Here is a 55,418-nt window from a genome sequence, read left to right on the forward strand (position 1 = left end):
GGCGATATTGCCTGACTTTCGGGTTCGGGGTGAGGGTTGGTCATCAAGTTCGGCGCCCCCGTCGGACGCATCACAGCAAACGCTCTCGTCCCGAAAGGAAATCACATGTCCCGCAAATTTATCGCCACAATCGTTGCAACCGCCATCGCAGTTACCGGCATCGCCTCTGCGCCTGCCCGGGCCGACAGTGATGATATCGCAAAGCTGCTGTTTGGTGCGGCTGCGATTTATGCCATCAGCCGAGCCGTCAAGGATGACAAGTCGCGAGTTAGTACAACCTCACGCGATTACCCGCCTTATGCGCGTCGTCCCGACCTTAAACCACGCCCATTGCCTGATCGTGCACGCCGTTTCGCGCCAATCCCGGCGAATTGCCTCAAGTATCACGAAACAAATCGCGGCACGGTCCGGATGATTGGCCAGCGTTGCGTAAACCGGAACTATCGACACGCGCATCGTCTTCCTGAGGCATGTCACTTCAAAACCAAAACATACAACGGCAAGCGGCAAGGCTATCGCCCCAAGTGCCTGCGCAAACACGGCTTCCGTCTGGCACAGTATTAAACCAGTCGAGCAGTCGGGGGTGTTCGGCATCACCCCCGTCCCCGACCCCGGACAACAACGATTGTCCGGGGTTTTTTCTTGCGCAGGTGACCGCAATCCTGTTGTTGATGAAATCATGACCGGACCTGATTTTTCTTTTGAGGCACATGCCATTTCCCGAGGGGCCGCCCGAGTTGCCGGCGTCGATGAGGTCGGGCGCGGCCCAATCGCTGGCCCCGTTACCGCCGCCGCGGTGGTATTGGACCCTAAGAATATTCCCGAGGGATTGAATGACTCCAAAGCGCTGTCTGCCAAAAAGCGCGATGCACTCTATGACCTGATCTTCGATTTGGCGGATGTGTCGATTGCCCATGCCAGCGTTGAAGAGATCGACGAGATCAACATTCTTCGCGCCAGCCACCTAGCGATGGAACGCGCAGTCGCGGGGTTGTCCAAGGCGTCCGATCATCTTTTGATCGATGGCAACATGATCCCGCGCGGTCTGACGATTTCGAGCGAGGCAATCATCAAAGGCGACGGCAAATCAGTGTCGATTTCGGCGGCCTCAATTGTGGCAAAAGTGTGTCGCGACCGGATCATGTGGGATTTGGCGCAACAGTTCCCCGGCTACGGCTGGGAGACGAACGCCGGATATCCATCAAAAAGCCACAAAGCGGCGCTGCAAAATCTTGGGGTAACCCCACACCATAGACGTTCGTTCAAGCCGGTGCACAATATCTTGTATCAAGACTAAAAACTAACCTGTTGATTCAAAAAAGAAATTGACGGCGAATCACCTTTGACTCATCTTTGTCTCAACCAACGAGCGTAAAAAATGCGCCGGGTAACGAGGCAGAAAATGACGACGAAGACCAAAGCAAAGAGCGCAAAAGCGCTCCCTCTGAACACGATTCTGGAAGGCGACTGCATCGAGATGATGAACAGTCTGCCCGCAAATTCGATCGACCTGATCTTTGCGGACCCTCCCTATAATCTGCAGCTGCGCGGTGACCTGCACCGACCAGACAATTCCAAGGTGGATGCGGTCGATGATGAATGGGATCAGTTCGCCAGCTTCAAGGTGTATGACAAGTTTACCCACGAATGGCTGAAAGCCGCCCGGCGCCTGTTAAAACCCAATGGCGCGATTTGGGTCATCGGTTCGTATCACAACATTTTCCGCATGGGCGCCGAGTTGCAGAACCAAGGCTTCTGGATTTTGAACGATGTGGTTTGGCGCAAGTCGAACCCGATGCCAAACTTCCGTGGCAAGCGCTTTACCAATGCGCATGAGACAATGATCTGGGCCTCGAAAGAAGAAGGTGGCAAGTACACGTTCAACTACGAAGCTCTCAAGGCGCTGAACGAAGGTATCCAGATGCGGTCGGATTGGGTTCTGCCCATCTGCACCGGCCACGAACGCCTGAAAGACGACAACGGTGACAAGGCGCATCCCACCCAGAAACCCGAAAGCCTGCTGCACCGCGTGCTGGTTGGCTCGACCAATCCCGGAGATGTGGTGCTGGATCCGTTTTTTGGCACGGGTACCACGGGTGCGGTTGCCAAAATGCTGGGCCGTGACTTTATCGGGATTGAGCGTGAAGAGGCCTATCGCAAGGTCGCCAAGAAACGCATCAAGAACACTCGCAAATTCGACCGCGAGGCCCTTCAGGTCTCGGTCAGCAAACGCGCGGAACCTCGTGTGCCCTTTGGCCAGCTGGTTGAACGCGGCATGCTGCGCCCCGGAGAAGAGCTGTATTCGATGAACAAACGCCACAAGGCCAAGGTCCGCGCAGACGGCACCCTGATCGGCGATGACATCAAAGGATCGATCCATCAGGTCGGCGCCCACCTCGAGGGCGCGCCCAGCTGCAACGGCTGGACCTATTGGTGCTTCAAACAAGACGGCAAAAAGGTCCCCATCGACGTGCTGCGCCAGCAGATCCGCGCCGAAATGGCTGACCGGCCCAACTAGAAATACCTCAAAACCCAAGAATACCGCCAGGTGCCTGTGGCCTGACTTTCACAGTGCACCACAGACTTGCCCCGCCGTTCTGGCGGGGCTTTTTTGCCTTCAATTTCCACTTTGTGACACTATGTATGGCCCAGCCCATGCTCAGAGGACCCCCACCATGGCCGAGACCTCTATTCTGTCCATATTCAGACGTCGACGTGATGACGACCTTCCGGACAAAGACAGCCCGGAGTACCGCTATACCGAGGCTGTGCTTCAACGGCACAAGCTTGAGGGCCAGGATCTGGCCCTACGCGCGCGCTGGTTCGCGTTGGCAGCGGTTGCGATCCTGATCATGTTTCTCGTGCCCTGGCCGGACGTGCTCTATTACGAAGGCGTTCTGGCTTTGCTGGCGATCAATGGCTGGGTCATGCGCCGCGTGGCCAGCGTGGGCCTGTCCCGCGTGGAACTGGCTCTGATCTTTGTGGACCTGTTGATCATGACCGTGGGCATGGTGGGGCCCAACCCGCTAAGCAATGAGACATGGCCCCATGCCATGCAGTATCGGTTCGACAATTTCTATTACTTCTTCATCATCCTCGCCGGGGGAACGCTTGCCTATTCCTGGCGCACATTGATTGCCATCGGGACCTGGACGTCAGCCATGTGGATTGTCGGGCTGCTCTTGTCGATCTGGTTGGTCGATCCTCTGCCCGGTATCAGCGAAGCCATGGTCGATGCTTACCCGGATCAGCCCGCCATCGCCTATATTCTCGACCCAAACAGCTATCAGATTGACCGCCGGGTTCAGGAGATTGCCCTGTTCCTGATCATCGCGCTGACGCTGGCCGTTTCCATGCGCAGGTTTGACGGGCTTCTGCGCTCAAACGCAGCGCTGGAGCGCGAACGCACCAACCTTTCACGGTACTTTTCGCCCAATGTTGTCGAGGCGTTGTCGACCAATGATGAGCCGCTGAAAAAGATCCGCAACCACAACATTGCCGTGCTGTTTGTCGATATCGTCAGCTTTACCGAGTTCGCCGCTGCCCGCCGTCCGGAAGAGGTGATCGAGACCCTGCGCGAGTTCCACGGTCTAATGGAAACCTCGGTCTTTGCGCACGGAGGAACATTGGACAAATACCTTGGCGATGGTCTCATGGCGACCTTTGGGACACCTGAACCCACCAAACACGACGCCCAGAATGCGCTGGCTTGTGTGCGGGCGATGATGGACACGCTTGATGCGTGGAACAACGACCGTATTGCGCGTGGTCAGCCGCCCTTGCGTGTTGGATTTGGCGCACACTATGGTCCCGCAGTTCTGGCAGACATTGGCGCCAACCGGCTTGAGTTTGCGGTGGTCGGCAACACGGTCAACATCGCCTCGCGGCTCGAAGCATTGACCCGCGGCCTCAATGCCCGACTGGTGATTTCGGACACCATGCGCGACGAGGTGCTCCGCGAAGGCGGTGACAAATGCCTCGACGGTCTGTTGCGGTTCGATGATCAGGACATCCGCGGGGTGGAGGAAAAGCTGACAGTTTGGGCGTTCGAGCGGCCGGAAAGTCAAAACTTGGCGTGATCATCAGGTCGGAAAAATTTGTCCGACTTACCCAGCGGTTATGTCTTTGATCCTGGCTCAGGATTGAGCGCCTTGTTGTAAGCGTGCCAGCGGGTGATCTCGGGGTAGTACATCCCCCGCCATTTGCGGACACGCGGGTTCATGATGCGTTTCCAGACCGGTGGCACCATCGCGGCCATGGTCATGATCGGATAGCCATAAGGCAACTGCGGGGCCTGATCCTCGGTATAGTTCTGCAACAGCGGGAACCGACGGTTTGGCTTGTAATGGTGATCGGAATGGCGCTGCAGGTTGATCAGCAACCAGTTTGAGGCCTTATGCGCCGCGTTCCACGAATGGTGCGGTTTCACGTGCTCGTATTTGCCATCGCCCAGGTGTTTCCGCGTCAGGCCATAGTGTTCGACATAGTTGGTCAGTTCGAGTTGCCAGATCGCGATATAGGCTTGCCAGATAAACAGGAACAGCCCAGCCCAGCCACCGATGATAAACGCCAAGAGCAGCATGCCACCTTGCATGGCCCAGTACCGCCAGAAGGGGTTTGAAAGATCGGTCCAAGGTAGCCCCTTTTTGGCAAGACGGCCTTTTTCTGCCCGGAAAGCCGAGCGGAGCGAGCCAATCAGAACCCGTGGGAAAAAGCGATGAAAGCCTTCGTTATAGCGTGCTGTGACCGGATCACGTGGTGTGCCCACATGGGGATGGTGTACATGCAAATGTTCGGTTCGGAAATGTGAGTACAGCACCATCGACAACAGAATGTCGCTCAGCCAGCGCTCGGTTTTGTTGGATTGGTGCATCAACTCGTGTGAATAGACAATGCCAACCGTTCCCGTGACAACGCCGACACCAAAGAACAACCCGATCTTGGCCGCGACAGACAAATGATCGGTATGCGTTGCATAATAGATCATGCCAAACAGCGTGATGAATTGCACCAGCGGCCAGATCATCGTCACAAACCGGTACCAATATAGGTCTTCGTCCGTCGTGTCCGGGTCTGCGTTCTCAAGGTTCAATTCCAAAACCCCGTCGAGGATCGAGAACAGGTACCACGTCGAAGCAGGGACAAGCAGCACCCACCAACCGCCCAGACCCGCAACTATCCAGATCAGCGGGATAAGCAGAAGCGTCATCCAGAACGGCAAAGCGCTCTGCAGCTTGGCGACTTGAGACGACGGAATCATGTGAACCTCCTACGGACGTGCGCGGCCTTATCTTGAGTCGTCATCACTCTTGGTGCAATGCGGTTTATGATCCCTGACCAAGATCAAGTGCTTTGCGCATAACTGTGGGCAAATCATTGCTGGAAAACGCATCGCTGTTGACGAACTCTCCGCGGGCTGGCGCGCGATCCATCGGAACCAGAGCCGTTTTCACCGTGAGCCGAAGGTGAAAATGCGTGAAAGTGTGCCGCGCCTCGGTGTTTAAGGTTTTCCATTCTGCGCGAATTGGCGTGTCGTGCGGTGGGGTTTCGACTTCGATCCAGTCGGACCCTGGCCATCCCAGCATTCCACCCAAAAGCCCTTTGTCGGGGCGGCGTTCCAAGAGGTAGGCTCCGTCGACACGCCGGGCAATGTAGGCGGTGCCAAACCGCACGGGCTTGGGTTTCTTTCTGATCTTCTTGGGCAATTCTGCGGCCGTGCCGTTTTGGCGGGCCAGACAGGGTGTGCGCCAGGGGCATATCCCGCAGGCGGGGTTCCGAGGGGTGCAAATCGTGGCACCCAGGTCCATGACGGCCTGCGCGTAGTCGCCGGGCCGGGTTTGCGGTGTCTGCTCAAGGGCAAGAGCCGTCAGCTCTGGTTTGGCAGCGGGCAGGGGGGTGTGCACGTCAAACAGGCGCGACATCACGCGTTCCACGTTGCCGTCCACAACGACAGCGGGCTTGTCAAAGGCAATTGCGGCGATCGCGCCGGCTGTATAGGGGCCAATGCCGGGCAGCTTACGCAATTCCTCAACCGTGTCGGGAAACGCGCCATCCAGTTCTGTGTGAACCACACGTGCGCATTTCAGTAAATTGCGTGCACGCGCATAATACCCAAGCCCTGCCCATTCCCCCATGACTCGCGCGTCTTCTGCATCGGCCAACGCATCAATTGTCGGCCAAAGCGCCGTGAAACGCTCAAAGTACTCTTTGACCGCTGCAACCGTGGTCTGTTGCAGCATGATTTCGGACAGCCAGATGCGATAGGGGTCTGGTTCTGCGCCTGCTTGCCGTGCATGCGGTGAAATCCGCCAGGGCAAATCCCGCGCATGCCGGTCATACCAGTCGAGCAAATCGTTTGGAGTGGCCTTATCACGCAAGTTTTATACCCTCTTCGGTTCGGTTTCGCTGGCGCCGCGCATCTGGCACACTAAGATAGCGCTCGAACCAAGGATGCAAGTCACCAGATGCGTCGATCCACAACCAAAGGCTTTGCCCGCACCTCCAGCCTCTTGCGTGAGAATATCCGCAAGGCCGGTGAAAGCCGTGGATTCGCCCAATCGCGGGTTTTGACGCATTGGGCCGAAATCGTCGGCGATGAGATGGCGCGCATCTGCCAACCGGTAGATGTCAGCTATGGGCGTCAGGGTTTGGGCGCAACACTGACCGTTCTGACAACCGGGGCGCAGGCGCCGATGCTTGAGATGCAAAAAGAAAAGCTTAGGGCGCGGGTCAACGCGGTCTATGGCTATAACGCAATTGCCCGGTTGCGCATCACCCAAACCGCGGCGACAGGATTTGCCGAAGGTCAGGCGATTTTTGGTCACAAGCCAAAGACGCGGGACACGGCGTCTTCCCCAGAGATAAAAGCCGAGGCTGCGCGTGTTGCGCAATCGGCCCACGACCCCGAATTGCGACAGGCGCTTGAACGTCTGGCAGCAAATGTTTTGAACAAGACGACCCGTTAAGAAAGGTTTCCGAATGAACCGACTGATCCCAATCATTGTCGTCGCACTGGCCATCGTGGCCGGCGGCGCTTGGTATCTCACTCAAAGTGGCGAAGAGGTAGCGACCGCCACGCAATCTCAATCTGACCAACCTGAAATGGCCGCTGATGCGTCGGGTGTGGTCGAAATGGTTCTTGGCTCACCAGATGCTCCGATTGAGCTGATTGAATATGCGTCGTTTACGTGCCCGCACTGCGCCAACTTCCACGAGGCCGTGCTGAAGCCGCTGAAGTCCGACTATGTGGACACCGGCAAAGTCAAAGTTGTTTTCCGTGATGTGTATTTCCGTCGTACCGGTCTTTGGGCGGCAATGGTTGCGCGCTGTGGCGGCCCGGAAAAATTCTGGGGCATGGCTGATCTTCTGATGAAAGGCCAGCAGCAATGGGCCGGGTCTGGTGATCCTGCGATCATCATGGGTGAATTGCGCAAAGTGGGCCGTCTGGCTGGATTGACAGATGAGCAGCTTCAGGTCTGCACAACAGATACAGACAAAGCCACAGCGCTGACAGAATGGTCTGAAAAGAACATGAACATGCACGAAATTACCGGGACCCCGTCCCTGATTATCGATGGCGAAAAGCATCCCAACATGAGCTACGCGGACTTGAAAAAAGTCCTCGACGCAAAACTCGGCGGCTAATCCCGCCTTTTCGTAGGTCGGGCAATCTTGTCCGACCTACCACTTGCCCAGAACGGGCCTCAAAACGTCGTCAACTGTGACCCAGTTTTCAATCTCCAGCCGTACCGGCAAGGTAAGTACTTTGTGACGGAACTCGGTTGGCAGACGCACCTGATCCTTTTCTGTCGTCACCAATTGTGCGCCCAGTTTCGTCGCTTCACGCTCAAGCCGGGTCAACAGCGCAGGCGTCAGGGGTTGATGATCCTCTAGTGCTTCTGTGTGCAGCAGTGTTGCCCCCAACGCTCTGAGCGTTGCGAAAAACTTTTCCGGATATCCGATACCGGCAAATGCCAGATACGGAGTGTCTGACCAATCCATACCCATTTCGAGCGGCTTTAGCGCGCCGCGTGCATGCGGAAGGCGCACTTTGTTTTGCCACCGGCTATCAAAGGTGCGCTGCGCTTTTTCGGGACCAATCGAAATTAATAGATCGGCGCGGCTTAATCCGACAGAGACGGGTTCTCGCAGCGGTCCGGCAGGGATGCAGCGTCCGTTGCCGAACCCCCTATGGGCATCCACGACCACAATTGAGATATCTTTGTAGAGGGACGGATTTTGAAATCCATCATCCATCAGGATGACATCTGCGCCGGCGGCTTCGGCGGTCTTTGCACCCTCTGCACGATCTTTGGCGACCCATGTCGGGGCAAAGGCCGCCAGCAACAAAGGCTCGTCACCGGTTTCTGAGGCGAGATGCTTGCGTTCGTCCACCTGCACCGGGCCGTCAAGGGACCCGCCATAGCCGCGCGTGACGATATGTGGAACCATACCTTTGGTTTGTAAGTGTTGCGCAAGTGCGATGGTGGTCGGGGTCTTGCCAGTGCCGCCTGCGTTGATGTTTCCGATGCAAATCACCGGGATGCTGGCCTTGTATCCGGCAGGTTTTTTCAAGCGCTGCGCCGTTATGTGGCCATAGAGCGTCCCCAATGGCGCCAAAACGCGCGCGCGCAATCCCGGGCGGTCAGATGGCAGATCCCAAAAATCTGGTGCGCGCATCAGCTTGCCCCCCGCTCATCCAGCGCATCTTGTGCCAACGCGATTATCTGATCCGACACTTCGGCACCCTCTGACACAATTTCCCAGCCGGCATGCGCCATTGCAGCGGCTTGATCCGGCGCCGTCACAAGCCCAAGCGCTGTGGCCAGACTGTCGGCATCCTTGACGATACGAGCCGCCCCGGCGCTTGCCAATCGTGAATAGCTGTCAAGATAATCCCGGACACCCGGCCCATAGAGAACGGCCGACCCCAAGGCTGCAGCCTCGAGGGGATTGCGCCCGCCCTGCCCCGGCACCAGAGAGCTGCCCATCAGCGTCACCGGTGCCACGCGGTACCAAAGCCCCAGTTCCCGGCGATCTTCGCTTATCAAAACTTGGGTGTTTGGGTCCGGCAACTCACCGTCGTCCCATGAGGCAACGTTCCATCGATCCTCTTGGCAGAGCTTGTGAATGGCTTGGGCTTGCGTTGGATCATCCGGCACGATCACCAGCAAGGTTCGATGCGCCAGTCGCAACACGGTACGATGCGCCATCAGAATTGGACGCATCTCATCTAGGTGGATTTGAGAGGCCAGCCAGACCGGACGACCGCCAAGCGCCTCTCCCAGACCTTCCAAGTCCGTTTCGTTGCATGGCAGCGCCGGGCTGTCTTCCAACAGGGGGCCGCTCTTGTGCATCAGATCAGATATAGGCGCCAGTCTTGTCAGGCGGTTCGCGGCCTCAGTCGAGTGGCTGAGGATCGCGTTAAACAACGGCAATGTGCCGGTAATGGGCTCTGGCATCAGACGCCATTTTTTGTGGGCGAGTGCGGGCTCATCAGCGTCCAGCAACATCTGTGGAATCCCGCGTAAGTTTGTCGCTTCGATCAGGGCGGGCCGCAGCCACGGCCCCAACCACAGGCAAGCGTCTGGCCGCCAGTGATACAGAAATGCCTGTATGTCGGCAGGGTTTTCTGACGGGCACTCGGCCAAAACAACACCCGCGGGCAGATCTCGGGCGATCGGGTGGCCGGGTGGCGTGGTCAGGATCAACCCCGTTTGCCCACGTTGGGCCGCCAACCGCAATCCAGCTTGCGCCAAAACATGGGCGCGCGCCGGGTCAGCGCAGTGTAACCACACCAGTTGTCCCTGCGGGCGCGCGTCTTGAATGGGAGCCAGTACAGGCGCCTGTCTGCGCGCAAACGCAAGATAGGCTGACAGTCCAAGTGAACGCGCCACGAGCGGAGATTACCCCAGCTCTTCCGTCGAAGAGGCGGCTGTCTCTTCATCACGCAAGCGGTGAATATGGGCAATGAAATAGCGCATATGGGCATTATCAACCGTGCGCTGGGCATTTTCTTTCCAGGCGTCATAGGCGCTCTGATAGTCAGGGAACATGCCGACAATGTGGATGTCTTCGACATCTTTGAAAGCATTCTTGCTGGGATCGACGAGTTCGCCACCAAAGACGAGGTGCAGACGTTGGGCCATGTGGGGTCCTCCAATTCGTTGGGCCGAACTTATGCCGATGCTGCACTGCGAACAAGGGCGTCTCCTGTGGCAATTTCCACAGGGGTGGTGCTTGACCTGACGCCTTTGATACGGCAGTGCAAAGACGCCTCAAGTTGATGGAAACGCCCATGAAACCATTTCTGATCCTGCAACTGCGCCCCGAGACCGAAGCCTCGGACGACGAGTATGCCGCGATCCTGCGTAAAAGCGGGCTGACCGACGGCGACACCCTGCGCATTCGTTTGGATCAAACCAGCCTGCCGGACGACCTGAGCCTGGATGACTTTTCCGGCGTGATCGTCGGTGGCGGTCCCGGGTGTGTCAGTGACCCGGCGGATAAGAAAACCCCGGTTGAGGCGCAGATCGAAGATGCCGTCATGGGCCTCATGCCCGAAATCACTGCGCGCGATTTTCCGTTTCTCGGCTGCTGTTATGGCATCGGCATCTTGGGCCATCACCTGGGCAAAGTGATCTCAAAAGAGAACTACTCAGAAGAAGTCGGCACCTCGGATTGCAGCCTGACCGAGGCTGGGCGTGCCGATCCGCTCTGTGCCGACTTGCCGGAAAACTTCTTTGCTTTCGTCGGGCACAAGGAAGCGATGCAGCGGCTGCCCGAAGGCTGCACCCACCTGATTTCATCCCCGACCTGCCCTTATCAGATGATCCGCTATGGCGAGAACGTCTATGCCACGCAGTTTCATCCCGAAGCTGACAGCGATGGGTTCGAAGTGCGCATCAACATTTACAAGCACCGTGGTTACTTCCCACCCGAGGACGCAGAAAAGCTGATCGACATGTGCCGCGCGGCCCATGTTCACGCGCCCGAAGCTGTGTTGAAGAACTTTGTTGATCGCTACCGGACGTCGTAAGTCGGACAAATTTTTCCGACTTTCCTGCTTGGTTCAAAATCTCGGCGCAGTGCCTTTTGATCGCAGTTCCTGAGTCAGGTTTTGGTGCATTCGTTTGCCTGCTGCCACCATGCCCTGCAAGCGTGGGTCCGGGTTATTGAACCGCAGGTCATGCCCATATCGGTCCGACGTCACGGCCCCGGCCTCGCGCAGGATCAGGTCTCCGGCGGCAACGTCCCATTCCCATGTGGGCCTGAGCGTCAGCATGGCGTCATACCGTCCTTCTGCCACCAGCGCCGTGCGATAGGCCAACGACGGGCGATGGCTGCGTTTCACGTCTGGGACCGATCCTTCCCAGTGGCGCCGATCCAACACCGGGCGCGCCGCCAGCACATGTGCTCCCGTCAGGCCGGCTCGACTGGTCGGCGTGATCGCCACATCGTTCAGAAATGCGCCTTTGCCGCGATGCGCGTGATAAAGCTTGTCGCGCAAGGGCAGGTAGACGACAGCCGCCGTTACGACGCCATTCTCAGCAATCGCCAAGGAGTGCGCCCATGTGCGTGAACCTTCGATGAAGCTGCGCGTGCCATCGATCGGATCGACGATAAAGACCTTTTCGGCGTGCTGACGCGCTGCGTTATCCGTGGATTCTTCACTCAGCCAACCATAATCCGGGCGGGCTTTACGCAACTCGACCTCGAGCATGTCGTTGACCGCAATATCAGCTTCGGTCACCGGGCCAGCGCCGCCGGGTTTGTCCCAACTTTGGGCCGATTGCCCGGAGTACCGACTGGCAATACGTCCGGCCTCGCGGGCCGCATCGATCAGAAGCGCAAGATCAGTTTCCGGCAAGGGTCAGGCCTTCGACCAGCACCGAAGGCACCACCCGTGACAGGTAATCGCGCGCATCATTTGCGGGTGTGATCGTTTTCAGCATTTCCAGCAGATTGCCTGCAATCGTGCATTCGTTGACCGCATGGGTGATCTCGCCGTTCTCCACCCAAAAACCCGCCGCACCACGCGAATAGTCGCCGGTGTTTGGGTTGATGGTTGAGCCGATCAACGATGTGATCAAAAGCCCGGTCCCCATGTCGGCAATCAAGTCTCCACGGCTCTTTGAGCCTTGCGTGAGCGCGATATTCCAAGAGGCGGGAGACGGGGGTGAAGACACACCACGCGCCGCGTTTCCGGTGGAGTCCAATTCCAGTTTGCGCCCGTTCACCAGATCGAGGGTCCACCCGGTGAGCGTGCCGTCTTTGACGATCTCCCGACGCCGTGTTGCCAGACCCTCGGCGTCAAACGGACGTGACCCACTGATCCGGGGGCGGAAGGGGTCTTCGATGATCGACAGTTCTTTGGGCAGGACATCCCTGCCCAGATGATCGCGCAACCAGCTTGACCCACGTGCAATCATGGCGCCATTGGCTGCCGCCAAAAGATGTCCAACAAGCGACGAAGAGATTCGTTCGTCAAAGAGAACCGGGTAGGCGCCGGTTGGCGGTTGTCTGGCGTCCAACCGTTCAACAGCGCGTTCGCCAGCGATCCTGCCCACATCCTGGGGGCTGCGCATATCGGCTTGGAATGTGCGCCCATCGCCATCAAAATCGCGCTCCATCTGGTCGCCTTCACCAGCAATGGCCACGCAGGATACAGCGCGGCTTGTCCTGCCATATCCGCCAGAGAATCCATTGGACGCAGCCAGGTGAACGACTGAATTGCTGTATCCGGCGGTGGCGGACTGTACTTGCGACACGCCTTGGACCGCCTGCGCAGCCGCCTCGGCCTCGCAGGCATCCCGTTGCAAATCCGCCGGTGCGGGCTCTGCGGTCGGGTCCGACAGTTCAAAAGCGCCGACGTCCCATTCCGTGACAAGCTGATCGGAATTGGCAAGACCGATATAGGGATCTTCCGGGGCTTCCCGCGCCATAGCTACCGCGCGTTCGGCCATTGTGGTCAACGTGTCTGCGCTGGTGTCAGACACCGAAACATTGGCCTGCCGCTGACCAACAAAGACGCGCAACCCAAGGTCTACACCCTCGGAACGTTCTGCCTGTTCCAAAACACCGCCGCGCACGTCAATTGACACCGAAGTCCCTTGAACGGCCATTGCATCGGCAGCATCAGCGCCTGCGGTTTTCGCGGCTTCCAACATGGATTGTGTCAGCTTTTCAAGATCGATACTCATACGCCCCCCGTTTCCTTACACATGAGGTAGACCGCTACTCCTAAACGTGCAAGGGCGACCCAAAAAACAAGGTCGCGCAAGACGGGCTTGCGCGACCGAAACCAAACGTTGTCAGTGCCTACTGAATACGTTGTCCGTTGGCGAGAACATGTCCCGCCTCGTTGATCTCGATGGTTGAGGACATTTCGTCTTCGGACTCTCCTGGAACCGTAAACATCGCCATCATCATCCGAGCGCCCGTAACCTGTTCTTTAGGCAGCAGGCCCATATCGACCAGCGTATCCAGCAATCCGTTGATGCCTTTGCCTTTAAGGTTCAGCGCGCCGGTTGGCCGGGGGAACCCGTCAAAGGTTTCCATGTCCGTATTGTCAAAGGTGAACGCTCCGTCGCCGCTGATATTGGCCCCAACGACATCAATCAGTATCTCATTGATGTTCAGAGCGTTCAGCTCGCCGGGCACCTCCTCAAACTCTTCAACATCTTCCTCGATCAGGTCTTGGAATAGAGTTGCGGCTCCGGTCATCGACAGCGCAATCGTTGCGGGATCGCGTGGCAGCATGCCGGCAGGATCGAAAACTCCCCAGAGCATGTCCGACACCTCGAGCCCTCCCAGTTTGAAGTTTGCATCGAAAGCCTGAGGTGTGTCACCCTTGAGCAAGGGCATCAGAAAACCATACGAAAACTCTTCCATGCTCAGCACAACGGGCAACGGAAGTTCTGGTCCGACCATGTTCAAATCAAGGTTCTGAACACCGCCGTCATATTCAAACAGCCCCGCGCCAAATCGCACCAGCAAAGAGCTTGCACCAGTGCTCAGGTTCACATTTGTCGGTCCGGCCTCTTCCTGGGCAACGATTGCCACTTTGCTGCTTTGGCTGCTGAATGTGCCGTTCATATCAAAGCCAGCGCGCATCATGGCAGCCGGATCATTCGGATCAGCATCTGAAGGCATCACGCCCGACCCTTCAAGAGCAATGCCCGCGACATCCATCGTTATGTCAAAAGAGCCGTCCTGTTCATCCTGGCCATTGGCCAAAAGCTGGATGCTTTCGACAGTCATGGATTGAACCGAGGTGATATCGCTGCCGGTTGCGATGGACGATTGGCCTGCGAGCGTCGACGCAATCACATCAACGTCAAAGTCTTCGACGGGCTCGCCGTCAACAATCAGCGAGTCAATCCCGATTTCCATTCCGGCTGCCGCGTAAGAGTAGGTGACATTGTCGGGATCGCCCGAGGCGACCATATCGACGTCATCCCATTTGATCAGGACGACAATATCGCTATCGGTTCCCTCTTCGATCACATTCATGTGCAATTCTTGTGTCTCGGACAGGATGATGCGCACCGTGCCATCGCCCTGATCCTCGAACGCCAATTCGCCCATCTCAAAACGAATGTCGCCGTCTTCAGGCGGCAATTCGAACTGCATGATCAGATCGCTGACCGTCAGATCACCACCCGAGGCCACTTCGTCGCCGCTCACCGTGTAGCCAGAGCTGGTCATCATGTCTTTCCAGGCAGTCCAGACATCCTGGCTGCTGACATCTGCAAATCCTGTGCCTGCGGAAAGCATCACGCTCAAGGCGCCCAGGCTGGTGAAATTCTTCCAATGTGTCATATGCCATTTCCTCTTAAATTCTGTCCCAGCTTCGGACTCCTAAAGGGTGGGGTCAAGGGCCAATGGCTGGACCATTCATGGCCTGCGGTTTAGGTCTTGGCCAAAGTAGGTTTATGCGAGGAGACGCAATGATGATCGACATGACCGGTAAGACCGCTCTGATTACAGGGGCAAGCCGTGGAATTGGCGAAAGCGCTGCGCGTGTTTTTGCCGAAGCAGGGGCCAATGTTGTTCTGGTTGCCCGTAGCTCGGATGACATTGAACGCATTGCATCTGAGATCGGCGATCAGGCCATCGCCTGTACCTGCGACATTTCAAGTTATGAGTCGGTCCAGTCGGCCGTAACTAAAACCGTCGAGACCTTTGGGTGTCTGGATGTCCTGATCAACAACGCTGGCGGGCTCGAGCCGATCTCGCATTTGGCCACGTCGGATCCGGAAGGCTGGGGTAAGATCATCGATATCAACCTCAAGGGTGTTTACTATGGTATGCGAGCCGTGATGCCCATTATGCAGGCCGCGGGCGGCGGCAGTATCCTGACAATTTCATCGGGTGCCGCGCATGGACCCGTTGAGGCCTGGAGCCATTATTGCGCTTCCAAGGCTGGGGTGAACATGCTCACACGCTGTGTGGATAAGGAAGAGCGCGCCAACGGCATCCGCGCCATCGGCCTGTCACCGGGAACGGTGGCGACCCAGATGCAGCGCGACATCAAGGAGTCGGGCATCAATCCGGTGTCGCAACTTGAGTGGTCCGACCACATTCCACCCGAGTGGGTTGCCCAGTGTCTGCTGTGGATGTGTGGCCCCGAGGCCGATGACTGGATTGGCGATGAAATCTCGCTGCGTGACGAAGACATTCGCCGAAAGGTTGGCCTGATCTGATGATCGAACTGCAAAAAGAAGCATCCGGGCTTTGGGTCGTCACGATCAATCGCACGGACAAAGCGAACTCTCTGACCCATGCCATGCTGTCAGAGTTGGCGGACATCGCCGCCGACGCAAAAGATGCCCGTGCTCTGATTCTGACGGGCGCCGGTAAGGTCTTTTCCGCAGGTGCCGATCTGGACGAGGCCCGCGCTGGACTGGCCACATCGGATGTATGGGAGAGGCTTTCCGGCAATATCGCGGCACTGCCTGGGCTGTCCATCGCGGCGCTCAACGGCACGCTGGCAGGTGGTGCGATGGGCATGGCGTTGGCCTGTGATCTCAGGATTTCGGTGCCAACGGCCAAGTTCTTTTACCCAGTGATGAAGCTTGGTTTTCTGCCACAGCCATCTGATCCGCATCGCATGGCGGCCCTGATTGGTCCCAGCCGCGCCAAGTTGATCCTGATGGGCGGTCAAAAAATCCTTGCAGATGAAGCGCTGCAATTTGGTCTTGTCGATCGTCTGGTCGACCCCGACACGTTGATCGACACCGCCCGTGCCATCGCCGCCGACACATTGGCCGCCAAACCCGAGATTGCACGTGGCATTAAGGCGCTTTGTCAGGACCGTCCCTAAGATGCGCCTGTCCGGACTGCATTTGCGCGTAAGCAACCCCAAGGCGCTGGCGGAGTTTTATGTCAGCCATATGGGCATGCAGTTGCAGACTAACGGAGATGCCTTACGTCTTGGTTATCCGGGGCAGGACGCTGATCTGGTTCTTTGGGACGGTGGCGAGGCCTATGAGCACCAAAGCTCGGATATCTATTGGAAAATCGGCATCACACTGCCCAATGTCGATGTTGCTTACACGCAGTTGCGGGCGGCGGGTGTCGACGTGTCAGAGCCCAAGCAGTTTCTCGACATCGGCTACATGTGTCACCTGGCGGACCCCGAGGGCTTTGTGATCGAATTGCTGCAACAGGATTTTGAAGGCAACCGCCCTGACGGGGTGGGGGATGCTGGCTTGCCTCTCGGAGGCGGTGCCCGGATCGGGCAGATCACCCTGCGCAGTGGGGACATCGCCGCTGATGTGACGCCTTACCTTGATCTGGGAATGCGCTGCTTGTCGATCCAGACAATTCCCGACCGCTTCGATCTGCACTTTCTGGCGTTCACGGTAGAGGCCACGCCGCATCCCGACCTGTACTACGTCGGCAACCGCGAATGGCTTTGGAAACGTCCCTATACGACTCTCGAATTTCAACATGTAGCAGGCGGTAGGTTTGCCACGACCCGGGCACTGGCTGGTCTGGAAATCGAAGGGCTGGAAAATCCGGCGCGGGACTGTCTCGGTACGGCACTGATCCCAGCCTGAAAACCGGCGTTATCGGGCCAATTTGCTAACCCATTTTTTGTACAAAACGATATTCTTTACATTTTCACGGCTTACGCCGCCGTCTTGGGCCCGTGGTCTTTGAGTGGAACGCAGGCGGGCGTTTTTGTACCCAGCGAATGAATTTCGCCATCCTTGGATGCGCCCGCAGCGCCTCAACCGAGCTGTAATCCCGCGCCAGTTCTGCCTCGGTCAAGGTGGCGTGGATTTCCTTGTGGCAAATCTGGTGCAGCAACACGACCGGCCCGCCCTTGCCGCCTTTCAATTTGGGGATCAGGTGGTGCAGGCTTTGGTGGGCGTCTTGTGGTATCGGTCGCTCACACAGGGGGCAAATCGGATCTGACACAGCGTTTGTCTTGAGTTCCATAGGGGGGTGGGGCAAGAGGATGGCGTGAGTTTTGAGTTTCTCAAGGGGTTTTGCAGTGGATCGTACAGAAGTCTTGGATCAGGCAGAGGCCTATTTCGATCAAGGTCGTGACCTGGCGCTAGAGTGGCTCCTCAGCCCTGCCGCCTGGACCCAGTTTGCCTTGCTCTTGGTTGCCTATGGTCTCGCGGTTCTTGTGTCGCGTCGCATGCGCCCCTTGTTGGAGCGCCTGCTGACACCACCTGATGAGGCACAGAACGTTCTCGCACGCGCACGCCGGTTTCTGTTTCTGTTTGTCCCTTTGTTGCTGCCTCTCTTGGCTTATGTCTTTACGGGCTTGGGTGAATCGGTAACCCGGGCGGCCTTTGGATCTGGCGAAGTCATTGCCTTTGGCAAACGTGTATTCATGTTCCTCGCGGCCCGGATTCTTGTGAAGGAAATCATCGAAGACCCGCTCCTCAAAGTGCTGGGTCGATACCTGTTGGTTCCCATTGCCGCGCTCTATGCCGTTGGTTTCCTTGACGAAGTCATGGTTAAAATGGATGAGACCGTGCTGCCGCTTGGTAATCTTTCATTCTCGCTTTTGTTCCTTGTGCGGTTCGCGGTTGTTGGGGGCGCGATATTCTGGCTGGGCCGTTGGTCCAACGACCAGTCCGTCGCTTTCATCAAGTCTCAGCAAGAAATGCGCCCTGCCATGCGGGAATTGGCGGCCAAGGCCACCGAGATTTCCATCTTTGGTATCGCCTTCCTGCTGCTTATGAACATCATGGGCATCTCGCTCACGTCGCTTGCAGTTCTGACAGGTGTCATCGGCGTTGGGCTTGGCTTTGGTCTGCAAAAGATTGCATCGAACTTTATCTCTGGTGTCATCTTGCTGCTCGAGGGTCAGGCCACTGTCGGCGATTACGTCGAGCTTGACGGCGGTGAGGCCGGGACAATCGTCAAGATGACCGCCCGTGCCACGATTCTCGAGACCTATGACGGACGCTGGATTGTGGTCCCGAACGAGGACTTTATCACCACGCGGGTGGTAAACTACTCGGACCAGGGCAGCGCCAACCGTTATGAGGCGCCCTTTTCGGTCAGCTACGATACCGACATCAACACGGTCCCTGCCATTGTTGAGGCAGCGGTCGCCGAAAACCCGGATGTTTTGAGTGACCCGTTTCCACCCGATTGCGAGCTGCGCGGCTTCGGCGATAGCGGCATCGATTTCTCGGTTGAGTTCTGGGTAAACGGTATTGATGACGGGCGTTACAAGTATACCTCTGATGTGCTGTTTCGTATTTGGAACGCACTGAAAGACAACGGCATCGAAATCCCCTATCCGCAGCGCGTTGTGGAATTGAAGGGCGAAATCAGTACCAAATCAAAATGACCCAAGGTCTTGTGATTGGCGGTGGCCCGGCGGGGTTGATGGCGGCTGATGCACTGGCGGCGGCCGGAATGTCGGTGACCATTGCCGAAGCAAAAACGACGGTTGCCCGCAAGTTCCTGATGGCGGGCAAGTCAGGCTTGAACCTAACCAAAGACGAGCCCTTTGACACCTTCCTTGCAGCCTATGAAGAGGCCGCGCCACACTTGCGGCCGATGCTAGAAAGCTTTGGCCCAAAACAGGTTCAGGCCTGGGCCGAAGGGTTGGGGCAAGATATGTTTACCGGGTCATCGGGTCGTGTATTCCCTCGCGCAATGAAAGCCTCGCCCCTGTTGCGGGCATGGCTCGCGCGGCTGAATGGGCTGGGTGTGTCTATTGAGACGGGATGGCGCTGGACAGGCGAGAGTGGCGGGTTTGTTTTTCAAACCCCAATGGGGCGACAAACCCTGCGCCCGGATGTTTGTGTCTTGGCCTGTGGTGGTGCGAGCTGGTCGCGGCTCGGTTCGGATGGGGCGTGGGCGGATTGGCTCGACGTGCACAAGGCACCGTTCCAGCCTGCAAACATGGGGTTTGAAGTTGCGTGGTCTGACCACATGGCCCGGCATTTTGGCACTCCGATCAAGAATGTCGCGCTTTGCGCCGATGACCAACGCGTGAGAGGTGAGTTTGTTGTTTCTGAGACTGGGTTGGAAGGCGGAGGGATTTATGCCGTTTCGCGCAAAATGCGCGAGGGGCACAGGTTGACACTGGACCTTTTGCCGGACCTGACGGACGAAGACATACGGCAAAGGCTTGGCCGACCACGCGGTAAGGCCAGCCTTTCAAACTTCCTCCGCAAAGCTTTGAAACTTGATCCGGCCAAGCTTGCCTTGTTGATGGAGTTCGCGCGGCCGTTGCCCAACGATCTGGCTCCATTGTTGAAGGCATTGCCGATCACTCACGAAGGCCCACGGCCCATGGATCAGGCAATCTCTACGGCGGGCGGGATACGTCTCGAGGCACTCGATGATGGGCTCATGTTGCGCAATCGGCCGGGGCTTTTTGCGGCTGGTGAAATGCTGGACTGGGAAGCGTCAACAGGGGGATACCTGTTGACGGCATGCCTTGCGACTGGGCGCTGGGCCGGGCAACACGCAGCCCGGTTTGCAGCCTAGCTTGTGGTGAGTTTCTGGAATGCTTCCCGAGCGCGGCAACGCTTGAGGTAGGCGTTGAAGTCTTCATTGTCCGATGGAAACTTCGCGCCACGTGCCCAGGCGCCGCAATGGCTGAGAATGATGTCTGGCACGGTAAAAGTGTCCCCCATCAGATAGGGTCCTTTGCACCGGTCCATCAGTTTGCTCAGGTTGCGTTCGTATTCCCATTTTGAGGTGTGGCGCACTTCTGGCACGCGTTTGTCTTCAGGCAGGGTGAAATTGTGCCGCGTCGCCACCCATAGAACGGAATCGATCTCGTCGAGAATACACTGTGTAAATGCATCTTGGTGTGCACGCTCAAGCGTTCCGGCGGGAAAGGTCAGAGCGCCATGCTTGTCAGCAAGATAGGTCATGATGGCTGTTGAGTCAGTGACGATGGCATCACCTTCTCTCAGCACGGGAATTTTGCCAGACGGGTTTACAGCCCGCACTTCTTCGCTTTGGGGTCCGGCCTTGGTCACCTTGTAGGGCTGCCCCAATTCTTCGAGCATCCACATCACCCGAAAGGCGCGGCTGGTGGGGCTTCCGATTATCTCGTACATCGCGTTTCTCCTTTGCCGACACTGTGGCCGCTGGCACAAACAGCGACAAGCCTTTCGCAAAGTAACCTAGGGGCACGAATGAAATACTGACATAATCTGGCAGGATATATGCGTAATTCTGTCATGTAAGTAATCATATCAGGAGACCTACAATGTCGAGATCCGGTTCATGTTTGTGTGGTGCCGTCAGTTACACTTTGTCCGAGACACCCGAGAAATGCGGCGTTTGCCATTGCAGCATGTGCCGCAAGTGGACCGGCGGTGTCTTTGTTGCCTTTATGACGGCGCCCGGCACTGTGACTTTAGCCGGGGAAGAGAACCTCAACGTGTTCACGTCCTCGGAATGGGCGGAACGTGCCTCGTGTTCAAAATGCGGAAGCAGCATGTTCTATCGGGTCACGGCACCGGGACAGGAGCAAGGGGTCTATCACATGGGTCTTGGAACGCTGGACGATGCCAGCGGCATCACGCTTGGGCAAGAAATCTTTATTGATAAAAAGCCGGATAGTTACAGCTTTGCCGGGGATACGCACAAGATGACAGAGGCCGAAGTTTTCGCGATGTTTGCACCGCAGGACTGATTGATTATCGGCGTGCCAGCATGGCAAGGCGCAACAGCATCCGTTCGACCAGTGCCATGGTGGGGGCAGTTTGTCCCGCGGACCGCAGTTGCAGATCGGTGTCCGTCAGGATTGTCAGTGCCTGCTCGAGTTTTGCTGCCCCCCAGCCTTGGGCCTGACGGAGCATACGATCTCGTCTCGGCCCAAAGATCGGTGGACGCATCCGCGCGATGCCCGCAGCCGCCCCACCGGGATCAGAGGCCGCTGTATAGAGCGCGCGGAAATGGCGCGTGGCTCCAATGCACAGAGATACAGGATTGGTGCCCTGTGCCTGTAGTTTTCGCAGCACTGGCCCAAGATCCGGTGCGCGTCCCTCGGCAACAATGTTCAACACATCGTCCAATTCAGCCTCGGTCGAAGTCGGCGCACAGGCAATAATGTCCTCGGATGATACAGATGAGGTATCCCCCAATTTAAAGAGAGACAGTTTTTCAAGGGTTTGGCGAAAATCTCCCGGATCCAGATCACGGGCCAGATTTGACAGATCGGTCATGGCGTCACGATCAACATCGCGCAGGCCCGACTTGGCCAGTTGCGCCTCAATCTCTTCTCGGCTGGGCGGGTCGTTGTATATCGCGGCCGCATAAGCATTTGGATGACCTTCAAATGCTTTGCGAATCTTTGACGATGCCTTGAGCGATCCGGCCGTCACGACGATCTGCGCGTCACCCTCTTTCCAATCTTCCAGCGCGGCAAGTACGGCTGCGGCCGCGGTGTCATTCGCGTCTTCGACAAAGGCCACGCGAGGCCCCGGGAAAAAGCTGACCGCCTTGATGGCGTCGTCCAAAAGGGCAGGGTCTTTGCGCAGGTCCGATGCGGGAATACGGGTCAGGCGCATTTCCTCTTCGCCCTCAGGCCCGATCAGTGCAGCAATGAGTTCCTGGCGCTTTAGCGCGATGCGCATGGCATCCGGGCCATAGATCAGGATGCCAGTGCGATGGGCATCCGGTTTGGAAAAGTACCGGGCCGACTCGCGCCCAGACAGTTTCATGATGCGTTGTCCGCCGACCACGCCCACAGTTGGGCCATAATTTGATCGGTCAGAATTACCATCAACCGTTCATAGGCGTTATCCTGCGCTGACAGCGTTGCCACTGTGGTGCCCGTCGCAGAATATCCCACGTAGTTGCGCAACTTTCCAGACGTCAGAACTTCGCTAGAGGCCATGTCGCGCAATGCAAAAGTGGCGTCTGCAATCACATCATATCGTGATGTCACGCCGTCGATCGTACGACCAACACTCTTCTCTTCGACTTCCACGGCGACTGACAGGCCATATTCGCCAGTATCTACCCGTCCCAGCCGGCCTTCCAACTCCCGCACCAGCAAATAGGTTTCGTTGCTCGACGGGGCATCCATCACAACCTGGTTCAGCAAGCCAGAAGCGCTGCCATTGGTTCCGTAAGATGGCTCGAACCCGCAGGCCGCGAGCGCGGGGCCAGCAGCTGCAAGCAACAAAAAGTGACGGCGATTAAATGACGACATTTACGATCCGACCGGGGACAACGATGAGTTTCTTGGGCTGGGCCCCTTCCAACCGGCTGGTGACAGCTTCGTGGGCGAGGACAAGTTTTTCAACCTCTTCCTTCGGCATATCCTTGGGCACGCTGATTTCCGCACGGCGTTTGCCGTTAATCTGGATCGGCATGGTGACTTCTGCCTCCACCAGCATCGCCTCGTCCGCAACAGGCCACGGAGCGTTGATGACAAGGCCTTCGCCGCCCTGATGCGCCCAGATATCTTCAGCCAGGTGGGGGGTCATGGGTGACATCAGCTGTGCCAGCGTCATGATTGCCTGTTTCTGGGCCGCAGCACCTGCCTTGGACTTGGCGAGCGTGTTGGTAAACGCATAGAGCTTGGCGATTGAGGCGTTGAAGCCGAAGCTTTCTACACCCAGCGTGACGTCACGGATGGCTTTGTGCATCTCGCGCAGCAGATCTTCGTCGCCCTGACCGTTCGCGTCGGGGTCCATTGCGCCGATCTTGTCGCAGAGGTTCCAAACGCGGTTCAGGTGTTTGAATGCGGCATCCGCGCCCGAGGCTGTCCATTCCACGTCACGTTCGGGGGGCGAGTCGGACAACACGAACCAACGGGCGGTGTCGGCACCATAGGCCGAGATGATGTCGACCGGGTCCACCACGTTGTTCTTGGATTTTGACATCTTGGCCGAGGGAATGACCTGAACTTCTTCACCCGAGGCTTTGAGCACGGTTTTGCCGTCTCGGTCTTCGACATCCGCCGGATAGTGATAGACCGGGCGTCCATTGCCGCCGGTGGTCTGATAGATCGCGTGAGTTACCATGCCTTGGGTGAAGAGCGCGTCAAAGGGTTCCTTTGCGCTCTCGGGCAGGTGGCTGCAGATATGCATCGCGCGCGCGAAGAAGCGCGAATAGAGAAGGTGCAGGATCGCGTGCTCGATGCCGCCGATATACTGATCGACGTTCATCCAGTATTCGGCATCCTCGGCCACGGTGGGTGTTTCGGCGCGTGGCGCCGTGAACCGGGCGAAATACCAGGACGAATCGACAAAGGTGTCCATCGTGTCGGTTTCGCGCTTGGCCGGAGCACCGCAGGACGGGCAGGCGCAGTCGCGCCATGTCGGGTGGCGGTCGAGCGGATTGCCGGGCTTGTCGAATGACACATCATCCGGCAGCTCGATTGGCAGGTTTTCTTTCTTCTCGGGCACCACGCCGCAGGTATCACAATGCACGACCGGAATTGGGCAGCCCCAGTATCGTTGACGGCTCAGGCCCCAGTCACGCAGACGGAACTTGGTCACGCCTTCGCCCCAACCCGCCGTTTCGGCAAAGTCGATGGTGGCGTCGATAGCGTCCTGACCGGTGGCCTCGTCAAGGCCGGCGAAGTGGTTGATCCACTTCACCTTTTGCTCCTTCGGCGGAACAAAGGCTTCGGTCTCAACTGGCTTTGGCTCTTCGAGATCAAAGAAGGTGTCGATCACCGGCAGATCATACTTGCGGCAGAAATCAAGATCGCGCTGGTCGTGCGCCGGGCAGGCGAAAATCGCGCCGGTGCCATAGTCCATCAGGATGAAGTTGGCGATCCAGACCGGGAGTTCCCAATCCGGGTTCAGCGGGTGTTTGACGGTGATCCCGGTGTCATAGCCCAGTTTTGGCGCGGTTTCGATGGCCTCTTCCGTAGTGCCACCCTTGCGGCATTCGGCAAGGAATGCGGCCAGTTCTGGGTTGCCCTCTTCCAGCTCTTTCGAAATCGGATGGTCCGGAGAGATGCCCACAAAACTCGCGCCCATGAGCGTATCGGGGCGCGTTGTGTAAACCGAGATCGGTTCTGCGCCATCGGTACGTTCGAAGGCAAACTGCAAACCGCGCGATTTGCCGATCCAGTTTTCCTGCATCAGGCGGACCTTGGCGGGCCAGTTGTCGAGCGTGTCGAGAGCGTCGAGCAATTCCTCGGAATAGTCCGAGATTTTAAAGAACCACTGGGTCAACTCTCGGCGTTCCACCAGAGCGCCCGAGCGCCAGCCCCGCCCACCTTCGACCTGCTCGTTGGCCAGAACAGTCATATCGACTGGATCCCAGTTCACCACGGCGTTCTTGCGATAAACGAGGCCTTCTTTAAGAAAGTCGAGGAACAGGGCCTGTTGCTGGCCGTAGTATTCCGGGTCACAGGTGGCGAACATGCGCGACCAGTCGAGCGAGAGGCCCAGCGGCTTCATCTGTTCGACCATGGTGTCGATGTTGGAATAGGTCCATTCTTTGGGGTGACCGCCGATTGCCATGGCAGCGTTCTCTGCCGGCATGCCAAAGGCGTCAAAGCCCATAGGATGCAACACGTTATGGCCGGTTGAGATCTTGTAGCGCGCGATCACGTCACCCATCGTGTAGTTCCGCACGTGACCCATGTGCAGCTTACCAGACGGGTAAGGAAACATCTCAAGCACGTAATACTTTGGCTTGGAGGCATCCCGGATAGCCTTGAAGGTTTCGGCCTTGTCCCAGGCCTCTTGCCACTTGGCTTCGATCTCGGTGGCGGAATAGCGCGACATAGATGTCACCTTTCAGTCAAACGTTGTCGCATGGGGTGATATGCGTCTGAAAGGCTTTGGTCCAGTGGCTGACGGTGTGGAATCGCAAAAATGCGATGCTGTGCGGCTATTTGAATTGGAGTATAGAAGAACAAAGACCGATTTGAGCGGGCGGCGCCTATGAATATTCTATTTATCCATCAGAACTTTCCCGGCCAATTCAAGCATCTTGCCCCGGCCCTGGCAGCCAAGGGTCACAAGGTTCTTGCCCTGACCCTACGCGTCAAAAAGACAGCAACCTGGCAAGGCATCAAAATGGTGCCCTACACAATCCGGCGTAAACCGGCACAGAAACTGCATCCCTGGCTTGTTGATTTTGAAACTAAGATGCTTCGTGCGGAAAGCTGCTATGCCGAAGCGCGCAATCTCAAGGACCAGGGTTTTGAGCCGGACTTGATCATTGCCCACCCCGGATGGGGCGAGTCGATGTTCTTGCGCGATCTTTGGCCCAATGCACAGATCGGCCTTTATTGTGAACTCTACTATCGGGCATCCGAAGGTGATCTGAACTTTGATCCGGAGTTTCCAAACCGTATAGCGGATCAGGAACCGATCCGGTTGCGCCTCAAGAACATGAATAACTTTATGCACTTCGAGGTTGGTGACCTTGGCATAAGCCCGACCCAATTTCAGGCTGGTACGTTCCCTGACGCAATCCGCGACAAAATCAGCGTGATACATGATGGCATTGATACAGAGGTTGTCAGAGCCAATGCTGACGCCCGTCTAGAGATCGGCGAGGGACAGGTTGTCACCCGCGAGGATGAGGTTATCACATTCGTAAACCGTAATCTTGAACCCTATCGGGGATACCACGTGTTTATGCGCGCTTTGCCGCAGCTTCTTAAACAGCGCCCGAATGCGCGGGTGTTGATAGTTGGTGGGAATGAGGTGAGCTATGGTGCAATACCACCAAAGGGTAAGACTTGGAAACAAATCTTCATTGACGAGGTTCAGAGCAGCATTCCCGACAAAGATTGGGAGCGGGTCCATTTTATGGGCAAGATACCTTATGAGGACTTTCTTAGCTTGCTGCAGGTCAGCCGGTGCCACGTCTACCTGACTTATCCCTTTGTGCTCAGCTGGTCATTGATCGAGGCCATGAGCTCCCAATGCGCTATCGTGGCCAGTGATACAGCCCCGGTTCAAGAGGTCATCCAACATGATGAGACAGGGCGTCTGTTTCCGTTCTTTGAACCCGACAAAATGGTCGAGCAAATCAACGAGGTGCTTGATAGCCAAAGCCTGCGAGAGAAACTGGGACGTCAGGCCCGACAAAAGGCGCAGCAAACCTATGATCTCAAGAGTGTTTGCCTGCCCCAACAAATCGAATGGGTCAACCGGCTTTCAGCCATGCCTCCGGGCCGCTTCAGTTTTTAGGGCCTGGCGGATTCAGAGATCGCGGTGATGTTGCTTATAGCTTGCCGTCCGCGATCCGCATTTGCCGTGCACGCGTCAGAATTGCATCTTCAACGGCTTTGGTAGTCGCGGCTGACACCGCTCCGCCGTTGCGCGTTTGCATTGCAACATGCAGTGACCGCGCATCAAGCGCCGGGTCGCGTACATAAACAGTGGCGCGATACGAGCGGCCGCCACCGGGCGGAGTACCGTAACCAGTTACGATAACACCTGAAAACGGATCGACGGATTGAACGGGTAAGAAGTCCAACACTTCTAATGAAGCGTTCCAGATATATTTATTCACGCGAACGGTAATATCTGAATTATCTGGCTCGAATATCTCCCAGATCGTCGAGCCACCTTTGTAACCCGTGATCTGATCGCCATCGATCGGATTGCCTACATTATCTCGATCAAGATAAGAGCCACCTTCGCCCGAGGTTTTTACGGTGCGGTTTCCACCACATGCCGATAACATCGTCAAAGCTATACAAGCCGCGAGAATCCCAAATGCGCTACTTTGCGTCATTTTACCTGCCCAATTCATTCGGTTGATACCGTCCTATCCAAGAGCCTCTCTTTGGGCAAGGCCATATATCGAAGGCAAGAGTGGCAGAAAATTGCCATGACAACCGCCGCATTGGGCAAACTGTGGCATAGCTGCACCATTTACGTTGGCTTTGATCGCATCCCGCTACGTACGCTTGCAAACACCCCCCTAAAAGAGCGAGAGACACTGCATACCCTTTCCGGATTCCCCGGTTTGGGCGCATGAATTGGAAATCCGAGGGAAAAGCTATGAAAAAAGTTCTCTTCGCAACGACTGCACTGGTCGCCACCGCAGGTGTCGCAGCAGCAGACGTAACATTTGGCGGTCTGGGCCGTTTCGGTGTTCTGTACAATGAAGGCAATCCTACTGACGAATGGTCGCTGACCAGCCGTTTCCGCCTTATCGTAACTGGCACCGCAGAGTCGGACAATGGTCTGTCGTTCGGCGCACAGATCCGTTACCAAGCTGACGGCCACGAGCAGAGCCAAGGCGTTCCAGGCACCACTGGCGGTACTGCCGGTTTGCCGAATTCGAACGCTGCTTCTACTGCAGGCTTCAACACCCCGCGTTTCTGGGTAACAGCCGGTGGTTTCACCGTGTCGGTTGGTCAAACTCTGGGCGCAATCGAAAACATGCCTAACATGTACACTGGCTCGATTGGTCTGACTGGTTTGGGCTTCGCCAACGTTGTTTATAACTTCGGCGCAGACGCCTACTCCTCCGGTAGCGGCGGCACACAAGGTCTCGACGTAATCTGGTCGGGTGGCGCCTGGGGCGTGCACTTCACACACTCGTGGTCATCTGACGGCAACCTGACTCTGTCGTCAGACCGCACAGCTATGATGGTTTCGTATGCATTCGGCAATTGGACCATTGCTGGTGGTTACCAAGACAGCGACATCGCTGGTGACACCGAGTGGGCCATCACTTCAGGCGCAACCTTCGGCGCATGGGATGTTGCTTTCAACATCGCTGACAACGACGGTTTCCTGAAGTACGGCGTTGGTGCCAACTGGCAAGCTGGCGCATCGACCTTTGTTCGCGGTTACATCAACCACGACGAAGCCGCAGATATGGGCAGCGGTGACGAAAACATGGGTATCGGCTTCCAGCACCGTCTTGGTGGTGGTACCTTCGTCGAAGGTGGTGTTGCCGATCTCGCGGGCACAACCCGCGCCGATCTGGGTCTGCGCTTCTCGTTCTAATTTAGAACAAGAACCAACCAATAGAGGGCAGGTCTTCGGACCTGCCCTTTTCTTTTGCGACAATCTGATGTTCAAGTATGCCGCGCATCTGTTTTAGACCCGCCTGCTAAGGAGATCACCATGTCGCTCGATGAGATCAGAACCCGTATGCACAAGGCCGAAGAACAGGCCGGGCGGGCACTTGGATCAACACAGCTGATCGCGGTTTCAAAAGTACAGCCCAATGATCGTGTCGCCGAAGTTTTGCGGCAGGGGCATCGATTGTTCGGGGAAAACAAGGTTCAAGAAGCAGCAGGCAAGTGGCCTGACTTCCGTGAAGAGTTCCAGGACGTAAACGTTCATTTGATTGGCCCGCTGCAAACAAACAAGGCACGCCAAGCGATGCAGTTGTTCGACGCTATCCACTCTGTAGACCGACCGAAGCTGGCCAATACTCTGGCGCGACTGGCCCAAGAAACAGGTCATTGTCCGGACCTCTTTATTCAGGTCAACACTGGTGAAGAACCCCAAAAGGCCGGCGTTATGCCAGCCGATGCGGATGTGTTTATTGCCGATTGCCTGTCCAAAGATCTTCCGGTGCAGGGAGTGATGTGCATTCCCCCGTTCGATGAAGAGCCTTCGTTGCACTTTGCCTTGCTTGCAAAGATTGCCAAACGTAATGGGTTGTCGGGCCTGTCGATGGGTATGAGCAGTGATTTTGAGCGCGCGATTGCCTTGGGTGCTACTCATGTTCGGGTTGGGTCCGCCATCTTTGGGGAACGCGAGTACGGTTAAGCCTGTTTGCTGAATCGTTAAGCTCTGGCAGACTCTATCTATTGTCAGCGATGGAGCCTTTCATGAAACCTATTTCAATCCTCACTGTGGTCGCAATGTGCCTCGCCAGTCCCGCCGCCGCAGAATTTAGTCTGTCTTTCAAAGGCTGGGATAACATCCCCCTCTGCACGTCGGGCAATCCCAATACCGTTGGGAACCCGGAATTCACGCTCAAAGGTGTCCCGGATGGCACCACGACAGTTCAGTTCCAACCCAAAGATCTGGATGTGCCGAATTACAATCACGGCGGCAGTAAGAAACTTAAGATTACCAAAGACGGTAAAGTTCCCGCGGGTACATTCAGCTACAAAAGCCCTTGCCCGCCCAGTGGTTCACATACGTACCAATGGACTGCAACTGCGCGTAAGGGCGGCAAGAAACTCGCTACGGCCATGGCGCAGCGCAAATATCCCAAATAGAGGCTGGCTAGCTTTTTTGAACAATCAGGCGCGTGCCAGGGATGGCGCGCGTCGCAATCCAGCGTAAATGGTCCCGCCGAAATGCGATGCATCCTTCCGTCGGAAACCCCGGACGTCGATATTGATGCAGGAAGATTGCAGACCCTCTGCCGGGCTGTGCATCTGGCCAGTTCCAATCTGTGAGCATGATGAGGTCATACAATGGATCGCCCCGGCGCAGGTTCTCGTGACTATGAGGATAAGGCGCTTGTACCCATTGATTATAGGCCGCGTCACCAGAGGCATCTGACCACAAGTCGTCTTTACCAATAGGTAAAGCCCAGGGCGAAGGGCGCGCCATACGATCCGGGCGGTAGAGCAAGCCAGTGATCTGGTGCAAGCCGACCGGAGTTGCCCCGTCACCTTCTCGTTTGTCGACCTGCAAGTCGCCCCGACCGATTGTACAGGGGAACTTTCGCCCGCAAAACCTTAGGCCCGTTGGGGTCAAAACCAAGTCGTAAGGTGTCACAAGAGATGCCCGGATTTGGCAGCCTTGGTCGCCAGGTAAGCCGCGTTCTGATCCGTTTTGCCAACCTTCAGCGGTACCCTTTCAGCCACAGTGACACCTTCGTTTTCCATCATGGAGATTTTTTTGGGGTTGTTCGTCAAAAGTCTCACTGATGAAAAGCCCATATTTTTCAGTAATTTGGCGCCAATTTTGAAGTCGCGTTCGTCGTCTTCAAACCCGAGCCGATGGTTGGCCTCGACCGTGTCGAACCCCTGATCTTGCAGTGAGTAGGCCCGCATCTTGTTGGCAAGCCCGATGCCGCGTCCTTCCTGATTGAGGTACAACAACACGCCTTCTCCTTCGGAACCCATGTGCGCCAAGGCACCACGCAGTTGCGGGCCACAATCACACTTCAGGCTGCCGAGGACGTCTCCAGTAAAACAGGCAGAATGCAACCGCGCCAAGACAGGTTTGTCCCGCGCAGGCCTCCCAATTTCGATGGCATAGTGTTCTTCGGCGCCATCCTCGGGCCGAAAAACATGCAGTCGCCCGGCTTCAGCGGCACTCATCGGCAGCCGCGCGTGGACGACCGGGTGCAGTGCGCTTGTTGTTTCAAGGTCAGGCGCAGCAAGGTCAGCGGGAATGACCGTCAGACCATTTTCTAAAGCAAACCGCGCAGGATTTTCAGGCCGGCAGGTCAGAGCAGCAGGCAGTAATCGAGCGGACTTAACAATCTTCAAAGCTGTGCGGTGCAATCCCGCAGGCCCGTCGCGCTGCGAATTCAGAGGCCCCTTCATCGGCTTGTTTAAATCGTCAGCCGGATCGGCAATGCCCTTGACCCAGCCAAGGTCAACATCCTGTGGCAAACGAATGCGCGCCAGATCGCCATCATAAACCCGAGCTTTAAGCGTTTCTGCGCGCCGGGCGGTGATCGCCAAAGAAGTTTCAACTTCTAAATTGATAATGTCAGTGAGGCGGGGGGCTGTCAGGGTCTCAGCCGCCAGCACCAAAATAGCACTTCCTTCACCTGTAATCAGGATCGGTACCCCCATGCGCAGGTCAGATCTGGCGCGGGCCAGGCGTTCGACGATATCGGGTGCAAAGCTCATGGGCATCTTTCAGAGGCTGGGACGTCAGATGTAGCCCCATTTGAAGTATAATGAAACATTTCAGGCCGGGATTACACGACCCCGTGAGAGAATTGCAGCAAATCTTGTCCAACGTGTGATTGCAGACCAAATGCGTAACACGAACCCGGCAACAGGAGGCCCAGATGGCGCAACTTAAGAAGATCCTCTTGGTAGATGATGATGACGATTTGCGCGAAGCGCTGTCAGAACAGATGCTGATGACCGAAGACTTTGACGTCTTTGAAGCGGCCAACGGTGCCGAAGCAATGGTGAAGGCCAAGGAGGGTCTTTATGACCTTATGATTCTGGACGTCGGGTTGCCCGATACGGACGGCCGCGAATTGTGCCGTCTGATGCGGAAACAGGGCGTCAAGTGTCCCGTTCTCATGCTGACGGGTCATGACAGTGACGCTGATACAATTCTTGGGTTGGATGCCGGTGCCAACGATTATGTCACCAAGCCTTTCAAATTCCCTGTGCTTCTCGCCCGTATTCGCGCCCAGCTGCGCCAGCATGAGCAATCTGAAGATGCCGTGTTCCAACTGGGGCCGTATACGTTCAAACCTTCGATGAAGATGTTGATCACGGAAGACGAACGCAAAATTCGACTGACCGAGAAAGAGACAAACATTCTGAAGTTCCTCTATCGCTCAACCGATGGCGTGGTCGCGCGTGATGTTCTGTTGCATGAAGTCTGGGGCTACAACGCGGGTGTGACGACACATACGCTGGAAACCCACATTTACCGCCTGCGTCAAAAAATTGAGCCGGACCCCTCGAACGCGCGTCTGCTGATTACGGAATCGGGTGGATACCGGCTGGTCGCCTGAGCAAAAAGACATTGAGACAATTGCGCAACAGGGGTCGTTGCCATGTGCAGGACCTTTGATGTGGATCAAAGAGGCATATGAACCTCACCTTTAATAAGGTTCTCAAGACATCCCGTGTATGTCCGGGTAATGACATGCACCTCCCTGTTGGACTCGGCCCGGACTTTGTTCCGGGCCTTTTTTTTGAGCCGGCGAGATTTTTCAAATCACCCGTAGTCAATTCACGAAATTCACGTGCAATTTGCGAGGTTTGATTTCCAATCTCAAACCTTCAAGGGCATCTTCTGGACATATTACGTGTGCGACCACGTTGATAAAACTAACGAGTCCGGTATCAGTTCGGTGTTTTATGCCAGCTGGAGGGCTGCTTTGTAGTCCTCCAGCGCTGAAATCAAAGCTGCGCAGAGTCGCGTTCTTTGACCGCTTCATACCAACGCTTAAGATTTGGCTGCGTGTCAGCCACTCGCATTTTCACAACCCGTGCGAAATCTACAAACACAAAATTTGTAATATCAGCCAAGGTGAAACGATCCGTCGAAATGTAGTCGCGCCCCTCCAGATGCCGGTCAAGTTTGTCAAAGTAGAGGGCAATGCGGCGCAGTCCGCGTTCGGCAAGCGCAGGAATTTGCTGAAAGTTCTCAGGTCCGGGAATGGCGCGATCTTTCATGTGGGGATTGCCGTTGCGCAGGGCTTCGGCCACAGGCAGCCCGCCTTGTTGTTCGGCGATGGCTGTCCACATCATGATCTCACCGGTTTCGTGAGCTGTCGTGCCAATCAACGGAGGTTCTGGGCAATGCGCCTCGAGATAGGCGGCAATCCCAAGGTTTTCGGTGAGGGTTTGGCCACTATCGGTGATCAGAACCGGCACCATCGCGTCAGGATTAACTGCGCGAAACTCGGGGCTGAGTTGCTGTCCTTCCATGATGGAAATCTCACGGGTTTCGACCTCGAGCCCCTTTTCCGCAAGAAACATGCGGGCCCGACGCGGGCTGGGAGCTGTGGAACAATCATAGAAAATCATGGCAAGCGCACCTTATCTGTCCTGAGACTCTCAGTTTTGGGTGCGTTCGTTTGTTTGTCGAGTGTTCCGTTACGGCGCCTTAGTCGCCGAGCTTTGCATGCACTTCGTCGAGATCAATTTCACCGATCGGCATCTTGTTTGATGGATCTTCGAATTCGTATTTGAACAAATCAAAATCTCGTTTGTAGATTTCGTAGACCAAGTGCATCGACAAATCGTCAAAATAGTCTTCGATCGGGTGAGCCCGCTTGGGGCCGTGCCCTTCGGATTCGTTGAACCGAGGAATCTTGTTCAGATCAACGGAATGTGCGGTCTCAATACTGTCCAGCACGCTTTGCATGCCGTCATTGAAAGTCTCGGTATAGAAAATCTTGTCGTAAGTACCTCCGTTCACGATGAACGTAGAGACATGCCCAGACATTGCCGACCAGTGGATGTCCGGATCCATGGGGCGGCGCCAGCGAATGGTGTCGCGGGCAAATAACAAGAAGCGTCGAAAGCTCTTGATCTGATCGAACTCTTGTTTGCCGTCATCACCGCCAACTTCAATGCCGTACTTTTGGATCAGCAGCGGAACGAGATTGCCACGATAACGCTTGCCGTTACGCTGAATGCCGCAAATCTTGTCGAAGAAGGATGACAGTATCCGGGTGTAAGGATTGCGCACGCAGGTGAACGCATAAGATTTGTGACTGGTTGCGTTTTCCACAATCGGCACCTGGCTGGCTTCGATTGCCCATTTGTGCAAACCGCCCGTTGCGTCATGTATGTCGCCGTCAAAAAATTCGCCATGATCTGAGTAATACATGATCTGCCCGATCGTCGAGCAAGCGCATTTGGGAACAACACGATAGACCACGCTTTCGCTCTCAGTCATCCAAGTGCCGGGGAAACCCATAAAAATGCCTCCAATAATCTGTGACCGACTTTTGGGCCACAGTTTGATTTGTCACCAAAAAACCAAAGAAAGTCTGTTTATTCAACGCCCGTTCACCATTATCTAGGTAAACAATCAAGGTGAATTGAGGGTTCTGGTTTCCAAAATGGCAAAAATCGCATTCATTCTGCTGTGCCACAAGGACCCCGAGGCAATTATTCGGCAGGTCGAAAGACTGACGGCAGTTGGTGATTATGTGTCGATTCACTTCGACGCGAGTGCCAAACGCGAGCATTTTTCAATAATTGACGAAGCCTTTCGGGATCATCCGAATGTGGCCTTTGCCACCAAAAGGATCAAATGTGGCTGGGGAGAGTGGTCTCTGGTTCAGGCGACGATCTATGCTTTGCAGGCTGCGGTAGACAAGTTTTCACGTGCCACGCATTTTTACATGCTGTCCGGCGATTGCCAGCCGATCAAGACCGCGGACTACATCCATAACTTTCTCGACAACCATGATTGCGATTTTATCGAGAGCTTTGACTATTTTGAAAGCAACTGGATCAAAACCGGCTTTAAGGAAGAGCGCCTGATCTATCGGCACTTCTTTAATGAACGTACACGCAAATGGCTGTTCTACACCTCGTTTAATCTGCAGCGACGTTTGGGTTTGACGCGAGAGATTCCCGAAGACTTGCAGATACAAATCGGGTCGCAATGGTGGTGCCTGCGTCGGCGCACAGTCGAATCCATTCTCGATTTCACCCGAACACGAAAAGACGTGATGCGGTTTTTCAAGACAACCTGGATTCCGGATGAAACGTTCTTCCAAACGTTGGTGCGCCACCTGATTCCAGAAACTGAAATTCGCACGCGCACTCTGACATTCCTCATGTTCACCGACTATGGAATGCCGCTGACATTCTACAATGACCACTATGACCTTTTGCTGAGTCAAGACTATCTTTTTGCACGCAAAGTCAGCCCAGAGGCTCTGAAGCTGAAAGAGCGCTTGGGCAAACTCTTTGCCGCAACTGGCGTAAATTTCCAAATTTCGGCCGAGGGACCAAGTCTGTTCAAATTTCTGACGGGGCGCGGACGAATTGGACGACGATTTGCCAGCCGCTTTTGGGAGACCGAGTCGACACTGGGCCGTGACCGCGAGTTGATGATCATCGTCTGCAAAAAATGGCACGTCGCCAAGCGTTTGGTTGAAGCCATTCAGCGCGAAACTGATCTCACGTCAATGGCCTATCTCTTTAACGAAGAAAGCACGTCGCTGCCCGATTTGGGGGGCATTCAGGCAACGTTGGGTAAACGAACACGGCACCGTCGTGCGCTGATGCGGATGTTGTTTGATTATTACGAGACCAATCAGATTGTGATCTGCCTCGACCCGTCTTCACTGGATTTGTTGCATGACTTTTTCGGGGACCGTTCCGGAACGCTGCTGCTTGAAGTTCAATGTGCCTTTCCCGATGACTATCTCATCGGGCACGCGACACGAATCGGATTAGCTGGCTCGCAAACGCCAAAAGAAACGCTGGAACGTTTGCTCCCGACGATCCGGCAGGACATCGTGCTGGAAAGTGATCGCATATTAGATGGGAATTTTGAGAATCACATGCGGATGAAGCAGGATGACGATGTTCAGGAACACATCTCGGTGTTGTCGAGGTTCTTGTCCGTTGATGAGGAAACAGCAGCAAGAATCGCGCGAACAGACCACCTGTTCGCAGATTGATTCAAAAACGGTTATTTCGCTGAGGTCAGGGCCAGAAACACATCTTCAAGATCGGCCTGTTCCGTTTTGACATCACGAATGACAATTCCTGCGTCGTGAACAGCCGAGAGAACTTCTTCGGCTGTGGTTTTCCCGGCTTGATAACTTAGGGCCAGTGATCCGTCCGGCCGCTGGACCACCTCAATTCCGGTTTTCTGGGGTAACTGAACCGGCGGTGTCATCGGATCAATCAACATGGTTTTGGTGTCGATCTGTCCCAGCAGGTTTGCCGTACTGTCGCGAGCGATCAATTCGCCCTGATTGATGATGGCAATCTCGTCGCACATTTCCTCGGCTTCTTCGAGGTAATGCGTTGTCAGGATGATTGTCATACCGCGCTCTTTGTTCAGCTTTCGAATGTTTGCCCAAAGCATCTGACGCAACTCGATGTCGACGCCAGCGGTGGGTTCATCCAGCACCAGAACCTGAGGATGGTGAACAAGCGCCTTGCCCAGCAAAAGGCGTCGCCGCATGCCGCCGGATAGGGTGCGTGCATAGGCGTCTGACTTGTCAGAAAGTCCAACCATTTCAAGAATTTCATCGCTTGTGCGCTGAGCTTTAGGCACGCCGTACAACCCTGCCTGAACCTCCAGCGCGCCACGGGGTGAAAAGAACGGATCAAGGTTCAATTCTTGCGGCATAACGCCGATCGCTGCGCGTGACTGACGAGGGTTCGCATCAATATCAAAGCCCCAAATCTTGACGGAACCCGCGGTTTTCAGAACCAGCCCGGCCATGATGTTGATCATCGTGGATTTGCCTGCGCCATTTGGCCCAAGCAACCCAAAGATCGAACCATTGGGAATGCTGAGATCAACACCCTTGAGGGCTTGGTTTTCGGGCGCGCCCTTCGCGCCACGATAGGTCTTTTTCAGACCTGTAATTTCAATCGCATGATGCGTCATGGCTGCACTTGCCCCCGGCCTTCGGATCGCTCATATTCGCGCATACCCAAACATGCCCCGGACAACAACCGGGTCGGCAATCACAAAGGACAAAACGGCATGACGAGTGAAGCGCCTGAAACCAAGATTGTGGACAGCTACAAGATCGCTTGTGATGGCGGTGAAGGTGGGCACCCTCGTGTCTGGCTGCAAATGCCAATGGAGCACGGTTGGGTCGAATGTCCTTATTGCGATTGCAAATTCGTCCACAAAGACCACGCCGACAAAGCGGCGTAGATCAAAACCTCAACAAGCTATTCGGTCTCAAAGGTGCGTCTGTGCGAAATGTCGCTCGGGCGCTTCCAGGTGGGCAACGTTGTTGAATTGAACCAACAGAGGTTGCCCCAGCACCATCTGCCAGCGATGCACGGACGTGTTCATGATCGCAAGACACATCTTGGCCCAGCCCCCCACATCCAGATCAAGCGTCTGACGTAAAACCATGCCAATCAGACCGCCTGACGTTACCACCAGCGCACGCCCATCACCGGCAGCGATTTCTTCCATCACGTCTGAAACGCGCCCATGGAACTGTTGAAAGCTCTCTGGTGCGCCTTCGATGCGGCCTTCCTGCCAGGCTTGAAGCACACGCGGCAAGTGTTCGACAAAACCTTCGCGTTCGGTTGGAATTTGCAGCCCGTGCTGTTCTTCCATCAATTGGGAAAGGTCGAAGTAAGCGATTTCATTCAGACGTGCATCGCGAACCGGCGTGAACGGGGCGCCAATGCCCTCAGCCGTTTCGATGTGGCGCCGCATCGTGCCGGTGTAGACGCGGTGAAACTGATCACTGGTCTGAGAAAAATGCCCACCCAGCCAACGGGCTTGCTGATGCCCCAGATCGGACAGCTTGTCATAGCTTTCCTCGTCCCGCGCCTCGGTATTGGCCTGTCCGTGACGAACCAGAGTGATATGCGGCATGGCTGTGTTCCTTACACCTAATAACGTTGTGATTATGCCAGCCAATGGCGATGGAAAAGGGGTAATTCTCTGTAACGCATCGGAAACCGGTTTTTGCGTTTTGTCACTGGCTTGGCGCAAATTGTCTATGCCCTGTCGGAATGGGCGACTCGTAATTTCCCTTACCCGAGGTAGACTGCCCGCGAACAGGGAGACACCTATGTCCGACAAGATCACTTTCACGCTGGACGGCGAGACCGTCACCGCAAATTCCGGAGAAAGCATCTGGGAGGTCGCCAATGGTCGTGGTCTGGTGATTCCGCATCTTTGCCACAAGCCTGCGCCGGGTTATCGCCCTGACGGCAACTGCCGCGCCTGCATGGTTGAGATTGAAGGTGAGCGCACTTTGGCGGCATCTTGTATCCGTGAGCCCTCCGAAGGCATGGTCGTGACAACCAACTCTGCCCGCGCCCAAGGCGCGCGCAAGATGGTTGTCGAAATGCTGGTTGCCGATCAGCCCGAACGTGACGTGGCTCGTGATAAGTCTTCGCATCTGTGGGACATGGCTGATCTGACCGGTGCAACCGAAAGCCGCTTTCCCAAGGTTGATGAGGGTCGCATTCCGCTTTTGGATTCTTCCCATGTCGCGATGAGCGTCAACCTTGATGCCTGTATTTCTTGCGGGTTGTGCGTGCGCGCCTGTCGCGAAGTTCAGGTCAACGATGTGATCGGCATGGCGGGCCGTGGCCACGATGCCTATCCAACGTTTGATATCGCCGATCCAATGGGCGACTCGACGTGTGTGGCCTGCGGTGAATGCGTTCAGGCCTGTCCGACCGGTGCCCTAATGCCTGCGACCGTGGTGGACGATTACCAGGTTGGTGACAGCGCCGACTATGATAGCGAAACAGAAACCGTCTGTCCGTTCTGCGGCGTTGGCTGCAAGGTCTCGTTGAAGGTCAAGGACGGCAAAGTGAAGTATGTCGAGGGTTTGAATGGTCCGGCTAATGAAAACCGACTTTGCGTCAAAGGTCGTTTCGGATTTGACTATATCCACCACCCCCATCGCCTGACCAAGCCGCTGATCCGCCGCGAGGATGCTCCGGCCAAGGGGCTGAACGTCGATCCCGGTAATCTATCGACCCATTTCCGCGAAGCGACCTGGGAAGAGGCAATGGATTTGGCTGGAAAGGGGCTCGTAAACCTGCGCGAGACCCATGGGGGCCGTTCGGTCTCGGGGTTCGGCTCGGCTAAATGCACCAATGAAGAGGCGTACCTCTTCCAGAAATTCATCCGCCAAGGGTTCAAACACAACAACGTCGATCACTGTACACGGTTGTGTCATGCGTCCTCTGTGTCAGCGCTGATCGAAAACGTCGGATCAGGTGCGGTGACGGCGACCTTTAACGAAATCGAAAATGCTGACGTCGCGATCGTCATCGGGTCGAACCCGATTGAAAACCACCCCGTTGCGGCGACCTATTTTAAGCAGTTTACCAAGCGTGGCGGCAAGCTGATCGTTTGTGATCCACGTGGTGTGGGCCTGCGTCGCTTTGCCGACGAAATGGTGCAATTCCGCCCCGGTGCAGACGTGTCGATGCTGAACGCGATCATGAACGTGATCGTCGAAGAAGGCCTGTACGATCAGACTTATATCGACCAGTTCACCGAGAACTGGGAAGCTGAGAAACAGCACCTCGCGCAATTCACCCCAGAGGCGATGAGCGAGATTTGCGGTGTGTCGCCCGAACAGCTGCGCCGCGTCGCCCGAACCTTTGCCAACGGCAAAGCCGGGCTGATTTTCTGGGGTATGGGCATCAGCCAGCACATCCACGGCACCGACAACTCGCGTTGCCTGATCTCGCTGGCACTGATGACGGGCAATGTCGGAAAACCCGGCGCCGGTCTGCACCCTCTGCGGGGCCAGAACAACGTCCAAGGTGCGTCTGATGCGGGCCTGATCCCAATGTTCCTGCCGGACTATCAATCGGTGACCGATGACGCGATCCGCGAGAAGTTCACCGACGTTTGGGACTCGGACGATTTCAGCAATGAAAAGGGTCTGACCGTCACCGAGATCGTCGATCAGGTCTATGCGGGTAATATCAAGGGCATGTATATTCAGGGCGAAAACCCGGCCATGTCCGACCCCGACGCGGAGCACGCGCGCGAAGCTTTTGCCAAGTTGGAGTTGTTGATCGTTCAGGACATCTTCCTGACCGAAACTGCGAATTTCGCCGACATCATCCTGCCGGCCTCAACGCTCTATGAAAAGAACGGCACGGTCTCGAATACCAACCGTCAGGTGCAACGCGTGCGCCCCGCAGTGGCCCCTCCAGGTGATGCTCGCGAAGATTGGGCGGTCACAGTTGAGTTGGCACAGCGCATCGGATTGAACTGGGATTATACAGACGTGTCTCAGGTCTTTGACGAGATGAAGAAGACCATGAAATCGCTGGATAATATCACTTGGGACAGGCTGAAAACCGAAAGCATCACCTACCCATCTCTGACCCTGACAGACCCCGGTCAGGCGATTGTATTCGGCGACGGCTTCCCACGTCCCGAAGGCCGCGCGCGCTTTACGCCTGCCAGTGTGATCCCGCCTGATGAGGCGCCAGATGCTGACTATCCGATGATCATGACCACTGGTCGCCAGTTGGAACATTGGCACACCGGATCGATGACGCGCCGATCGCTGGTGTTGGATGCGGTTGAGCCGGAAGCCAACTGCTCGTTGAACCCTCGCACCTTGAAATTGATGGGGGTCGAGCCGGGAGACATGGTGCGTCTGACAACGCGTCGTGGTTCCATTGAGATCATGGCCCGCGCGGATCGCGCGATTGCCGAGGATATGGTGTTTGTCCCCTTCGCCTATGTGGAAGCGGCGGCCAATATCCTGACCAATCCAGCGATTGACCCCTACGGAAAAATCCCCGAGTTCAAATTCTCAGCCGTGCGGGTTGAGAAGATCGAAGAACAAGTGGCGGCGGAGTAAGCCGCCGCTTGAGTCACTTTTGGGCTTGAGGTCTGGTGCCTCCAGCGAGAGTATTTCGGGCAATACGAAGCTCGGAGGCTTTCCATGATCAATTCTGACCGCTTTATCACCAGTTTGCATGAATTGCGCCAGTTTGGGGCTGCGGGCATGGGCAAGGGCGTTGTGCGCCCGGCTTACTCGGATGAAGACATCGCCGCGCGCGAATGGCTGATGACCCAGATGCGTGAGGCCGGGCTGACAGTGCATGTCGATCCGGTGGGCTCGGTTTGGGGACTGGCAGAGGGGCCATCCCTTCTGCTGGGGTCTCATAGCGACAGCCAGCCCGAAGGCGGCTGGCTGGACGGGGCGCTGGGCGTCATGTCCGGGCTGGAAATTGCCCGCGCGGTGCAGGAAAGCGGCGGTCCGGCGGTGTCGGTGGTGTCCTTTCAGGATGAAGAGGGGCGCTTTGGCGTGACCACGGGCAGCACGGTCTGGTCAGGTAAGTTGCCCTTGGCGGAAGCTGACAAGTTGACCGACAAATCCGGTGTTACGTTTGCCGAGGCGCGCGTCCGCATGGCGCATCTGGCAGGGGAGTTCGTGGACCCTGCGCAGTTCACCGGCTACATCGAAATGCATATTGAACAAGGGCCATGGTTGGACAAATCGAACGAGGCCATTGGCGTTGTGACTGACATTGTCGGCATCCGTGACATGCGGATCACGTTCACTGGCGAGCAGAACCATGCAGGCACCACGCCGATGCACCTGCGTCGGGATGCCTTTCAGGCGCTGAATGACTTCACCAACCGTATCAACACGGCCTTCGCCGATGTCGTTACACCCGCCACAGTCTGGACCATCGGGCATGTGAGCTTGCATCCAAATGCGTCGTCGATCGTGCCGGGCGCGGTGACATTTTCGATGCAGTGGCGGGACGCAGACAGCGACCGTTTGAGCCGTATGGAAGAGATCATTCGAACCTCGGCAGACACCGTGGCTCAAGAGCGTGAGTTGTCACTAGATTATGGACCCTTGCTGGGTCTTGAGCCTGTCGCGATGAATGATCGGATGCGTGCGGCGCTTGCGGACAGCGCGCGGGCATTGGTCCCTGAAAAGTGGCGCGAAATGCCCTCAGGTGCGTTGCACGATGCAACGAATGTCGCGGTGCATATGCCGGTGGCAATGTTGTTCGTCCCCTCCATAAACGGAGTAAGCCATGCGTTTGGTGAGGACACAGACGAAGCGGACTTGGTCACAGGTCTGAAAGTTCTGGCCGGGGCGGTGGCGCGTCTCAGCAATTAGCCTTGGGCGTAGCCGCGTTTCATGGCCCGGTTGCGGTACACGTCCGCCGCCGTTGAGGCGTCGCGCAAGTTACCGTAGATGTTGATTAATGCGCGACCTTTGCCACCACTGACACCCCATTCCCGCAACACTGAGATCTCGTTGAACAGGTTGTAGGCGATCTCGACGCGGTAATAGCGTCGGCGTCGAGTGCGGGATTGGCGGTAGAGCAGACAGATGGCCATAACCAGACCCTATTGCAGCGTGAATCGCGACGCAACAGGGTCTGAGGCGGTGTGAGCTTTTAGTCCCACAACAAGATGTCAGACGCGCCAGCACCGCGACGCAGGTCGTGAATTTCTGCCAACTCAGGGTTGCCTAACCAGTTCTCAGAAGCGGTTCGATCCTGAAAAACAGAATGACACCGCCGTTAGGAACTTCGGGACTTCCATCAAGCACCGAGATGTTCCAGATTGCCTGTTGTGTAGGTCAAAAAAAAGGCCCCCACAGCCTGTTAAGGAACTGCGGGGGCAGCGGGAGTGAACCTGTCTGGGAGGAGTGTCAGATCACACCCAGAATACGTAATGCCAGCCCCAGTGTTGAGAAGGCCGCCATTGCAAAGACAAGAGTTCGCAGAACCGGAATACCGATGGCATAGACGATGTAGTGGCCGACGATGCCAAAGAAGAAGAACATCGCCAAAGTGCCGGGATAGGTGTCCTCTGGCCGGGTCATCATGGCGATGATGGCAAGAGGCGCAAAGGCGACAAACGCCTCAACGGAAACTTTGTGTGCACGCATCGCGCGCTGAGCCCAGGCTGATTGCGGGATGGCGTTGGGGTCGTAGTTTGCCAACGCTCCCATCAGGCCACGCACCATGATCCGATCCAGAATATATGGCAACCAAGCGACGGCGATCCAAAGCGCGCTGAGGGTTGTGTACTGCTCGAGACTACTCATTGGTATCCTCCCTCGTTTCCAAGGAGAATAACATAATATGGGCCACGTGGCTATATTTTGTGGTTTACCCGGTAAATCGCGGCGAAATGTAGGGGTGTCACGTCCAACTTACATCGCCAAGAAAGATGTAACCGGCACCGTATATCGTTTTGATAAGGCGTGGGTTTTTGGGATCTTCGCGTAATTTAGTGCGTAGGCGCGAAATGCGAACGTCCATGGCGCGGTCAAAGCTTTCCCCGGCGACGCCGCCCAGCATTTCCTGCATGTGGGCGCGGCTGATGAGCCGCTTGGGGCTTTCCAAAAAAAGGCGCAGGACTTCGCCCTCAGCATGGCTGAATGTGGTCTCTTGATGCTCTGTGTCTTCAAGGACATAGCGATCAAAGAACGCGGTCCATCCGTTGAAATGTGCGGTGTTGCCCTGTGACTGTGTTGTTGGCCGGTCTTTGCGTAACCGTGCCCGTACGCGCGCGACAACTTCGGCAGGGTCAAACGGCTTGATGATGTAATCGTCCGCCCCCAGCTCGAGACCGGTGACACGGTCCTGCACCTGTGCACGGCCAGAGATGATGATCACAGCGGCACCTTGTTCCAGCGCCAAGCGATGCACCAACGTCAACCCGTCTTTGTCAGGCAAGCCAAGATCGACAAGACACACATCTGGCGTAGTGGATTTCAATGCGGCCTCAAACTCGGTGGCGCGCCCAAAGCCCAATGTGCGGAACCCGGCGTCTTCGAGCGCGTCGGCGAGCATCGATCGGATCTCGGGTTCGTCGTCGAGAATTGTTACCAGCGGTGCAGTCATGGTTCACCTCGTATGCAAAAAGGTGCCAAGTTGGTCGGCACTGAAGGGTTTCGAAAGCACCGGAGCCCTTGCGGCCCCTTCGATATAAAGCTGGTGCGAACGCGGTAACGAAGTCATGAGGTATGCGGGGACTGAGTCGCCCGGCAAGCCGCTTATTAAGTCCACTCCTGTCTCGTCGCCCTCAAGCGAGATATCTGAGAGGACCATCGAAATATCGGGGACTTCCGCGTGCAGGGTCCGGGCCTCATCCACGCTGGCCGCTTCGATCACGGAATGGCCCATTTCGGTTAACATTTCACGGATGAGCCCGCGCAAGTCAGAATTGTCTTCAACCAGCAGGACCAGTCCCGGCGTATTGTCGAGTGCGGCCAGACGCAGTGGCAGGCGTAAGGTGACGCAACCGCCCTGATCTGTGTTTTCAATACGAACTTCACCACCGGCCAGCTTGGTCATGTCATAGACCATCGCCAACCCCAGTCCTGACCCTTCGCTGCCTTTGGTCGTAAAGAACGGATCCAGCGCATGTTTGAGCGCCTCTTTGGAAAATCCGGATCCCGTGTCGCATACACGAACTTGCAGCCAGGTGTCTTTGACCAGCCGTGCTTCGACCATGATGTCGCCGGCTCTACCACAGGCATCGCGGGCGTTCAGGATAAGGTTCAACAGCGAGTCCTGAAGCATGCCGGGGTCGACCAGCAACGGCGGATCCGGGATCGTGTTGTCGATGCTCAGAGAGATGCCATCAGGAAGGCTCGGGTTGGCCAGTGTGTAGAGATCGGCCAAAAAGCTGCCCATCGCTGTGGCTTGCATTTCCGGTGCGCGGTGTCCGGTCATATCAGCAATGCGGTTAAGCAGAGTACCGCCCCGGTTCGCGGCACCTAGTGTGGCTTCAACCAATTCGGCTGCGTCAGATGGCATGTCCATCTTTTGTAGCTTGCTTTGCATGCCAAGGATGATGGTCAGCAAGTTTGAAAAATCATGCGCCAGACCGCTGGTCATTTGTGCCGCAATTTCACGTCTGCGGGTATGTTGCAGGGCAACACGCGTCTGAGTTTCTTCGGTGATATCCATCGACAAGATATAAACGCCACGCCGCTCTCCAACTTCACTATCGGGGGTAAAGGCCACGCGGATACGTCGGGTACTAAGTTGATCTGTAAACTCAAACACCGACGCCTTGCCGCGGAACGCACCTTGCAGATGTGGCTTGATTGCGATGAACGCCTGCTCGCCCAAGGTCTCGCGAATGTGCTTGCCAACGATATTTGATTGACGACCAGGCATCACCGCCGACAACCGTCGGTTTGAATACGTATAGTGCTGATCTGGCCCGACATGAGCGATGTGGGCAGGCATCATTTCGGCCGTAAGGCGCGTGCGGGCTTCTGAGGCAATCAACTGGCGCTTGGTTTCTTCCAGCGCGGTGACCGTGGCCTCAAGCTTGCGGTTGGTCGCAGAGAGTTCTTCGGAGTATTGCAGCAACTGATCGGACAATTCCTCGGACCGACCACGCAGCAGGCTTTCTTGTCGTTTGGCACTGGTGATGTCGGTATAAACAGCAACCCACCCGCCTTCGGGAAGTGGCGAGCCTTCGACGCTGATCCACCGTCCGTCTGCGCGCTTTCGCTCAAAGTAATGCGCCTCGAATGCCATGGCCCGATCGACGCGATCCTGAACAAAGGCCTCAACCTCGGCTTGAGGCAATTCTCCGTATTCGCCGTTGGCGATCAGAAACCGAATGGTCTCGGCAAAGCTTGCTCCCGGCTCTATCAGAGCATCGGGAATTGAGAACATCTCGCGAAAGCGGGTGTTGGCCACAACCAATTTCAGGTCGCTGTCATAGATCGACAGTGCCTGTTTAATAAGGTTGAGCCCGGCAATGGTCATTGACTGGGCTGAGGCGGAGTTTGCCTCCATAACACGGTCCTCCTTCTTCATGGCTAGCACCGGAATTGCCCTCCGAAAAGGACCAATTGGCAGCTGTTACAATTCGTAAGGATTGGGAAATGTTCACGAAAAAGTTGACGCACAGTCTGAAACCCGCACCTTTGTTGGTGAGGGAATCGTTTCGGCGGTTTGGCCCGCAGGAGAGGCGGGCACAAGGGAGGAAGATAATTTGGTACAGTCGTCACAGGCGACCGGTGGGCTTGTGTCTATTCCGGCGCTTTTGCAACGGAACGCCGTTCTGTTCGCGGAAAAAGCTGCGTATCGTGAGAAAGAGTTCGGGATCTGGCAGAGCTGGACCTGGGCTGAAACCGAGAAAGAGATCGAGGCGCTTGCATTGGGCCTCATCAATCTTGGTGTGAATGAAGGCGATTTTATCGCCATTATCGGACGCAACCGTCCTTACTTCTATTTCGCTATGGTCGCCGCGCAATCGGTTGGGGCCGTGCCGGTGCCTGTCTATAACGACAGCGCAGCGGATGAGATGGAGTATATCCTGGGTCACTGCGGCGCGCGTTTTGCGATCGTTGAAGATCAGGAGCAGGTCGACAAGATCATCGAGATCCAAGAGCATCTGCATCAGTTCGAGCACATGATCTATATCGATCCGCGTGGCATGCGGAAGTATGACCACCACGCTTTGCATGAATACAGCCATGTGCAGGATCAGGGTCGTGCAGCTTATGATGAGTACATCACCGACCTTGTCGAGCGTCGTGAAAAGCTGACGTACGACAGTATCTGCGTGATGCTGTACACGTCAGGAACCACTGGTCGCCCAAAGGGCGTGGTTCTGTCGAACCGCAACGTCATTGAATCCTCAAAGAACTCTTCCGAATTCGACAATCTCACCGCGGACGAAGAAATCCTCTCGTACTTGCCCATGGCTTGGGTCGGTGACTTTATCTTCTCGGTTGGGCAGGCGTATTGGTGCGGGTTCTGTGTGAACTGCCCTGAATCGGCAGAAACCATGATTACCGACCTTCGGGAAATCGGGCCAACGTATTTCTTTGCTCCGCCGCGCGTGTTTGAAACTCAGCTGACCAGCGTCATGATCCGTATGGAAGACGCCGGCAGGATCAAGCGCAGCATGTTTCAGAAATACATGGCGCATGCCAAAAAAGTTGGTGGCGACATTCTTGATGGCAAGCCGGTCAGCGCTGGAGATCGCCTGAAATACTCGATCGGTAACCGTCTGATCTTTGGTCCGCTGAAAGACACGCTTGGCCTTGGCCGGGTACGCGTTGGATACACGGCGGGCGAGGCAATCGGGCCGGAGATTTTCGAATTTTACCGCTCGCTCGGGATCAATCTGAAACAGCTTTATGGCCAGACCGAAGCTACGGTTTTCATCACCGCACAGCCAGATGGCGAAGTGCGGGCCGACACCGTGGGCGTTCCGTCGCCTGACGTCGAGATCAAAATTGCTGACAACGGCGAGATTTTCTATCGCTCGCCGGGCACCTTCGTCGAATACTATAAGAACCCCGAATCCACGGCGTCGACCAAAGATGCCGAGGGTTGGGTCGCCACGGGTGACGCGGGTTTCTTTGACGACAAGAACGGCCACCTGCGCATCATCGACCGTGCCAAGGACGTTGGCAAAATGGCCGACGGCAGCATGTTCGCGCCGAAGTACGTCGAAAACAAACTCAAGTTCTATCCAGATATTCTCGAAGTTGTGCTGTTTGGCGATGGCAAGGACCGTTGCGTCGCGTTCATCAACATTGACCTGACCGCCGTTGGCAACTGGGCCGAACGTAACAACATCGCCTACGCGTCCTATCAAGAGCTTGCCGGACATCCGCGCGTTTTGGACACCATCCAAGAACATGTCGAGACGGTGAACAAATCTGTTGCCGAGGATCCGATGTTGTCAGGCTGTCAGATCCATCGTTTCCTTATTCTACACAAGGAACTGGACGCCGATGACGGCGAAATGACCCGTACGCGTAAAGTGCGTCGTGTGGTTGTCGCCGATAAATTCAACGATCTGGTCGAGGCGCTTTATGACGGCTCGTCCGAGGTCTCGACAGTCACCGAAGTCACTTATGAAGACGGCCGCAAGGGCAGTATCAGCGCCACGCTGGATCTGCGCGACGCCGCAGTCGTGTCAACCGCAGCAAAGGTAGCCGCAGAATGAGCACGCAAGAAAGCTACGTCACCGAAGACGGCCGTACGATCGGCCCGACTGTGATGGAAATGAAGAACATCACGCTGCGTTTTGGCGGTGTAAAGGCGATTACGGATATTTCGTTCGACATCCGCGAGGGCGAAGTTCGCGCCATCATCGGCCCGAACGGCGCCGGGAAGTCGTCGATGCTGAACGTCATCTCGGGCTTCTACGTCCCGCAAGAAGGTGAGGTTTGGTACAAAGGCAAGAAACGCCCGCCAATGAAGCCTTACCAAGTGGCTGAACAGGGCATCGCCCGGACCTTTCAGAACATCGCACTTTTTGAAGGCATGACCGTTCTCGACAACGTTATGACCGGCCGTATTCGCCAGATGAATTCGGGACTTCTGTCTCAGGCGATCTGGCGCGGCAAAGCCGAGAAAGAAGAGATCGAGAACCGCGAAGCGGTGGAAAAGATTATCGACTTTCTTGAGATTCAGGCGATCCGAAAGACACCGGTGGGCCGTTTGCCTTATGGTCTGAAAAAACGGGTCGAGCTGGCCCGCGCGCTGGCCGCCGAACCGTCGATCCTTCTGTTGGATGAACCGATGGCCGGTATGAACGTCGAAGAGAAAGAGGACATGAGCCGCTTTATCCTCGACATGAATGATGAATTTGGCACCACCATCGCCCTGATCGAACACGATATGGGCGTTGTTATGGACCTGAGCGACCGGGTGGTTGTTATGGATTATGGCAAAAAGATCGGTGACGGCACGCCAGACGAAGTGCGTAGCAACCAGGCGGTGATCGACGCCTATCTGGGGGTGGCCCATGACTAAACAACATACTGATAGAAAAGCAGAAAATGGAGGCGTGAGCGATGCCTGAACAACTCGCGTTTGCGATTGAGGTTTTCCTCAACGGCCTGATGTCAGGGGTGCTTTATGCCCTTGTCGCGCTGGGCTTCGTGCTGATCTACAAAGCATCCGGCATCTTTAACTTTGCCCAAGGTGTGATGGCGCTGTTTGCGGCGATGACTCTCGTGGGCATCCAGAACGGACAGGTTCCGTTTTCTCACCTCATCAACGCGATTCTGGGAACGCATATCCACCATTTCGGGTGGCATATTCATTCCGTTCTGGCGATCGCTATGACGGTTCTTGTGATGATTGCCCTGGCTTGGGCCGTACAGAAGTTCGTCTTCCGCTACCTCGTTGGACAAGAGCCGATTATCCTGTTCATGGCGACCATTGGTCTGGCCTATTTCCTCGAAGGGTTTGCCGACCTGATGTGGGGCTCTGAAATCAAGACTCTGGACGTTTGCCTGACTGCCAATGCCTGTCTGCCGCAAGGGATCAACCTTGCCATTGACGAGACCACCTACAATTGGTTCGGCTATGGTTTCTTCATCGACAACCTCGATATCACCGCAACCATCGTTGCCATCATCCTCGTGATCGCGCTGGTGGCGTTCAGCCAATACACCAAACAGGGCCGCGCCATGCGCGCCGTGGCGGATGATCACCAGGCTGCGTTGTCGGTTGGTATCTCGCTGAACTTCATCTGGGTTTTGGTGTGGTCGGTTGCGGGCTTTGTCGCGCTGGTCGCAGGCATTATGTGGGGCGCCAAATCAGGTGTGCAGTTCTCACTGTCACTCATCGCACTTAAGGCCCTGCCGGTTCTGATGCTGGGTGGCTTTACCTCGATCCCCGGCGCCATCGTCGGTGGCCTGATTATCGGTGTCGGTGAAAAACTGTTCGAATTCTGGGTTGGTCCACTCGTGGGTGGCGCGACTGAGAACTGGTTCGCTTACGTGCTGGCACTCGTGTTCCTCGTTTTCCGTCCGCAAGGCCTTTTCGGCGAAAAAATCATCGAGAGGGTGTGACGCGTGACCAAGCTGATTGCCATTTTAAACGTCATCGCGTGGTCGGGATTTTGGGCCTTTGGGTACCTTGCCCTCAGCGCGGATGCCTCGTCGGGTCAAATGACCATTGCCGCCATCCTTGCGGCATTGGGCGCAGCCATTGGCATCTGGGCCTACTTTCAACTGGTTCAGCACTCTGAGCGGACCGGCTATGCCAAGAAACCAAACCGGGCCAACCGGTCCCATCTCGAAGACGACTTCAAAGGGGAGACTGTCTGATGCTCTATCGTGAAGCAGGCGATTTCAAAACATCGTATAGCGCCGACAACCAGACCTTTCCGATCAAGTTTGACCGTCTGGGATATTACACGGCTCTGATCATCGCCTTTCTGGTGATCCCGTTTATTATCAATGACTACTGGGCCAATGCGATCTTTCTGCCGTTCCTGATCTACGCGATCGCCGCGTTGGGTCTGAACATCTTGGTGGGCTATTGCGGGCAGGTGTCACTGGGCACGGGTGGTTTCATGGCTGTGGGGGCTTATGCCTGTTACAAGCTCATGACCTCGATGCCGGAAGTGAACATCTTTTTCCATGTCATCATTTCGGGTGGCATTACCGCAGCGGTCTGCGTGGTTTTCGGCCTGCCGTCTCTGCGGATCAAAGGTTTTTACCTTGCGGTTGCTACGCTGGCAGCACAGTTCTTTCTGGTTTGGCTGTTTAACCGCGTGGCGTGGTTCTACAACTACTCGGCATCTGGTCAGATCAACGCCCCTGAACGAACAGTGTTTGGTATTGAAGTCACCGGCCCAAATACCGAAGCTTGGGCGACTTACCTGTTCTGCCTTGTATTCCTCGTGGCCAGCGCCTTGATCGCACGCAACCTGACGCGCGGCATGGCAGGGCGCAAATGGATGGCGATCCGCGACATGGATATTGCCGCCGAGATCATCGGGGTGAACCCACTGAAAGCTAAGATCAGCGCCTTTGCGGTCTCAGGCTTTTTTGTTGGCATCTCGGGCGCATTGTTCTTTTCAGTCTATCTGGGTGCGGTCGAAGTGGGCGAGGTGTTCGGCATCAACAAGTCGTTCCTTGTGCTCTTCATGATCATCATTGGTGGTCTGGGCTCAATCTTTGGATCTTTTGCAGGGGCCGCATTCCTAGTGTTGCTGCCCGTTGTCCTAAAGGTGGTCGGCGTGGACTGGCTCGGGTGGCCAACAGATATCGTTGCGCACTTGCAGCTTGTGATCGTTGGCGCTTTGATTGTGCTGTTCCTGATACTTGAACCACATGGGCTCGCGCAGTTGTGGCGCGTGACCAAACAGAAACTCCGGCTGTGGCCCTTCCCGCACTAAGGCGGGGCCATGACCAATCCATTCGGGGCTGGAGGAGGCCTCGACGAGTAACATCGGAAAAACCAAGGGAGGATAATACCGATGAAGAAGATTTTTGTAACTGCAGTTGCTAGCCTGATGGCCGCAGCGCCCGCGATGGCCGACCTGGTCTTCCCGTCGCTGTCATACCGGACTGGTCCTTACGCCGCGGGCGGTATTCCGTTTGCGGATGGCTATGCTGACTACTTCACGCTGCTGAACGAGCGTGACGGCGGTATCGGAGGCGTCATGACCAGATTGCTGGAATGTGAGACCGGCTATAACACCGAAAAAGGTGTTGAGTGCTACGAGTCGACCAAAGGCGAAGGTGCACTGGTGTATCAACCGCTGTCGACCGGTATCACCTATCAGCTGATCCCCAAAACCACTGCGGATGACATCCCAATGCACACCATGGGTTATGGCCGGACATCGGCCGCCAATGGTGACGTGTTCAGCCACACCTTTAACTACCCCGGTACTTACTGGAACGGCGCATCTGGCGGCATCAACTACCTGCTGGAAATCAACGGTGGTGACATCAAGGGTAAAAAAGTTGCTCTGGTTTATCACAACTCAGCCTACGGCAAGGAACCTATCCGTACCTTGGAAGAACTGCAGAAAAAGCACGGCTTTGAGCTGAGCCTTCTGCCAGTTGACCACCCAGGTCAGGAACAGAAATCGCAGTGGCTGCAAATCCGCCGCGAAAAGCCTGACTATGTGATGATGTGGGGCTGGGGCGTTATGAACCAGGTCGCCATTCAGGAAGCTGCGAACATCCGCTTCCCGATGGAAAACTTCATCGGTATCTGGTGGTCGGGTGCAGAGCATGACGTCCTGCCTGCTGGTGAAAAGTCCAACGGCTACAAGGCTCTGACCTTCCACAATGTGGGTCGTGACTTCCCAGTCTTTGCTGACATCCAGAAGTACGTTGTTGACGCCGGCAAAGCCGCAGGCGCTGGCGATCAGATCGGTAACGTTCTCTACAACCGTGGTATGTATGCAGCGATGCTTGCTGCCGAAGCCGCCAAGACTGCGCAAGGCATCCACGGCACTGCAGACATCACGCCTTCGATGATGCGTGACGGTATGGAAGCTCTGTCGATCACCGAAGAGAAAATGGCCGCTTTGGGCATGCCGAACTTTGGTCCTTCGTTCGATGTATCGTGCGAAAACCACGGTGGCCCGGGTCTCGTTGGTGTGACCCAATGGGATGCAGCTTCGCAGACCTGGTCGCTGATTTCAGACTTCAAAGAAACCGATATGGAAGTGATCAGCGCGCTGATCGAAGCCGACTCGGGTTCTTACGCGGCTGAAAACAACATCGAGTCTCAGTGTAAGTAAGACTCACGTGATCGTCCCGGCCGGTTTTTGACTGGCCGGGGCACAATCCAAGTTTCAGGAAAGACACATCTCATGCTCGACGCTGGTCCTAACGAAGAGACCCTCCTGGAGGTCAACAATATCGAGGTGATCTACAATCACGTGATCCTCGTTCTTAAGGGCGTCAGCCTGTCGGTTCCCAAAGGCGGTATCACCGCGCTTCTCGGGGGCAACGGCGCTGGCAAAACGACGACGCTCAAGGCGATTTCCAGCCTGCTGCAATCTGAGCGCGGCGATGTGACTAAAGGCACGATCGAATATCGCGGCGAGAACCTGCAAGGCCGGGATCCGGCCGATCTGGTTAAGCAGGGCGTTATTCAGGTGATGGAAGGCCGTCATTGTTTTGAACACCTGACGGTCGAAGAAAACCTTCTGACCGGCGCCTATACGCGATCTGACGGCAGCGCAAAGATCAACGAAGACCTTGAACTGGTCTATACATATTTTCCACGCCTTAAGGACCGCCGCAAATCGCAAGCGGGATACACATCTGGCGGTGAGCAACAAATGGTTGCGATGGGTCGCGCATTGATGAGCCGTCCGGAAACCATTCTGTTGGACGAACCTTCGATGGGCCTGGCGCCTCAGTTGGTCGAAGAGATTTTTGGCATCGTGAAAGATCTGAACGAGAAGGAAGGCGTGTCCTTCCTTCTGGCCGAGCAGAACACAAACGTTGCGCTGCGCTTTGCGCATTACGGGTACATCCTTGAAAACGGGCGCGTCGTGATGGATGGCCCCGCGGCGGAGCTGCGTGAAAACCCGGACGTTAAGGAGTTCTACCTTGGGGTTTCGGAAGAGGGGCGCAAGTCGTTCCGCGACGTGCGTTCGTATCGTCGTCGCAAGCGTTGGCTGAGCTAATCCAATATCTCCGGCACCAAGGGGCAGCCGGCCACCCGCAATGGTCCCTTTGAACGGCTTGAACAGTCGGCATGCCGGTTGTTCACAAGGGAGATGTGCCTGCGCGCACGCGACAATAAAGAGGACGGCCAGATGAGCCAGTTTTACGATGATCTCGAGACCCGCTCGCCAGAGCAGCGCGCAAGTGACATTGCTCAGGCATTGCCAAAACAACTGGAACGCGCCAAGGCCCTGCCGGGGTACGCTGATGCTTTGGCCGACGTCGATCCTGCGAGCATCACCTCGGTTGCCGATCTCGCAGCACTCCCTGTCCTTCGAAAATCTGAACTCAGTAAGGCGCAAGCAGCAAACGCCCCGCTTGGGGGTTATGCCGATCTGACCCGGCCTGGGATTGTACACGTTTTTCAATCCCCCGGTCCAATCTATGAACCCGGTGGGCAAGATGGGGATTGGTGGCGCTCAGGCCGAGGCATGTTCGCCGCTGGAATTCGGAGCGATGATATCGTGCAGAACTGCTTTTCCTATCACCTGACGCCTGCTGGTATGATGTTTGAGTGCGGCGCTCGCGCCATCGGTGCAAAGGTCCTGCCTGCGGGCACTGGGCAAACCGAACTGCAAGCCCGCGCCGCGCATGACATTGGCGTCACCGCTTATGTCGGCACGCCTGACTATCTCAAGATCATCCTCGACAAAGCCGATGAGATGGGCATCAAGCTCAACATCACCAAGGCCCATGTGGGTGGTGGTGCGCTTTTCCCATCCTTGCGTCAGGAGTACGCGGATCGCGGCATCCAATGCCTGCAGGGCTATGGCACCGCAGATCTTGGTAACGTTGCATACGAGTCCAACGCAATGGAAGGCATGATTGTCGACGAAGGCGTTCTGATCGAAATCGTTACACCCGGAACTGGCAATCCCGTGGCGCCGGGCGAGGTTGGTGAGGTGGTTGTAACCTCTTTGAACCCCGACTATCCGTTGATCCGATTTGCCACTGGTGATCTCTCTGCCGTGATGGAGGGCACCTCGCCTTGTGGACGCACCAACATGCGCATCAAGGGATGGATGGGCCGCGCGGATCAAACTGCCAAGATCAAAGGCATGTTCGTGCGCCCCGAACAGGTTGCCGACCTTGTGGCTAAACATGATGAGATCCAAAAGGCCCGCGTTACGGTCACCCGCGATGGGGAGATGGACGCAATGGCAGTCCAGATCGAAGCAACGGGTGGGGATTTCGATGCCTATGCCAAGTCAGTCTCGGAAACGCTAAAGTTGCGTGGGATGATTGAGGTTGTGGCCCCCGGAAGCCTGCCCAAAGACGGGCTCGTTATCGACGACCAGCGCAGCTACGACTGACCAGATAGGCGGCTCATGCGAGCCGCTTGAGTTGGCTAAACTGTTGACCAAGGGTCGAATGGAAGCTGGGATGGTGTTCCAGTTGGTGGAATTTTGTCGTGATTTTTTCCCTATGGGATGTGTCAGGTCTAGTATTTTCGGGAAATCGTTGTTTGGTTGGTCGCGCGAGAGAGAAAGTGCGCCCCTAAGGGATTCCAGAAGGATAGACCAATGACGATCAGACAAACACAAGGACGTGGTCAACGCTACGATAGCGTCTTGGATACAGTCGGCGACACACCGACGATCCGTATCAACCGAATTGCTCCAGAACATGTGAATGTCTTTGTGAAGTTTGAGGCGTTCAACCCCGCCGGATCGGTCAAGGATCGGCTGGCCCTTAACATCATCGAAGCAGCCGAGCGAGATGGCCGCCTAAAACCGGGTCAAACGGTGGTCGAGGCCACGTCAGGTAACACTGGTATCGGTCTTGCGATGGTCTGTGCCGCAAAGGGATATCCTCTGGTCATCACCATGTCCGAGGCCTTCTCGGTCGAGCGTCGTCGCCTGATGCGGTTTCTCGGCGCCAAAGTTGTGCTGACGCCCAAAGGTGAAAAAGGTTTCGGGATGTACTCCAAAGCGCTTGAGCTGGCGGAAAAGAACGGGTGGTTCCTCGCCAGCCAATTTGAAACGGCTGACAATGCGGATATTCATGAGCATACAACCGCGCGTGAAATCCTTGGTGATTTTGCCGGTGAAAGCCTCGACTACCTGGTGACCGGGTATGGCACCGGCGGCACTGTTGCTGGCGTGGGGCGTGTGCTGCGCGCCGAGAGCCCCGACACCAAGATTATTCTGGCCGAACCGGCCAACGCCGCTCTGGTCTCATCAGGCTATATCAACACTCGCAACGCCAATAACCAAGCGACT

General features: G+C 56.0%; 55 protein-coding genes (1 of these 55 running past the window's edge). 31 read left to right on the forward strand and 24 right to left on the reverse strand.

Translation table 11 applies throughout. From position 1 onward, the window contains the following. Positions 1–105 precede the first annotated feature (105 nt). From Q0932_RS02790 to Q0932_RS02805, 4 genes are all read left to right on the forward strand, one after another. A complete protein-coding gene (locus Q0932_RS02790) occupies positions 106–564 on the forward strand; it encodes a hypothetical protein (protein WP_299349500.1) in 459 nt (152 codons plus the stop codon). A gap of 115 nt (positions 565–679) precedes the next feature. Then, entirely contained in the window at positions 680–1,297 is a 618-nt protein-coding gene (locus Q0932_RS02795) for a ribonuclease HII (protein WP_299349502.1), read from the forward strand. A 105-nt stretch (positions 1,298–1,402) separates the two neighbouring features. Then, positions 1,403–2,518: a site-specific DNA-methyltransferase gene (locus Q0932_RS02800; protein ID WP_299349504.1), complete on the forward strand. Its 1,116-nt coding sequence runs from the start codon at positions 1,403–1,405 to the stop codon at positions 2,516–2,518. A gap of 157 nt (positions 2,519–2,675) precedes the next feature. Then, positions 2,676–4,079 carry an adenylate/guanylate cyclase domain-containing protein gene (locus tag Q0932_RS02805; protein WP_299349505.1) on the forward strand — a complete coding sequence of 468 codons (1,404 nt, stop codon included), beginning with the start codon at positions 2,676–2,678 and terminating at the stop codon, positions 4,077–4,079. Between the two features lie 38 nt (positions 4,080–4,117). On the opposite strand, the gene Q0932_RS02810 is transcribed toward Q0932_RS02805, so the two are convergent. Next, positions 4,118–5,260: an alkane 1-monooxygenase gene (locus Q0932_RS02810; protein ID WP_299349507.1), complete on the reverse strand. Its 1,143-nt coding sequence runs from the start codon at positions 5,258–5,260 to the stop codon at positions 4,118–4,120. Positions 5,261–5,324: 64 nt separating this feature from the next. After that, entirely contained in the window at positions 5,325–6,377 is a 1,053-nt protein-coding gene (gene mutY / locus Q0932_RS02815; protein ID WP_299349509.1) for an A/G-specific adenine glycosylase, read from the reverse strand. Positions 6,378–6,464: 87 nt separating this feature from the next. Here mutY and Q0932_RS02820 point away from each other — a divergent pair, with 87 nt between their 5' ends. Continuing rightward, on the forward strand, positions 6,465–6,965 hold the full coding sequence (locus tag Q0932_RS02820) for a DciA family protein (protein WP_299349511.1): 501 nt from the start codon (positions 6,465–6,467) through the stop codon (positions 6,963–6,965). A 13-nt stretch (positions 6,966–6,978) separates the two neighbouring features. Beyond that, positions 6,979–7,644 carry a DsbA family protein gene (locus tag Q0932_RS02825; protein ID WP_299349513.1) on the forward strand — a complete coding sequence of 222 codons (666 nt, stop codon included), beginning with the start codon at positions 6,979–6,981 and terminating at the stop codon, positions 7,642–7,644. A 36-nt stretch (positions 7,645–7,680) separates the two neighbouring features. On the opposite strand, the gene lpxK is transcribed toward Q0932_RS02825, so the two are convergent. From lpxK to Q0932_RS02840, 3 genes are read right to left on the reverse strand one after another with little or no spacing between them, the layout of a single operon-like run. After that, positions 7,681–8,679 (reverse strand): tetraacyldisaccharide 4'-kinase, encoded by a 999-nt coding sequence (lpxK, locus tag Q0932_RS02830; protein WP_299349515.1) that lies wholly within the window; start codon positions 8,677–8,679, stop codon positions 7,681–7,683. Beyond that, positions 8,679–9,896, reverse strand: coding sequence for a glycosyltransferase N-terminal domain-containing protein (locus tag Q0932_RS02835; protein WP_299349517.1), 1,218 nt, complete (start codon positions 9,894–9,896; stop codon positions 8,679–8,681). Before Q0932_RS02835 ends, lpxK begins: the two co-directional genes overlap by 1 nt. Positions 9,897–9,905: 9 nt before the next feature. Further along, a complete protein-coding gene (locus Q0932_RS02840) occupies positions 9,906–10,148 on the reverse strand; it encodes a DUF4170 domain-containing protein (protein WP_299349519.1) in 243 nt (80 codons plus the stop codon). Positions 10,149–10,297: 149 nt separating this feature from the next. Here Q0932_RS02840 and Q0932_RS02845 point away from each other — a divergent pair, with 149 nt between their 5' ends. Then, positions 10,298–11,038: a glutamine amidotransferase gene (locus Q0932_RS02845; RefSeq protein ID WP_299349521.1), complete on the forward strand. Its 741-nt coding sequence runs from the start codon at positions 10,298–10,300 to the stop codon at positions 11,036–11,038. Positions 11,039–11,071: 33 nt separating this feature from the next. Here Q0932_RS02845 and Q0932_RS02850 read toward each other — a convergent pair whose 3' ends face one another. The 3 genes from Q0932_RS02850 to Q0932_RS02860 all read right to left on the reverse strand — a co-directional run bounded on the left by Q0932_RS02850 (position 11,072) and on the right by Q0932_RS02860 (position 14,823). Beyond that, the gene (locus Q0932_RS02850; protein ID WP_299349523.1) at positions 11,072–11,869 is read right to left on the reverse strand and encodes a 3'(2'),5'-bisphosphate nucleotidase CysQ; all 798 of its coding nucleotides are present in this window, start codon (positions 11,867–11,869) and stop codon (positions 11,072–11,074) included. After that, positions 11,856–13,202, reverse strand: a complete 1,347-nt coding sequence (locus Q0932_RS02855; protein WP_299349524.1) for a TldD/PmbA family protein — start codon at positions 13,200–13,202, stop codon at positions 11,856–11,858. The genes Q0932_RS02850 and Q0932_RS02855 overlap by 14 nt, the downstream gene beginning before the upstream one ends. A gap of 118 nt (positions 13,203–13,320) precedes the next feature. Beyond that, on the reverse strand, positions 13,321–14,823 hold the full coding sequence (locus Q0932_RS02860) for a DUF2125 domain-containing protein (RefSeq protein ID WP_299349526.1): 1,503 nt from the start codon (positions 14,821–14,823) through the stop codon (positions 13,321–13,323). A gap of 134 nt (positions 14,824–14,957) precedes the next feature. Between Q0932_RS02860 and Q0932_RS02865 the strand changes: the two genes are divergently transcribed. The 3 genes from Q0932_RS02865 to Q0932_RS02875 are packed head-to-tail and all read left to right on the forward strand — an operon-like array spanning position 14,958 to position 17,066. Further along, the gene (locus Q0932_RS02865; protein ID WP_299349659.1) at positions 14,958–15,707 is read left to right on the forward strand and encodes an SDR family oxidoreductase; all 750 of its coding nucleotides are present in this window, start codon (positions 14,958–14,960) and stop codon (positions 15,705–15,707) included. Then, positions 15,707–16,327 carry an enoyl-CoA hydratase/isomerase family protein gene (locus tag Q0932_RS02870; protein ID WP_299349528.1) on the forward strand — a complete coding sequence of 207 codons (621 nt, stop codon included), beginning with the start codon at positions 15,707–15,709 and terminating at the stop codon, positions 16,325–16,327. The genes Q0932_RS02865 and Q0932_RS02870 overlap by 1 nt, the downstream gene beginning before the upstream one ends. Position 16,328: 1 nt before the next feature. Continuing rightward, complete coding sequence (locus Q0932_RS02875) at positions 16,329–17,066, forward strand: VOC family protein (RefSeq protein ID WP_299349530.1); 738 nt, start codon at positions 16,329–16,331, stop codon at positions 17,064–17,066. Between the two features lie 64 nt (positions 17,067–17,130). On the opposite strand, the gene Q0932_RS02880 is transcribed toward Q0932_RS02875, so the two are convergent. Next, positions 17,131–17,430 carry an HNH endonuclease gene (locus tag Q0932_RS02880; protein WP_299349532.1) on the reverse strand — a complete coding sequence of 100 codons (300 nt, stop codon included), beginning with the start codon at positions 17,428–17,430 and terminating at the stop codon, positions 17,131–17,133. 76 nt (positions 17,431–17,506) lie between these two features. Here Q0932_RS02880 and Q0932_RS02885 point away from each other — a divergent pair, with 76 nt between their 5' ends. Further along, positions 17,507–18,826, forward strand: a complete 1,320-nt coding sequence (locus tag Q0932_RS02885) for a mechanosensitive ion channel domain-containing protein (protein WP_299349534.1) — start codon at positions 17,507–17,509, stop codon at positions 18,824–18,826. Further along, positions 18,823–19,977 (forward strand): TIGR03862 family flavoprotein, encoded by a 1,155-nt coding sequence (locus Q0932_RS02890; RefSeq protein WP_299349536.1) that lies wholly within the window; start codon positions 18,823–18,825, stop codon positions 19,975–19,977. The genes Q0932_RS02885 and Q0932_RS02890 overlap by 4 nt, the downstream gene beginning before the upstream one ends. On the opposite strand, the gene Q0932_RS02895 is transcribed toward Q0932_RS02890, so the two are convergent. Further along, entirely contained in the window at positions 19,974–20,558 is a 585-nt protein-coding gene (locus Q0932_RS02895; RefSeq protein ID WP_299349538.1) for a glutathione S-transferase family protein, read from the reverse strand. The genes Q0932_RS02890 and Q0932_RS02895 overlap by 4 nt on opposite strands. Before the next feature lie 152 nt (positions 20,559–20,710). Between Q0932_RS02895 and Q0932_RS02900 the strand changes: the two genes are divergently transcribed. Then, positions 20,711–21,139: a GFA family protein gene (locus Q0932_RS02900; RefSeq protein WP_299349540.1), complete on the forward strand. Its 429-nt coding sequence runs from the start codon at positions 20,711–20,713 to the stop codon at positions 21,137–21,139. 4 nt (positions 21,140–21,143) lie between these two features. On the opposite strand, the gene holA is transcribed toward Q0932_RS02900, so the two are convergent. From holA to leuS, 3 genes are read right to left on the reverse strand one after another with little or no spacing between them, the layout of a single operon-like run. Next, positions 21,144–22,169 carry a DNA polymerase III subunit delta gene (gene holA / locus Q0932_RS02905; RefSeq protein ID WP_299349541.1) on the reverse strand — a complete coding sequence of 342 codons (1,026 nt, stop codon included), beginning with the start codon at positions 22,167–22,169 and terminating at the stop codon, positions 21,144–21,146. Then, a complete protein-coding gene (gene lptE, locus Q0932_RS02910; protein WP_299349543.1) occupies positions 22,166–22,663 on the reverse strand; it encodes an LPS assembly lipoprotein LptE in 498 nt (165 codons plus the stop codon). Before lptE ends, holA begins: the two co-directional genes overlap by 4 nt. Continuing rightward, complete coding sequence (leuS, locus tag Q0932_RS02915; RefSeq protein WP_299349545.1) at positions 22,650–25,202, reverse strand: leucine--tRNA ligase; 2,553 nt, start codon at positions 25,200–25,202, stop codon at positions 22,650–22,652. Before leuS ends, lptE begins: the two co-directional genes overlap by 14 nt. Positions 25,203–25,361: 159 nt before the next feature. On the opposite strand from leuS, the gene Q0932_RS02920 reads away from it, so the two are divergent. After that, positions 25,362–26,621, forward strand: a complete 1,260-nt coding sequence (locus Q0932_RS02920) for a glycosyltransferase family 4 protein (RefSeq protein ID WP_299349547.1) — start codon at positions 25,362–25,364, stop codon at positions 26,619–26,621. 34 nt (positions 26,622–26,655) lie between these two features. Here the strand turns inward: Q0932_RS02920 and Q0932_RS02925 are convergent, their stop codons facing one another. Next, the gene (locus Q0932_RS02925; RefSeq protein ID WP_299349548.1) at positions 26,656–27,189 is read right to left on the reverse strand and encodes a DUF3576 domain-containing protein; all 534 of its coding nucleotides are present in this window, start codon (positions 27,187–27,189) and stop codon (positions 26,656–26,658) included. Between the two features lie 251 nt (positions 27,190–27,440). Between Q0932_RS02925 and Q0932_RS02930 the strand changes: the two genes are divergently transcribed. The 3 genes from Q0932_RS02930 to Q0932_RS02940 all read left to right on the forward strand — a co-directional run bounded on the left by Q0932_RS02930 (position 27,441) and on the right by Q0932_RS02940 (position 29,629). Then, positions 27,441–28,397 carry a porin gene (locus Q0932_RS02930; RefSeq protein ID WP_299349550.1) on the forward strand — a complete coding sequence of 319 codons (957 nt, stop codon included), beginning with the start codon at positions 27,441–27,443 and terminating at the stop codon, positions 28,395–28,397. A gap of 120 nt (positions 28,398–28,517) precedes the next feature. Continuing rightward, entirely contained in the window at positions 28,518–29,171 is a 654-nt protein-coding gene (locus Q0932_RS02935; RefSeq protein ID WP_299349551.1) for a YggS family pyridoxal phosphate-dependent enzyme, read from the forward strand. 62 nt (positions 29,172–29,233) lie between these two features. Further along, positions 29,234–29,629 (forward strand): hypothetical protein, encoded by a 396-nt coding sequence (locus Q0932_RS02940; RefSeq protein ID WP_299349553.1) that lies wholly within the window; start codon positions 29,234–29,236, stop codon positions 29,627–29,629. Positions 29,630–29,636: 7 nt separating this feature from the next. Here Q0932_RS02940 and Q0932_RS02945 read toward each other — a convergent pair whose 3' ends face one another. Continuing rightward, positions 29,637–30,137 carry a L,D-transpeptidase family protein gene (locus tag Q0932_RS02945; protein WP_299349555.1) on the reverse strand — a complete coding sequence of 167 codons (501 nt, stop codon included), beginning with the start codon at positions 30,135–30,137 and terminating at the stop codon, positions 29,637–29,639. Then, positions 30,134–31,225, reverse strand: coding sequence for a GTP cyclohydrolase II (gene ribA / locus Q0932_RS02950; RefSeq protein ID WP_299349556.1), 1,092 nt, complete (start codon positions 31,223–31,225; stop codon positions 30,134–30,136). Before ribA ends, Q0932_RS02945 begins: the two co-directional genes overlap by 4 nt. 164 nt (positions 31,226–31,389) lie before the next feature. On the opposite strand from ribA, the gene Q0932_RS02955 reads away from it, so the two are divergent. Further along, the gene (locus Q0932_RS02955; protein ID WP_299349557.1) at positions 31,390–32,076 is read left to right on the forward strand and encodes a response regulator transcription factor; all 687 of its coding nucleotides are present in this window, start codon (positions 31,390–31,392) and stop codon (positions 32,074–32,076) included. Positions 32,077–32,467: 391 nt separating this feature from the next. Here the strand turns inward: Q0932_RS02955 and Q0932_RS02960 are convergent, their stop codons facing one another. Both Q0932_RS02960 and Q0932_RS02965 read right to left on the reverse strand, forming a co-directional pair. Further along, complete coding sequence (locus tag Q0932_RS02960; RefSeq protein ID WP_299349559.1) at positions 32,468–33,097, reverse strand: glutathione S-transferase; 630 nt, start codon at positions 33,095–33,097, stop codon at positions 32,468–32,470. A gap of 79 nt (positions 33,098–33,176) precedes the next feature. Next, positions 33,177–33,995, reverse strand: a complete 819-nt coding sequence (locus tag Q0932_RS02965) for a sulfotransferase family protein (protein WP_299349560.1) — start codon at positions 33,993–33,995, stop codon at positions 33,177–33,179. A 145-nt stretch (positions 33,996–34,140) separates the two neighbouring features. On the opposite strand from Q0932_RS02965, the gene Q0932_RS02970 reads away from it, so the two are divergent. Continuing rightward, positions 34,141–35,718, forward strand: a complete 1,578-nt coding sequence (locus Q0932_RS02970) for a DUF5928 domain-containing protein (RefSeq protein ID WP_299349562.1) — start codon at positions 34,141–34,143, stop codon at positions 35,716–35,718. A gap of 11 nt (positions 35,719–35,729) precedes the next feature. Here the strand turns inward: Q0932_RS02970 and Q0932_RS02975 are convergent, their stop codons facing one another. Continuing rightward, positions 35,730–36,662 (reverse strand): ABC transporter ATP-binding protein, encoded by a 933-nt coding sequence (locus Q0932_RS02975; protein WP_299349564.1) that lies wholly within the window; start codon positions 36,660–36,662, stop codon positions 35,730–35,732. 99 nt (positions 36,663–36,761) lie between these two features. On the opposite strand from Q0932_RS02975, the gene Q0932_RS02980 reads away from it, so the two are divergent. Then, positions 36,762–36,938 carry a zinc-finger domain-containing protein gene (locus Q0932_RS02980; protein WP_299349566.1) on the forward strand — a complete coding sequence of 59 codons (177 nt, stop codon included), beginning with the start codon at positions 36,762–36,764 and terminating at the stop codon, positions 36,936–36,938. Positions 36,939–36,965: 27 nt separating this feature from the next. Here the strand turns inward: Q0932_RS02980 and Q0932_RS02985 are convergent, their stop codons facing one another. After that, entirely contained in the window at positions 36,966–37,619 is a 654-nt protein-coding gene (locus Q0932_RS02985) for a histidine phosphatase family protein (RefSeq protein WP_299349568.1), read from the reverse strand. Between the two features lie 199 nt (positions 37,620–37,818). Here Q0932_RS02985 and fdhF point away from each other — a divergent pair, with 199 nt between their 5' ends. Together fdhF and Q0932_RS02995 are read left to right on the forward strand one after the other, a co-directional pair. After that, the gene (gene fdhF / locus Q0932_RS02990; protein WP_299349570.1) at positions 37,819–40,596 is read left to right on the forward strand and encodes a formate dehydrogenase subunit alpha; all 2,778 of its coding nucleotides are present in this window, start codon (positions 37,819–37,821) and stop codon (positions 40,594–40,596) included. An 84-nt stretch (positions 40,597–40,680) separates the two neighbouring features. Then, a complete protein-coding gene (locus tag Q0932_RS02995; protein WP_299349572.1) occupies positions 40,681–41,877 on the forward strand; it encodes a hydantoinase/carbamoylase family amidase in 1,197 nt (398 codons plus the stop codon). Here the strand turns inward: Q0932_RS02995 and Q0932_RS03000 are convergent. The 4 genes from Q0932_RS03000 to Q0932_RS03015 all read right to left on the reverse strand — a co-directional run bounded on the left by Q0932_RS03000 (position 41,874) and on the right by Q0932_RS03015 (position 45,556). Then, complete coding sequence (locus Q0932_RS03000) at positions 41,874–42,101, reverse strand: WGR domain-containing protein (protein ID WP_299349574.1); 228 nt, start codon at positions 42,099–42,101, stop codon at positions 41,874–41,876. The genes Q0932_RS02995 and Q0932_RS03000 overlap by 4 nt on opposite strands. Before the next feature lie 316 nt (positions 42,102–42,417). Next, complete coding sequence (locus Q0932_RS03005) at positions 42,418–42,816, reverse strand: MAPEG family protein (RefSeq protein WP_299349576.1); 399 nt, start codon at positions 42,814–42,816, stop codon at positions 42,418–42,420. Positions 42,817–42,913: 97 nt separating this feature from the next. Next, the gene (locus Q0932_RS03010; RefSeq protein WP_299349578.1) at positions 42,914–43,618 is read right to left on the reverse strand and encodes a response regulator transcription factor; all 705 of its coding nucleotides are present in this window, start codon (positions 43,616–43,618) and stop codon (positions 42,914–42,916) included. A 3-nt stretch (positions 43,619–43,621) separates the two neighbouring features. After that, positions 43,622–45,556, reverse strand: coding sequence for a PAS-domain containing protein (locus Q0932_RS03015; RefSeq protein ID WP_299349580.1), 1,935 nt, complete (start codon positions 45,554–45,556; stop codon positions 43,622–43,624). A gap of 178 nt (positions 45,557–45,734) precedes the next feature. On the opposite strand from Q0932_RS03015, the gene Q0932_RS03020 reads away from it, so the two are divergent. From Q0932_RS03020 to Q0932_RS03060, 9 genes are all read left to right on the forward strand, one after another. Next, positions 45,735–47,705, forward strand: a complete 1,971-nt coding sequence (locus tag Q0932_RS03020; RefSeq protein WP_299349581.1) for an AMP-binding protein — start codon at positions 45,735–45,737, stop codon at positions 47,703–47,705. Beyond that, positions 47,702–48,517, forward strand: coding sequence for an ABC transporter ATP-binding protein (locus Q0932_RS03025; protein ID WP_299349582.1), 816 nt, complete (start codon positions 47,702–47,704; stop codon positions 48,515–48,517). Before Q0932_RS03020 ends, Q0932_RS03025 begins: the two co-directional genes overlap by 4 nt. 41 nt (positions 48,518–48,558) lie before the next feature. Beyond that, complete coding sequence (locus Q0932_RS03030; RefSeq protein WP_299349584.1) at positions 48,559–49,563, forward strand: branched-chain amino acid ABC transporter permease; 1,005 nt, start codon at positions 48,559–48,561, stop codon at positions 49,561–49,563. Between the two features lie 3 nt (positions 49,564–49,566). Beyond that, the gene (locus Q0932_RS03035; RefSeq protein WP_299349585.1) at positions 49,567–49,821 is read left to right on the forward strand and encodes a hypothetical protein; all 255 of its coding nucleotides are present in this window, start codon (positions 49,567–49,569) and stop codon (positions 49,819–49,821) included. Beyond that, positions 49,821–50,897 (forward strand): branched-chain amino acid ABC transporter permease, encoded by a 1,077-nt coding sequence (locus tag Q0932_RS03040; protein ID WP_299349586.1) that lies wholly within the window; start codon positions 49,821–49,823, stop codon positions 50,895–50,897. Before Q0932_RS03035 ends, Q0932_RS03040 begins: the two co-directional genes overlap by 1 nt. Positions 50,898–50,978: 81 nt before the next feature. Then, positions 50,979–52,259: an ABC transporter substrate-binding protein gene (locus Q0932_RS03045; protein ID WP_299349588.1), complete on the forward strand. Its 1,281-nt coding sequence runs from the start codon at positions 50,979–50,981 to the stop codon at positions 52,257–52,259. 72 nt (positions 52,260–52,331) lie between these two features. Further along, positions 52,332–53,156, forward strand: coding sequence for an ABC transporter ATP-binding protein (locus Q0932_RS03050; protein WP_299349590.1), 825 nt, complete (start codon positions 52,332–52,334; stop codon positions 53,154–53,156). A gap of 132 nt (positions 53,157–53,288) precedes the next feature. After that, positions 53,289–54,509: an AMP-binding protein gene (locus Q0932_RS03055; RefSeq protein ID WP_299349591.1), complete on the forward strand. Its 1,221-nt coding sequence runs from the start codon at positions 53,289–53,291 to the stop codon at positions 54,507–54,509. A gap of 210 nt (positions 54,510–54,719) precedes the next feature. Then, positions 54,720–55,418: the 5' portion of a pyridoxal-phosphate dependent enzyme gene (locus Q0932_RS03060; RefSeq protein WP_299349593.1), read on the forward strand. Its footprint extends 375 nt past the window's final position; only the first 699 of its 1,074 coding nucleotides appear in the window; it begins with the start codon at positions 54,720–54,722; the stop codon falls past the right edge of the window.

The organism is uncultured Shimia sp., assembly GCF_947498095.1.
GTDB lineage: Bacteria > Pseudomonadota > Alphaproteobacteria > Rhodobacterales > Rhodobacteraceae > Shimia.

What these genes read in the sequence shown, in the direction of transcription:
- Q0932_RS02790 (WP_299349500.1), top strand. Translation starts at nt 106, where the DNA reads ATGTCCCGCAAATTTATCGCCACAATCGTTGCAACCGCCATCGCAGTT.
- Q0932_RS02795 (WP_299349502.1), top strand. Translation starts at nt 680, where the DNA reads ATGACCGGACCTGATTTTTCTTTTGAGGCACATGCCATTTCCCGAGGG.
- Q0932_RS02800 (WP_299349504.1), top strand. Translation starts at nt 1,403, where the DNA reads ATGACGACGAAGACCAAAGCAAAGAGCGCAAAAGCGCTCCCTCTGAAC.
- Q0932_RS02805 (WP_299349505.1), top strand. Translation starts at nt 2,676, where the DNA reads ATGGCCGAGACCTCTATTCTGTCCATATTCAGACGTCGACGTGATGAC.
- Q0932_RS02810 (WP_299349507.1), bottom strand. Translation starts at nt 5,260, where the DNA reads ATGATTCCGTCGTCTCAAGTCGCCAAGCTGCAGAGCGCTTTGCCGTTC.
- Q0932_RS02820 (WP_299349511.1), top strand. Translation starts at nt 6,465, where the DNA reads ATGCGTCGATCCACAACCAAAGGCTTTGCCCGCACCTCCAGCCTCTTG.
- Q0932_RS02825 (WP_299349513.1), top strand. Translation starts at nt 6,979, where the DNA reads ATGAACCGACTGATCCCAATCATTGTCGTCGCACTGGCCATCGTGGCC.
- lpxK (WP_299349515.1), bottom strand. Translation starts at nt 8,679, where the DNA reads ATGCGCGCACCAGATTTTTGGGATCTGCCATCTGACCGCCCGGGATTG.
- Q0932_RS02840 (WP_299349519.1), bottom strand. Translation starts at nt 10,148, where the DNA reads ATGGCCCAACGTCTGCACCTCGTCTTTGGTGGCGAACTCGTCGATCCC.
- Q0932_RS02845 (WP_299349521.1), top strand. Translation starts at nt 10,298, where the DNA reads ATGAAACCATTTCTGATCCTGCAACTGCGCCCCGAGACCGAAGCCTCG.
- Q0932_RS02855 (WP_299349524.1), bottom strand. Translation starts at nt 13,202, where the DNA reads ATGAGTATCGATCTTGAAAAGCTGACACAATCCATGTTGGAAGCCGCG.
- Q0932_RS02860 (WP_299349526.1), bottom strand. Translation starts at nt 14,823, where the DNA reads ATGACACATTGGAAGAATTTCACCAGCCTGGGCGCCTTGAGCGTGATG.
- Q0932_RS02870 (WP_299349528.1), top strand. Translation starts at nt 15,707, where the DNA reads ATGATCGAACTGCAAAAAGAAGCATCCGGGCTTTGGGTCGTCACGATC.
- Q0932_RS02875 (WP_299349530.1), top strand. Translation starts at nt 16,329, where the DNA reads ATGCGCCTGTCCGGACTGCATTTGCGCGTAAGCAACCCCAAGGCGCTG.
- Q0932_RS02890 (WP_299349536.1), top strand. Translation starts at nt 18,823, where the DNA reads ATGACCCAAGGTCTTGTGATTGGCGGTGGCCCGGCGGGGTTGATGGCG.
- Q0932_RS02895 (WP_299349538.1), bottom strand. Translation starts at nt 20,558, where the DNA reads ATGTACGAGATAATCGGAAGCCCCACCAGCCGCGCCTTTCGGGTGATG.
- Q0932_RS02900 (WP_299349540.1), top strand. Translation starts at nt 20,711, where the DNA reads ATGTCGAGATCCGGTTCATGTTTGTGTGGTGCCGTCAGTTACACTTTG.
- holA (WP_299349541.1), bottom strand. Translation starts at nt 22,169, where the DNA reads ATGAAACTGTCTGGGCGCGAGTCGGCCCGGTACTTTTCCAAACCGGAT.
- lptE (WP_299349543.1), bottom strand. Translation starts at nt 22,663, where the DNA reads ATGTCGTCATTTAATCGCCGTCACTTTTTGTTGCTTGCAGCTGCTGGC.
- leuS (WP_299349545.1), bottom strand. Translation starts at nt 25,202, where the DNA reads ATGTCGCGCTATTCCGCCACCGAGATCGAAGCCAAGTGGCAAGAGGCC.
- Q0932_RS02920 (WP_299349547.1), top strand. Translation starts at nt 25,362, where the DNA reads ATGAATATTCTATTTATCCATCAGAACTTTCCCGGCCAATTCAAGCAT.
- Q0932_RS02925 (WP_299349548.1), bottom strand. Translation starts at nt 27,189, where the DNA reads ATGAATTGGGCAGGTAAAATGACGCAAAGTAGCGCATTTGGGATTCTC.
- Q0932_RS02930 (WP_299349550.1), top strand. Translation starts at nt 27,441, where the DNA reads ATGAAAAAAGTTCTCTTCGCAACGACTGCACTGGTCGCCACCGCAGGT.
- Q0932_RS02935 (WP_299349551.1), top strand. Translation starts at nt 28,518, where the DNA reads ATGTCGCTCGATGAGATCAGAACCCGTATGCACAAGGCCGAAGAACAG.
- Q0932_RS02940 (WP_299349553.1), top strand. Translation starts at nt 29,234, where the DNA reads ATGAAACCTATTTCAATCCTCACTGTGGTCGCAATGTGCCTCGCCAGT.
- ribA (WP_299349556.1), bottom strand. Translation starts at nt 31,225, where the DNA reads ATGAGCTTTGCACCCGATATCGTCGAACGCCTGGCCCGCGCCAGATCT.
- Q0932_RS02955 (WP_299349557.1), top strand. Translation starts at nt 31,390, where the DNA reads ATGGCGCAACTTAAGAAGATCCTCTTGGTAGATGATGATGACGATTTG.
- Q0932_RS02960 (WP_299349559.1), bottom strand. Translation starts at nt 33,097, where the DNA reads ATGATTTTCTATGATTGTTCCACAGCTCCCAGCCCGCGTCGGGCCCGC.
- Q0932_RS02965 (WP_299349560.1), bottom strand. Translation starts at nt 33,995, where the DNA reads ATGGGTTTCCCCGGCACTTGGATGACTGAGAGCGAAAGCGTGGTCTAT.
- Q0932_RS02970 (WP_299349562.1), top strand. Translation starts at nt 34,141, where the DNA reads ATGGCAAAAATCGCATTCATTCTGCTGTGCCACAAGGACCCCGAGGCA.
- Q0932_RS02975 (WP_299349564.1), bottom strand. Translation starts at nt 36,662, where the DNA reads ATGACGCATCATGCGATTGAAATTACAGGTCTGAAAAAGACCTATCGT.
- Q0932_RS02980 (WP_299349566.1), top strand. Translation starts at nt 36,762, where the DNA reads ATGACGAGTGAAGCGCCTGAAACCAAGATTGTGGACAGCTACAAGATC.
- Q0932_RS02985 (WP_299349568.1), bottom strand. Translation starts at nt 37,619, where the DNA reads ATGCCGCATATCACTCTGGTTCGTCACGGACAGGCCAATACCGAGGCG.
- fdhF (WP_299349570.1), top strand. Translation starts at nt 37,819, where the DNA reads ATGTCCGACAAGATCACTTTCACGCTGGACGGCGAGACCGTCACCGCA.
- Q0932_RS02995 (WP_299349572.1), top strand. Translation starts at nt 40,681, where the DNA reads ATGATCAATTCTGACCGCTTTATCACCAGTTTGCATGAATTGCGCCAG.
- Q0932_RS03000 (WP_299349574.1), bottom strand. Translation starts at nt 42,101, where the DNA reads ATGGCCATCTGTCTGCTCTACCGCCAATCCCGCACTCGACGCCGACGC.
- Q0932_RS03005 (WP_299349576.1), bottom strand. Translation starts at nt 42,816, where the DNA reads ATGAGTAGTCTCGAGCAGTACACAACCCTCAGCGCGCTTTGGATCGCC.
- Q0932_RS03010 (WP_299349578.1), bottom strand. Translation starts at nt 43,618, where the DNA reads ATGACTGCACCGCTGGTAACAATTCTCGACGACGAACCCGAGATCCGA.
- Q0932_RS03015 (WP_299349580.1), bottom strand. Translation starts at nt 45,556, where the DNA reads ATGAAGAAGGAGGACCGTGTTATGGAGGCAAACTCCGCCTCAGCCCAG.
- Q0932_RS03025 (WP_299349582.1), top strand. Translation starts at nt 47,702, where the DNA reads ATGAGCACGCAAGAAAGCTACGTCACCGAAGACGGCCGTACGATCGGC.
- Q0932_RS03030 (WP_299349584.1), top strand. Translation starts at nt 48,559, where the DNA reads ATGCCTGAACAACTCGCGTTTGCGATTGAGGTTTTCCTCAACGGCCTG.
- Q0932_RS03040 (WP_299349586.1), top strand. Translation starts at nt 49,821, where the DNA reads ATGCTCTATCGTGAAGCAGGCGATTTCAAAACATCGTATAGCGCCGAC.
- Q0932_RS03045 (WP_299349588.1), top strand. Translation starts at nt 50,979, where the DNA reads ATGAAGAAGATTTTTGTAACTGCAGTTGCTAGCCTGATGGCCGCAGCG.
- Q0932_RS03050 (WP_299349590.1), top strand. Translation starts at nt 52,332, where the DNA reads ATGCTCGACGCTGGTCCTAACGAAGAGACCCTCCTGGAGGTCAACAAT.
- Q0932_RS03055 (WP_299349591.1), top strand. Translation starts at nt 53,289, where the DNA reads ATGAGCCAGTTTTACGATGATCTCGAGACCCGCTCGCCAGAGCAGCGC.